Below are 55,701 nucleotides of genomic sequence, written 5' to 3'. Positions count from 1 at the left end.
TAGAAGGCCCTTCTACTTTCAGAAGGATTGGGCGTGACCGACGACGTGACCAACCAGCCGCCGCCGCTGACGGGCGGCAACGCCTGGCGGGGCGATCCGTTGCTGATCCAGCTTGCCGAGCGTTTTTCCGATCCGGTGCGCAAGGACCTCGACGGGCTTGGCCGGTTCGTCCTGACGCAGGAGGCGCAGGAGCTGGCGCGCCTCGCCAATGTCGAGACGCCGAAGCTCCGCACGCATGACCGTCAGGGCCGGCGCATCGACCTCGTCGAATTCCATCCGGCCTATCATGCGCTGATGCGCCGCTCGGTTGCCGGCGGCCTGCATTCCTCGATCTGGGAAAACGGCGATAGCGAGATCGGCCGTCGCCATCAGGTGCGCGCCGCGCGTTTCTACCTGACCGCCGAACTCGAGACCGGGCATCTCTGCCCCATCACCATGACCAGCGCTTCGCTGGCCGCCCTGATGGCCAGCCCAAAGCTGTTTCGCGAATGGGCGCCGCGCGTGACGACGCGCAAATACGACCAGAGTCAGAAGCCGCCGGTCGACAAGACCGGGCTGACGCTCGGCATGGGCATGACCGAAAAGCAGGGCGGCACCGACGTGCGCGCCAACACCACACGGGCCGAACGCGCCGGCAGCGGCTTTTATCGCCTCACCGGCCACAAATGGTTCATGTCGGCGCCGATGTCGGACGCTTTTCTCGTGCTTGGACAGGCGCCGGAAGGGCTTTCCTGTTTTCTCGTCCCGCGCATCCTCGGCGACGGTTCCGGCAACGGCTTCCGCTTTCAGCGGCTGAAGGACAAGCTCGGCAACCGCTCCAACGCCTCATCGGAGGTAGAGTTCGTCAACGCCATCGGCGAGATGGTCGGCGAGCCCGGCGCCGGCATAAAGACGATCATGGACATGGTCACGCTGACCCGGCTAGACTGCGCCGTCGCCTCGTCGGCAATCATGCGAGCGGGGCTGGCTGAGGCCGTGCATCACGCCCGTCACCGCCAGGTGGCCGGCTCGACGCTGATCGAACAGCCGCTTATGCAGCGCGTGCTGGCGGACATGGCGCTCGATGTCGCCGCCGCCACGGCACTCTCGTTCCGACTGGCGCGCTCCTTCGACGAGGCTGCCGGCGACCGCGGCGAGGCTGCTTTTGCCCGCGCCATGACCCCGGTGGTCAAATACTGGGTCTGCAAGATCGCGCCGCCACTGCTCTATGAGGCGATGGAGTGCCTCGGCGGCAATGGCTATGTCGAGGAAGCGCCGCTCGCCCGCTACTACCGCGAAGCCCCGGTCAATGCGATCTGGGAGGGCTCAGGCAATGTCATGGCGCTCGACGTGCTGCGCGTGCTCGGCCGCGCGCCCGGCCTGTTCGAGGAGGTGCTGGCCGGCATCGACCGCGATCTCGGCGCCGGCGGACGCGGAACCATTGGCGTGCTCAAGGCGGCCATGCAGGTCGCCGGCACCGATGAGGGGTCGGCCCGCCTGCTGACCGAACAGCTGGCGCTGTCGGCGGCAGCTGCGGAATTGCGCCGGCTGGGGGCAGGGCGGATTGCGGACGCCTTCGTCGAGACGCGGCTCGCCGGCCAGTGGCGCAACACCTATGGCATGCTCGATTCGCGCCACGATGCGCGCATGATCATCGACACGCTCTATCCGCCGGTGAATTGAGGGCCTTCCGCCAGGCCGTGAACGAATTTGCCTGCCTGTGGACAGCCGTTAACCTTAACGAATGGTTTCCGTTGCAGCCGCAGGCCGCAGACCCCACTGTCTTTGTCACCAAAGCAGGAATGCCATGCGGCACATTTTGACGTCCTTTCTGGCCTTGCACTGGGCGCTGGTTTTCGCCCTGCTGGCGTTCATCTGTGTCGATGGAAACCGCGGCGTTGCGGGCGCTCTGGGCGTGCTCGGCGTCGTCGTGGAAAACACTCGTCTGGCCGATCTCGACAATGCTGCCGTCGTGGCGCCGCTGGCCATCGCCTTGCTGGTCGTGGCGGTGCTGTTTTGCTGGGTCTTCGTCGAGAGCCTGGTTAACGTCGCAGCGAGCCCGGACGGAGCCGACAGTGTGGCGCGGACCGCCTTCATTTCGGCATCCGCGGTGTTGTCGCTCATCCTGATCGGCGGCGCAGCGCGAGGCATCAACGGCCTGTTTTTGGTTGTCGCCGTGCAATTGGCGGCACTTCTGGCCTCCTATGTCGCCATGCTGGCCGAGCGGAGGTCGGTCTTCGCTGTCATGGTTTCTCGGGAGGCAGAGAGCCGCGCCACCGCCCATGCCATGGCCAAGGGTGCCGCGCACGGCTCCTTGCTGTCGCGCATTTCCGGCCGTCCGGACATTGGTCCCAGCGGTCCCAGAGGCGGCTCCAGCCGCAGGGACGGTCACTGATGCGCACGCTGTTCGCATTGTGGGCCGCGCCACTCGCTCTGTTCTGGGGCTGGTTCTTCCTGTCGCTCAACGACATCAATTTCGGCTACGTCATGCTCAGCCGGCAGCTGCATGATTTCGTGTTCCAGCTCTATGGGCAGATGCTGGGCATCGATCCGGCGATCATTCCGGGCATGGTGGCAAGGGCCTGCGTCTTTGACGGCTTCCTGCTGATGGCATTGTGGGCGTTTCGCCGCCGCCGCAACATCACGGCCTGGGTCAGGCGGCAGGCGGGGAATCCGGTTCCGTCCGATCGCGTGGGTCAAGCGACTGGAGCCGGTCCAGAACTCCCTGCAGAATAAAGGCCGCAGCCGCCGAATCGATCTTGCCGGCGCGCTTTCGGCGCGAGAAATCCATCTCGATCAGCGTCCGCTCCGCCGCCACCGTCGACAGCCGCTCGTCCCACAGAACGAAGGGCAGGTCGGTTATACCTGCCATGTTGCGCACGAAGGCGCGCGACTTCTGGGCGCGGGGACCTTCCGAACCGTCCATGTTGATGGGGAGACCGAGTACAAACGCGCCGACATTGTCCTTCTGCAGCTGGGCGAGCAGCGCTGCCGCATCCAGCGAAAACTTTTTACGCAGGATGACAGGGCGCGGATGGGCAAAGGACAGGCCGCGGTCGGAAACGGCGACACCGATCGTCCTGTCGCCGAGGTCGAGCCCGGCCAGCGTCCTGCCGCCCTCCAGGCGTGTCGGCAGATCCTCGATTGCTATGATGCCCAACGGCTTTCCCCAACCAGCGTTACCGTGACTCAGTCTATTGCGACCCAGACTTGCCGTCACAAAGAGCGCGACACGTTCTTTTGAAGCGCGAGCACACTATGTCACTTTAATTTTGCTGCCGGCGTTCTATCTTCCGGCGCAACCAAAATCGAGGAACACGATCGATGAAATTGACCTGGTACGGACATTCCGCCTTCCGCGTCGAGACATCAGGCGCGACCATCCTGATCGATCCCTATCTCGTCGGCAACCCATCATGGACGAGCGGCTGGGAGGGGCCGGCGGAAGGCGTCACCCATGTGCTTCTGACCCACGGCCACAGTGATCATGTCAGCGGCGCGGTGGAGGTGCTGAAGAAGAGCGGCGCCCAGCTGGTCGCCAATTACGAGATCTGCATGTACCTGGTCGGCAAGGGCGTCGACGGCAAGAAGATCAATCCCGGCAATCATGGCGGCACCGTCGATTGCGGTGCCTTCACCACCACATTCGTGCAGGCACTGCATTCCTCGTCGTTTGGGCTCGATGGCGGCCAGAACGTCTACCTCGGCAATCCCAACGGGCTGGTCCTGCATTTCCCGGAGGACAAGACGCTCTACCATATGGGCGACACCGACATCTTCTCCGATATGGCGCTGATCGAGGAATTGCATGAGCCGAAGATCGGCCTCGTGCCGGTCGGCGACCGCTTCACCATGGGCGGCGCGGTGGCGGCCCTGGCCTGCCGGCGCTTCTTCCACTTCGACACCGTCGTGCCATGCCACTTCGGCACCTTCCCGATCATCGACGCGACGGCGGAGAAGTTCGTGGCCGGCCTCGAAGGATCAGGTGTCGACGTAGCCTTGCCAGCCATCGGCCAAACGATCACACTATAGAGCGATCGTTGAAACGATCCCTTGTCGCAAAGGGGAATTAAACCATGGGTTTGAGAGAGACTCTTTGCGTTTCGATGCTGGTCGCTGCGTCGCCCGCATCCGCCGCCGAGGACTTCATCAAGGGCGTTTACCTCCAGACCCAGGAGCTTTGCGCGCAAGCCAAAAAGGACACGCTGCAGACGCTGATCGACACCGGCAATGTCATCTTGTCGGCGGACGGCCTGCAAAGCGTCGAGTATAATTGCGAGTTCGTCCAGGTCACCAAGGCGACGCGCTCGCCGAGCTGGGCGGTCACTGCCATCTGCCAGGAGCCGGGCTTTCTCTTTCCCGATATACTGTCGATCACGCAGATGAACGCGACCCAAATCGACATCGTCTCGGTGCGCCCGACCGCCGACGAAGGCGAGCAGGCCGGCAATGGCGGCAGCTATTATCTGTGCGAGGGTGTATCGCTGCCCTAGGCTGAAATGCCGCCCTGGCATGAACGGGCTCTATCCCCAAGCACGATCGATGTTGCGCGGCACGCGCCACGCCGCTATAGCGCCATCTGGTTTTCCCAAAGGCTAAAGACATGTCCGTTGATCTGCAAACTGTGAAGCGCGTCGCGCGTCTCGCCCGCATTGCGGTGAGCGAGGAGGATGCCGAGCGCATGACCGGCGAGCTGAACGCCATTCTGGGCTTTGTCGAGCAGCTGAACGAGGTCGATGTCTCCGGCGTCGAACCGATGACATCGGTGACGCCGATGGAGATGAAGAAGCGCCAAGACATCGTCACCGACGGCAACAAGGCTGCCGATATCGTCGCCAACGCGCCTGCCACTGACGAGAATTTCTTCCTCGTGCCGAAGGTCGTGGAGTAGCTGGCCGATGGCAATCGAGATCGCCATCGAAACGCCGCTGCAGGACGATGTCCGCGCTTTGGTCGAGGAGCTCAACGCGACGCTGCTCGAACTGACGCCGCCGGAGCATTGCTACCATCTGACGGTCGAGCAGATGGCTGGCGACGACACCACCGTGTTCATCGCCCGCGACGACGGGCAAGCCATCGGTTGCGGCGCGCTGAAGCGCCATGACGCCCGCGTCGGTGAGGTCAAGCGCATGTACACGCGGCCCTCGCATCGCGGCAGGAAGATCGGCGCCAAGATCGTCGAGCATGTCGAAACGCTGGCGCGCAGCGAAGGGCTGAAGCGCCTGGTGCTTGAAACCGGCGACCGCCATCCCGCCGCCTGGACCGTCTACGAACGGGCCGGCTTCTCGCGCTGCGGGCCGGTGCTGGATTATCCCGATTCCGAGTGGTCGGTGTTTTACGAAAAGAGCCTTTGATGAGCGAACTGACCCATCTGACAATTTCGCAGGCGCGCGCCAAGCTGCGCGCCAAGGAGATTTCGGCCGTCGAAATCACCGAGGCCTATCTCGGTGCCATCGAGCGCGCCAATCCGGTGCTCAATGCCTACATCGTCGTCACCGGCGACAAGGCGCGCGATATGGCCAAAGCTTCCGACGCCAGGCTCGCCAAGGGCCAGGGCGGTGCGCTGGAGGGCATCCCGCTCGGCATCAAGGACCTGTTCGGCACCGAAGGTGTCCACACCCAGGCCTGCAGCCATGTGCTCGACGGCTTCAAGCCGCGCTACGAATCGACAGTCACCGCCAATTTGTGGGCAGACGGCGCCGTCATGCTGGGCAAGCTCAACATGGACGAGTTCGCCATGGGCTCGTCCAACGAGACCTCCTATTACGGCCCTGTCGTCAATCCGTGGCGGCGTTCGCGCCTCGACACGGTGGTGATGCCGACCACGCATCAGGGCGATGGCGGTTTCGTTTCGGCCGGCGGCACGAAGACCGCGCGCACGCTGGACAATGCCCAACTGGTGCCGGGGGGCTCGTCGGGGGGCTCGGCTTCCGCCGTCTCGGCTTTCCTGTGCGCCGGCGCCACCGCCACCGACACCGGCGGCTCGATCCGCCAGCCAGCCGCCTTCACCGGCACCGTCGGCATCAAGCCGACCTATGGCCGCTGCTCGCGCTGGGGCATCGTCGCCTTCGCTTCGTCGCTCGATCAGGCGGGCCCGATCGCCCGGGACGTGCGCGATGCCGCGATCATGCTGAAGTCCATGGCCTCGGTCGACGCCAAGGACACCACTTCCGTCGACCGGCCGGTGCCGGATTACGAGGCGGCGATCGGCAAACCGATCAGGGGCATGAAGGTCGGCATTCCCCGGGAATACCGCGTCGACGGCATGCCGGAAGAGATCGAGGCGCTGTGGCAGAAGGGCATTGCCTGGCTCAGGGATGCCGGCGCCGAGATCGTCGACATTTCGCTGCCGCACACCAAGTATGCTTTGCCGGCTTATTATATCGTAGCGCCTGCCGAAGCATCGTCCAATCTGGCGCGCTATGACGGCGTCCGCTATGGCTTGCGCGTGCCAGGCCAGGACATTGTCGACATGTACGAAAAGACCCGAGCCGCCGGGTTCGGTCAAGAGGTCAAGCGTCGCATCATGATCGGCACCTATGTGCTGTCGGCAGGCTATTACGATGCCTACTATCTGCAGGCGCAGAAGGTGCGCAATTTGATCAAGCGCGACTTCGAGACGGTTTTTGCCGACGGCGTCGACGTCATCCTGACGCCGGCGACGCCGTCGGCCGCCTTCGGCATCGCCGACGAGGACATGGCCGCCGATCCGGTAAAAATGTACCTCAACGACATTTTCACGGTGACCGTGAACATGGCCGGACTGCCGGGCATTGCCGTGCCTGCCGGCCTCGATGCCAAGGGCCTGCCGCTCGGCCTGCAGCTGATTGGCCGTCCCTTCGACGAGGAAACCCTGTTCCAGACAGCCGCCGTCATCGAGCAGGCGGCGGGAACCTTCCAGCCGGAGAAGTGGTGGTAGCATGCCGCCTCCGTCTCGCATTTCCATCGTCGAGACGGGAAACGAACTGCTGATCACGAACCCGCCACGCACCTCGGATTTCAGGACAGTCTTTGTCCTGATCGGGGCCGCGATCGTCGCCTACACCGGCTACATGGGATTGACGGATATGTCGTCCGCAACGCTCACCAGCGGCACGCTCGGCCTGCTGTCCTTCGTGGCGGTCATTGCCCTCTTCACCTATTTCCTGGGCAAGGATTTCATCTGGCGGGTGTTCGGCAGGGAAACCCTGCGGCTGACCGACACCGCAGCCGTGCGCTCGGTGAGGGGTTCTTTGCGAAATCGGTGGTCACTGCCTTTGAAAGGGCATCTTAGGGTCGAAATCCTCGACCATACCTATCCCACGGACGAAGTGGGACTGTCGGAAGTCATCAGCTTGACCAACGCGAACGGCGCCCTTGTTTTCGGCAGGGAGTTAAGCCGCCTCGAAGCGGAAGCGGTAGCGAGTGCGGTCGAGCACTTCACCGGCCGTCACAATTTGAGCTGGAGATAGGCAGGCAATGTTCTTCTATCTCTCCAAGGTATTCTGGTTCTTCGTCCAACCACTCAACCTGGCGATCTTCCTGCTGCTTGCCGGCTTGCTCGCGGCGCTGATCGGCCGCCGGCGATTGGCGGCGACGGGCAGTGTGTTCGCCTTCCTGATTCTGGCGCTGTCGGCCTGGACGTCGCTTGGCGCCATGATGCTCAATCCGCTCGAAGAGCGCTTCCCAAAGCCGCCGCTGCCGCGGAAGGTCGACGGCATTGTCGTGCTCGGCGGCGGCTTCGAGGGCGCCATCAACTTGGCGCGCGGCGGCTATGAGCTGAATTCCGGCGGCGACCGCATGGTCGAGGCGGCGATCCTTGCCCGGCGCTTTCCCGAGGCGAAAGTGGTTATCTCGGGCGGCACCGGTGAACTGTTCATCGATGGCGAGGGGGATGCGGCCACCGCGCCGCGGCTGCTCGGTGCGCTTGGCGTCGACGCCGATCGCCTGATGCTCGAGAGCAAATCCCGCAACACCTATGAGAATGCCGTCTTCACCAAGGAACTGGTAACGCCGAAATCGGGCGAAACCTGGCTGCTGGTGACCTCCGCCTTCCACATGCCGCGCGCCAAGGCGCTGTTCGACAAGGCCGGCTTTCACACGGTCCCGTGGCCGGTCGACTATCGCACCTCGGGCAAGGAAGGCTTTGGCCTGTTTCGCGACAACGCACCCGATTCGCTGCAGACCACGACCGTGGCGATCCGCGAGTGGATCGGGCTCGCCGCCTATTGGCTGTCGGGCCGGATCGACCAGCTTTTCCCCGGCCCGGGCGGCTGACCGATCACGGCTTGCCTTGCGGCGGAAAAGAACTGACGCCGCACCAGCACTGCCAGTAGCAGCAGCGTCGACAGCACGAACACGATCGGGTCGACGAACCAGCCGAGATAGCCGATCGAGAAGAACACCGCGCGCAGGCCTGAATTGAAATGCTTGCCGGCCAGCATGTTCATGCGCGCCGCGCGCCACACCGCCGTTTCGCTGACCGGGTTGCGTGACGCCTCGCCATAGGGGATCGGCACCGCGCCGATCAGGATCGTGCAGTAGTTGAAGAGACGGTAGGCCCAGCCGAACTTGAAGAAGGCGAAGGCCAGGATCAGCACCAGGCCAAAGACCTTGATCTGAAAGGCGGAGCGCGATGAGGTCGCGTTCAACGGCAGGTCGTTCAGCACGGCAAGGACCTGATCCGAGGCGCCAAGCAGCGCGAAACAGCCACCGAGCGCAATCAGCGAACTGGAGGCGAAAAAGGCGGTGCCTTGCTGCAGGCCGCTCATGATGGCGGTGTCGACGATGCGGATTTCGCGCTCGGCCATGGTGCGCATCCAGGCCTCGCGCTGCACGTTCATGGCCATCGTCAACGACACCCGGCTGACCAGTCTGCCGTCGGACGCCAGCGTATGCAGCAACCATGCGAGCAGGAAGAAAGCCAGCGCCGCCAGATCAGCCGTCGACAGATGGAAGGAATCGCCCATGCCGCCTTTTACCACAGGCAAAGCGGTCAGTTCGATGCTCCAATGCATGCGCCCAGAGGTGAGCTGCGGTTCTGGGACAACGACATGCATTGAAACAAGAACTTAAAGCGCGTCGCATGAATCCGTTTCAGCGCGACACGCTTTCAGCCGGTGATGTCGCTGCCGGAGCAAACAAGGTCGGCAGGTGCAGCGCCGCAATCCGCAAAACAGCACAAACATCATGGAAAGTCCTATATGTAGGTCTTGATCCCATTCCCGGAGACGGCGCAGCGTGTTTCTTTCGGTTTTCGACCTGTTCAAGATCGGCGTCGGACCGTCGAGTTCGCACACGATGGGACCGATGACAGCGGCGCGGCGGTTTCTCGACGAGATCGCCGGAGACGACTGGCCGCGCCCGGCCGGCGCGAAAGTTGATCGTCTGGGCGCCAGCCTGCACGGTTCGCTCGCCTATACCGGTATCGGCCATGGCTCGGATCGCGCCGTTGTCCTCGGCCTTGCTGGCCTGACACCGCAGACGGTCGATCCCGATCAGGCCGAAGGCATCGCCACGCGCATCGCCGCCGAGAAGCGGATATCGCCACACGGCCATCCCTCCTATCGCTTCGACCCGGCGACGGATCTGGTGCTCGACCGCAAGACGCCGCTCACCGGCCACGCCAACGGCATGGCTTTCTACGCTTACGATGCCGGCGACCGGCTGCTGCTCAAGCGCATCTATTATTCCATCGGCGGCGGCTTCGTGGTGTCCGAGGAAGAGCTGCAGCGGATGAAGGTCAAGGGCTCGGTGACCACAGAAGGCAAGAAGGTGCCCTATCCCTTCAAGAACGCCGTCGAGATGCTGAAGATGGCAGGCAAAAGCGGCCTGTCTATCGCCGACATGAAGCGCGTCAATGAAGAGACGCATATGTCGCGCGAGGAGCTCGACAGCGGCCTTGATGCGATCTGGGGCGCCATGAAGGGCTGCATCGACCGCGGCCTGTCGCAGGACGGCATCATGCCGGGCGGGCTGAAAGTGCGCCGTCGTGCCCGCATGCTGCACGACAAGCTGCAGGAGCAATGGCAGCAGAACAAGCCCAACCCTTTGCTGGCCAATGACTGGCTGTCGATCTACGCCATGGCGGTGAACGAAGAGAACGCGGCCGGTGGACGCGTCGTCACCGCGCCCACCAATGGCGCGGCCGGCACATTGCCGGCGGTGCTGCGTTACTGGCTGCATTTCCACCCCGAGGCTGACCAGCCGAGCATCCGCGACTTCCTGCTCACGGCCGCCGCCGTCGGCGGCATCATCAAGACCAATGCCTCGATCTCCGGCGCCGAAGTCGGCTGCCAGGGCGAGGTCGGCTCGGCCTCGGCGATGGCTGCCGCGGGTCTCTGCGCCGTCATGGGCGGCACGCCCGAGCAGGTCGAGAACGCCGCCGAAATCGCGCTCGAACATCATCTCGGCATGACTTGCGATCCAGTCGGCGGTCTGGTCCAAGTGCCTTGCATCGAGCGCAACGCGCTCGGCGCCGTCAAGGCGGTCACCGCCGCCTCTCTGGCGATCAAAGGCGACGGCGTCCATTTCGTGCCGCTCGACGCCGCGATCGAAACAATGCGCCAGACGGGCCTCGACATGAACGAGAAGTACAAGGAAACCAGCCTTGGCGGGCTCGCCGTCAATGTCGTGGAATGCTGACCGCGCAACGCCACTGGCACTGTGGAGAAGTCGGGCAGGGCCGTTGACGCAATCGCGCGCCGGACTAAACCTTAAGCGATGGCACTCAATCTCCTAAAACTGTGCGTCGGTTGCGACAGCGTCGAGGACCTCGAAGAATGGATCGCCTTCCGCCTCGATGAGCGCCGCCGCGCCGGCGAACCCGCCGAGCACTGGCACACCACCCGCATGGTGCCGACGCGCGGCGCCGAGGTCACCGATGGCGGTTCGCTTTATTGGGTGATCAAGGGCAGCGTGCAATGCCGCCAGCTGATCACTGATATCAGGCCCTTCACGGACGACGAAGGCATCGGCCGTTGCCGCCTGATGCTCGACCTCGACGTCGTGCGCACCGACTGGCAGCCGCGCCGCGCCTTCCAGGGCTGGCGTTATCTCAAACCTTCGGATGCGCCCGCAGATATCGGCAAGGGCAAGGCCGGAATGGTCGAGATGCCGCCGAAACTGAAGCGCGAGCTCGCCGATCTGGGCTTGCTGTAGAGCCAAGGGCGCGGCCGCTTCTCCCAGAGCGTCGAGCGCTGGCCCTTCATCTTGTCCAAGGCTGGACTTGCAAGGGGGCCGACAACGCCACATCTTGCTTCTTATGAGCGACAAGAAGCAGCGCGTGCCCGCAAGGGCCAGTCCTGCGCCGGTCAAGCCTCAATCCAATGCCGGCGAGATCGACGCCTTTATCCGTCAGGCCCGGACGCTTGTCGCGACCGGCACGGGCCGGCTGATCCTTGCCCTCGACGCAACGATGAGCCGCCAGCCGACCTGGGATGTCGCCGCCAAGCTGCAGGGCGAGATGTTCGACGCCGTTGGCAAGGCCGGCACCCTCAGTGTCCAATTGGCCTATTTTCGCGGGTTGGGCGAGTGCCGCTCGTCGGCTTTTGTCGCCGACACCAATGCCCTGAAGCAGCTGATGACGCGGATCGACTGCCGTGCCGGCCACACCCAGATCGGCAAGGTGCTGGCGCATGCGCTGAAGGAAACGGCGGCGGCCAAGGTCAATGCTCTGGTCTATATCGGCGACGCCATGGAAGAGGATATCGACGACCTGGCGCAGAAGGCCGGCAGCCTCGGTCTGCACGGCGTTCCCGTCTTCGTCTTCCAGGAAGGCCATGATCCCGGCGCAGAAAAGGCGTTCAAGGAGATTGCGCGGCTGTCCAAAGGGGCTTGGTTCCGATTTGATCGGCGGGCTGCCGCGACCTTGGCCGGGCTGCTTTCGGCGGTTGCCGTCTATGCGACCGGCGGATTGAAGGCGCTCGAGGCAAGGGACAGGCCGGGAGACCGGCTGCTGATCGAGCATCTCAGGGGCGGCGGGAATTGATGGGCGCTATCATTGCACTTGTTGCACTGTTTCTGGTGCTGCTCGGCGCGGCGACGATCTTTGTCCGCGCCGATGCGCAAAAACTGGCAAGCGGCATGCGCACGCTCGGGCCGGTGCTTCTGGCGCTGGTCGGGCTCGCCGTGCTGGTGGTCGGGCGCGAAGGCATTGCCGGCCTCATTCTGGCCGCGGCCCTTGCCTGGTACGGTTCGATGCGAATGAAGCGGCCGTCGCTCGGGCCGGCGCCCGGCAAGCGCTCGACGGTGCGGACCGCCGCATTGGAAATGGAGCTTGATCACGATACGGGCGGGCTTGAAGGCCTGGTTCTGGCCGGCCGCCATGAAGGCAAGATGCTGGGTGCGATGGGCCTGGCCGAGCTGCAGCAGCTTTACCGCGAACTCCCCGGCGACCCGGAGAGCCGCCAACTCCTAGAGACGTATCTTGACGGCCGTTTTCCCGTCTGGCGCAAAGACGCTGAGGCGAACGGTGGCGAAGGGCTGGGTGTTGCGCCAGGTGCGGGCGCCATGACTAAGGAGGAGGCCTACAAGATCCTTGGTCTTGAAGCGGGGGCCGCCGCGGCGGATGTCCGCAAGGCGCACCGCCGCCTGATGCAGCGCCTGCACCCCGACATCGGCGGCACGTCTTTCCTGGCGGCGCGGATCAACGAAGCCAAGGACGTCTTGCTCTCCAATCACAACTAGTCTCCTTCGACGCAGTAAATTTCCGGGAGATGGTTCCGACGCCGCCCTACTGTTGGACGGCGTAGCAGGCGATTTTCTTTTTCTTCAGGGCATTGCAGGCATTCCAGGCCGCGTCCTTCGAGCGGAAGCCGCCGAACCGGGCGCGGTAATAGGTCTCGCCATCCTTCTGGAAGGCGACGGTGAAGCCGGAAGCAGCCCCAAGAACCTTGGGCGCCTGCTTGGCGGTCTTGTCTAGGAAAGCCAGGGCTTCGGACTGCTTGGGCGACGACGCTACCTGCACCGCCCAGCCAGCCGGCACCGAGGCCGTGTTGACCGGGTCGACCCCCTGAGGGGATGCAGGCGTGGGTTCGGCATAGGCAGCCACAATCTGCGCAGTTTCGACCTTCGGCGCCGTCACGATGACGGTCTTGACCTTCCTGGTCTTGACGACGGGGGCGGGCTCTTCGACCGCGGCCACCGTCTGTTCGTCGGCAGACTGGCCTTCAGCAGACTGCTCGTCAGCGGATGTCGGATCGTCATTGGACGCTACGGCATCGTCTTCAACGATCGGCTTGCCATCGGGCGTCGGCGCGTCATGCTTGGGCAGGAAGACCTTGGCCAGCGCCTTGACCGGATTGTCGCCGCCGGCCTTGGCGACCAGGGCGCCGCCGCCGCGGGTCGATGCGCGCGGCATGTAGGCGTTGATCAGGCCGGCCATCTGATTGTCGCGGCTGCGCCCCGAAGTGCCGCCCATGACGACGGCGACGAGGCGGCGGTTGCCATCCGAAACCGACGAGACGAGGTTGAAGCCGGAGGCGCGGGTATAGCCGGTCTTGATGCCGTCGACGCCCTTGATGCGGCCGAGCAGACGGTTGTGGCCATTGATGCGCTGGCGGCCGTAAAGGAAGGAGCGCTGCGAGAAATAGCCGTAATACTGCGGATAATGTTCCCTGAGCGCTATGCCAAGCATCGCCATGTCGTGGGCGGTTGTGAACTGGCCGGGATCGGGCAGGCCGTTGGCATTGCGAAACACGGTGCCGTCCATGCCGAGCGCGCGCGCCTTGGCGGTCATCATGCGGGCGAAATTGCTTTCGCTGCCGCCGAGCAGTTCGCCGAGCGCGGTCGCCGAATCATTGGCCGACTTGGTCACCATCGACAGGATGGCGGTCTCGACCGAAACCGCTCCGCCCGCCTTGACGCCGAGCTTGGTCGGCGGTTCGGCCGCCGCTTTGGCCGAGAACGGCACGGGCGTGTTCCTGCTGATCCGGCCCTTCGCCATGGCCTCGAAGGTCAGATAGAGCGTCATCATCTTGGTCAGCGACGCCGGGTAGCGCCGGCCGTTGGCATCGGACGAATAAAGCACCTTGCCGGTCTTGGCGTCGACGACGATCGCCGAAGACCTGGCGGCCATCGAGGACGCGGCATCCGCAACGACAAATGACATCGCCAAAGCGAGGATCATGATCATTTTGAGGGAAGATGCGGATTTTGAACCGAAGACCGACAACGCCTGACGCACTGATAGTTCCTTTGAAACTCATTGCCATGGAGGCGGCAAAGGGATCCGACCTCACTTGTCGTCAAACTATCGCGGCCAGCGTTACCAATCCGTTTATGGTAACCGGCGCGTTCACCATTTTCCTCGGGCTTGAGCCTTTCTTTATTCGAATTTTAGCTGTTGCCGGCGCAGCGCGGCCTGATGCCGCTGAAATCTTGACTTTTGTGCAGCGCACAATATATTCTCGTGCATTGCACAACCGCGCTCAGGCAAGGGCGCTTCAAAACGCCAAGGGAAACGTCAAATGACCCAGACCTACGAGGACTTCTCGAAATACGGCAAGGAGTTTGCCGATACCGGATTGAAGAGCTTCACCTCGCTCTCCAAGGGCGCGCAGGCGATCGCCACCGAAGCTGGCGAATACACCAAGAAGAGCTTCGAAGCCGGCAGCGCCGCGGTCGAAAAGCTGTTCTCCGCCAAGTCGCTGGAAAAGGCGGTCGAGATCCAGTCCGACTTCGCCAAGCAGAGCTATGAGAGCTTCGTTGCCGAGGCGACCAAGTTCGGCGATCTCTATGCCGATCTCGCCAAGGAGGCTTACAAGCCCTTCGAATCGATTGTCGCCAAGGCGAAGTAATTTCGCTCGAGAATACCAGGCACGGCCTTTCGGGCTTGCAAAACAGACCCGGTCGCGGATGCGCGGCCGGGTTTTTTCATGCCGGTTTCAATTCCGGGGCTTTGGCGGTTCACGATTTTGAAAATCGCCTCGGTTTGCCCACCTAGCCATATTGTCAGCTAACAAGAAGGGCTTAAAATCGTCCATCGAACACCTACATATCGAACTCGCCATGGGGATTCGAAAGAGGCAGGATTACGTGACTTCAGGTTTGACTGCCACAACAAGCGTGGTGCGGATGCAAAGTGACGGCGACGGCAATGAGGCCGGTCGCGGCACAGCCGTCATTACGCGCACGAAGACCAAGACCAAGAAGCCCAGCCTTTACAGGGTCCTCATCCTCAACGACGACTATACGCCCATGGAGTTCGTGGTTCACGTCCTGGAGCGTTTTTTTCAAAAGGACCGCGAAGCCGCCACACGCATCATGCTTCATGTTCACAATCATGGGGTGGGCGAGTGCGGGGTCTATACATTCGAGGTGGCCGAGACCAAAGTGTCTCAGGTCATGGATTTCGCCCGACAGAATCAGCATCCGCTGCAATGCGTGATGGAGAAGAAGTGAGGTAACATGCCGGCTTTCTCCCAAGGCCTGGAAAAGGCGCTTCACCAGGCGCTGACGCTCGCCAATGAGCGGCACCATGAATATGCAACCCTAGAACATCTGCTGCTCGCCCTCATCGACGACACCGAGGCGGCCGCCGTTATGCGCGCCTGCAACGTCGATCTGGACGAGCTGAAGCACACCGTTCTGACCTATATCGACACCGAACTCGACAATCTGGTCACCGGTTACGATGAGGATTCCAAGCCGACCGCCGGCTTCCAGCGCGTCATCCAGCGCGCCGTGATCCATGTACAGTCATCCGGCCGCGAGGAAGTGTCCGGCGCCAACGTGCTCGTCGCCATCTTTGCCGAGCGCGAGAGCCATGCCGCTTATTTCCTGCAGGAACAGCAGATGACCCGCTACGACGCGGTCAACTACATCTCGCACGGCATCGCCAAGCGCCCCGGCGCATCGGAGACGCGCTCGCCGCGCGGCGCCGATGACGAGCAGGGCGGCCCGAATGGCGCCGAGCCGCAGGAGGAAGGCGGCAAGAAGAAGCAGCAGCAGGATGCGCTGACGGCTTATTGCGTCAACCTCAACAACAAGGCCAAGGCCGGCAAGATCGATCCGCTGATCGGCCGCGAGAGCGAAATCAACCGCACCATCCAGGTGCTGTGCCGCCGTTCCAAGAACAACCCGCTCTATGTCGGCGATCCCGGCGTTGGCAAGACGGCGATTGCCGAAGGCCTGGCCAAGCGCATCGTTGAAGGCGATGTGCCCGAAGTGCTGCAGGACGCCACCATCTTCGCGCTCGACATGGGCACGCTGTTGGCCGGCACGCGCTATCGCGGCGATTTCGAAGAGCGGCTGAAGCAGGTCGTCAAGGAGCTCGAGGATTATCCCGGCGCCGTGCTGTTCATCGACGAGATCCACACGGTGATCGGGGCCGGCGCCACGTCAGGCGGCGCGATGGATGCGTCGAACCTGTTGAAGCCGGCGCTGTCTTCGGGTGCCATCCGCTGCATCGGCTCGACCACTTACAAGGAGTTCCGCCAGTTCTTCGAGAAGGACCGCGCTCTGGTGCGGCGCTTCCAGAAGATCGACGTCAACGAGCCGACCATCGAGGACGCCATCGAGATCATGAAGGGCCTCAAGCCCTATTATGAGGAATTCCACAAGGTGAAGTTCACCAACGAGGCGATCAAGGCTTCGGTGGAACTGTCGGCCCGCTACATCAACGACCGCAAGCTGCCGGACAAGGCGATCGACGTGATCGACGAGACCGGCGCCTCGCAGATGCTGGTGCCGGAAGCCAAGCGCAAGAAGACGATCGGCATCAAGGAGATCGAAGCCACGATCGCCACGATGGCCCGCATCCCGCCGAAGACGGTTTCGGCAGACGACGAGAAGGTGCTGCAAGGCCTCGACATCGAGCTGAAGCGCGTCGTCTATGGCCAGGACACCGCCATCACCGCGCTGACCTCGGCGATCAAGCTGGCGCGTGCCGGCCTGCGCGAACCGGAAAAGCCGATCGGCTCCTACCTGTTCTCAGGCCCGACCGGCGTCGGCAAGACCGAAGTCGCCAAGCAGTTGGCTGCCTCGCTCGGCGTCGAGCTGATCCGCTTCGACATGTCGGAATATATGGAACGCCACACCGTCTCGCGGTTGATCGGGGCGCCTCCCGGCTATGTCGGCTTCGACCAGGGCGGTCTGCTCACCGACGGGGTCGACCAGCATCCGCACTGCGTGCTCTTGCTGGATGAAGTTGAGAAGGCGCATCCGGACCTGTTCAACATCCTGTTGCAGGTCATGGACCACGGCAAGCTGACCGACCACAACGGCAAGCAGATCGACTTCCGCAATGTCATCCTTATCATGACCACCAATGCGGGCGCATCCGATGCGCAGCGCGCGGCGATCGGTTTCGGATCGACCAAGCGCGAAGGCGACGATGTCGAGGCCATCAACCGGTTGTTCACGCCGGAGTTCCGCAACCGTCTCGATGCGATCATCCCGTTCGGCTCGCTGCCGGTGCCGGTCATCCATCAGGTGGTGCAGAAGTTCGTCATGCAGCTCGAGGCCCAGCTCTCCGAGCGGGGCGTCACCTTCGACCTGTCGCCGGACGCGATCGCCTGGCTGGCCGACAAGGGCTACGATGAACGCATGGGTGCGCGGCCGCTCGGCCGGGTCATCCAGGAGCACATCAAGAAGCCGTTGGCCGACGAGGTGCTGTTCGGCAAGCTCAAGAAGGGCGGCACGGTGCGCGTCACCGTCGAGAAGAAGGAAACCGGCGAAACCGGCCTGAAGCTCGAATCACTGGCCGACGAAGCCCCGGTGCAGCCGAAGCAGGAGCCGGAAGAGACGCCGAAAGCCCGCAAGGCAGTGGCCAAGAAGCCCGTCGCCAAGAAGGCGGTGGCGCAGAAGCCTCAGCCCAAGGGCAAGGACGAGCCTGAGCCCAAGGGCAAGGATGGCGGCAAGCGCAGCCTGGTGCCGCAACTGCCGCGCAAGAGCTGAAAGGTTCGCCTATGAAGGGCCCGGTGACGGGCCCTTTTTTCATTGGCTGGCCGGTTTGCCGACACAGCGCCCCTGCTTTTCAGGGCAGATGTTGTTAGGTCAGGCGGCGACGCCCTCGGGTGCAAACTTGCCCAGGAAGTACCCGCACGCCTTCCAGATGGCGATCGAGATCAGAACGCTCGCATAGCCATCCACGGCGCGGCAGCTGCTTCTACCAACGGCTCTGATGTCGCAACCGAATGTTCCACGATTTTGAAAACCCAAACGCATCCCGGTACGGCGCGCGTTATCACGGGTGGTTTGATATTTCCCTAACCGACGTAATGGATTGTGGCTGAGCTCATCGCCTTGAGGCGCACGCCACCTCAACCGTTCAGCGCTGCCCGGATCCTGGCCGCGTTCTCAGTCAGCACTTCGGGCTTCTCCATCTGTCCCGTATGCGGCTTGAGCGCGATGCCTTCGAACCGCGGGATGACATGGACATGCAGGTGGTAGACGGTCTGGCCAGACGCCGGTTCGTTGAACTGCAGGATGGTGACCCCGTCAGCGCCGAAAGCCTTTTTGACCGCCAGCGCCACCTTCTGGACCGTGGTGAACAGCCGGCCGAGCGTCGCCGGATCGGCATCGAGCAGATTGCGCGACGGTGCTTTGGGCACCACCAGCGTGTGACCGGGGCCTTGCGGCATCACATCCATGAAGGCGACCACGGCATCATCCTCGTAGACGCGGTGCGACGGGATTTCGCCGCGCAGGATCTTCGCGAAGATATTGCTGGGGTCGTAAGCCTCGGTCATGGCGGCGCTCCGGGAGTATGCTCCCGGTGTAGCGAAGCTGTCCCGGACCGGCAAGATGGTCCGGCGATATCGACAGGCGAGGGCAGGGCGGATCGCTATTCCTCAAGATCCTTGCGGAACGGCGTATGCTCTTCCAGAATTTCGCCCATCCGCTCGACCTCGCGCCGCTCACGCCGGAGATAATCGGCCACAGCATTGCGCAGGCCGGGATGTGCGATGTAGTGCGCCGAATGCATGGTCACGGGACGATAGCCGCGCGCCAGCTTGTGCTCACCCTGCGCGCCGGCCTCGACCACCTTCAGCTTACGCTCGATGGCGAAGTCGATGGCCTGATGGTAGCAAACTTCGAAATGCAGGAACGGGTGGTCCTCGATGCAGCCCCAATTGCGGCCGTAGAGCGCATCGGAGCCGATGAAGTTGATGGCGCCGGCGACATAGCGGCCATTGCGCTTGGCCATTACCAACAGGATATCCTGGGACATGCGCTCGCCGATCAGCGAGAAGAACTTGCGGTTGAGATAAGGCCGGCCCCATTTGCGGCTGCCGGTGTCCATATAGAAGGCGAAGAAATCGTCCCAGGCCCTTTCGGTCAGGTCCTTGCCGGTCAGCCGGTCGATCGAGATATCGTTGGCGAGCGCCTCGCGCCGCTCCTTCTTCATCGCCTTGCGCTTGCGCGATGCCAGCGTAGCGAGGAAATCGTCATAGGTCGAAAAGCCTTCGTTGAAGAAGTGGAACTGCTGGTCGGTGCGGTGCAGGAAGCCGGCTGCTTCCAGCGTTGCAACGTCGCTTTCACTGGCGAAGGTGACATGCGCGGAGGACACGCCGAGCTTTTCCGTCACCGCCTTCAGGCCCGCTGCGAGACCGGCCTTCACAATGGCGCTGTCCTCGCCCTTGCTGACCAGCAGGCGAGGGCCGGTGACCGGAGAGAACGGCACGGCGCATTGCAGTTTCGGATAGTAGTTGCCGCCGGCGCGTTCGAACGCATCGGACCAGCCGTGGTCGAAGACATATTCGCCCTGGCTGTGCGATTTGAGATAGCAGGGCACGGCGCCCAGCAATCTGCCTTGGGCATTTTCCAGTCTGAGATGATGACCTTGCCAGCCGGTACGCCGCACGGCGCAGCCGGAATCTTCAAGCGCGCTCAGAAAAGCATATGAAACGAGAGGGTTATAGCCATTTTCTGTGTCGCTGCGGGTTGTGCCGGTAAAGCCGTTCCACTCGTCGCAGGTGAAGGCATTGATGCCGGCGGCGACGCGGATGGAAAACTCCGCATTCGCCGTTTGCCCGTCGCCTTCATCACCCTGATCCATGGGGCTTATTTAAGCTCTGTCGGGGCCGCTACAAGTCACGTTTCAGGCACTTCCATCAGGCGACACTGACAGATCGGGTTCGAACCCTTCGAACGTCATCTGGTCGGCGTATTTGAAAGTGAGATCCACCGCCGGCTGGTCATGCACCGTCCAGGTGATGACAGGCATTTTAAGCCTTTCGCGCACGAAGCTGACGAACGGGTTCGGCAGATCGCCCGCGGCATAGGAGGTGAAGGCGAGGTCATGTGCCAGCATGGCAAAATGCGCCTCGATCAACTGATTGTCCCTGCCGTAGGCGGTCAGCCCACCCGGAATGCCAGGCGCATCCCTAGGGAAGTCGCGGACCAGCCAGTGGTCGAACGACATGATCGCCGCCTTGCCCTTGTAGCGCTCCAGCATCTTGCCGACGCTTGCCACCAAGCCCTCGTCGTAACCGGGCACACCCTTCAGTTCGACAATCATCGGCACACGGCCGTCGACCAGGTCGAGCGCTTCTTGCAGTGTCGGCACATGGTCCTTGGTGCCGCCGATCCTGAGCGCCGCCAGTTCCGCTGCCGTGCGCTGCCAGACAAAGCCGTCCTGGCCGGTCAGCCGCTTGAGGTCGCCGTCATGGATGATGACGGGAACGCGGTCGGATGAGAGGTGCACGTCGCATTCGATCGCATAGCCGCGCTCGGCGGCAGCAGCGAAGGCCGACAGCGTGTTTTCCCAGCGCGTCTTGTTCATGTCGTGAAAGCCGCGATGCGCCACCGGCCGGGCGGTCAGCCAGGAAAGGTCGGTCATTGTCTTGGTCCTGCTCATGCGACCTCGAAGACAGCTTCGATTTCCACTGCGGCATTAAGCGGCAGACAGGCGGTGCCGACGGCGGAGCGGGCATGCTTGCCGCGCTCGCCAAGGGCCGCGACCAGGAAATCGGAGGCGCCATTGGCGACCAGATGCTGCTCGACGAAATCCGGCACTGATGCAACAAAGACGGTGATCTTGACCAGCCGCTGGATTTTTTCGAGATCGCCAAGTGCTGCTTTTGCCTGCGCCAAGATGTTGATTGCACAGTACTTTGCGCCTTCCTTGCCGGTTGCCGTGTCGACGTCGCGGCCGAGCAGGCCGCTTGCCTGCAGCTTGCCGTCCTTGAGCGGCAACTGCCCGGCGGTGAACAAAAGATTGCCGGACCTGCAATAGGGCACATAGTTCGCGGCGGGCGCTGCGGCGGCAGGTATCGTCACGCCGAGATCGCTTAGCCGCTTTTCGATTGTTTCACTCATGGTATTTCCCTATTGCTTGGAGACGCCGCGCTGGCCGGGCCGAAATTGCTATTTTTGCCTCGCTTCCGCCACGACTTTTTTTAAGCTGGACCATCTTTACCTGCGGCCTGCCATCAGCTGCGACGATCGGAGCCCCTTATGCGCGCAACGCGCCTTGCCTTCCACGCCGTTCTCGTTCCGGTGCTGTTCTCGATGGCTCCGGCCTTTGCCGTGCCGGCGCTGCAGGCGCATCGCGCCGTCTACGATCTTACCCTCGACAAGGCGTCGGACCGCTCGGGCATCACCGGCATTTCCGGCCGCATGGTCTATGAGTTCAACGGCTCGCCCTGCGAGGGCTATACGGTAAAATTCCGTTTCGTCACCCAGATCGCCACCGGCGACAACACCAGGCTGACCGACCAGCAGACGACCACGTTCGAGGACGCCGAAGGCAAGACCTTCTCGTTCGTGACCAAATCCTTCGTCGACCAGAACCTCGACAAGGAGGTCAAGGGCACCGCCACGAAAGAGACCAAGGGCCTCAAGGTCGACATCGACAAGCCCGAGAAGAACAGCCTGGAACTCGCCGCCACTCAGTTCCCGACCCAGCATCTGGTCGAACTGATCGGCAAGGCCGAGAAGGGCGAGAATTTCTACGAAACCAGCCTGTTCGACGGTTCGGAGGATGCCAACAAGGTGATGACCACCACCGTCATCGTCGGCAAGAAGGCCGAGGGCGACAAGGCCGACCCCGAAGCGCCGGCGCTGGCCAAGCTTGCAGGCGACAAATACTGGCCGGTCGACATCGCCTATTTCGACGAGACCGACAAATCGGGCGAAGAGGTGCCGGAATACCGCATCAGCTTCAAGCTGCACGAGAACGGCATCACCCGCGACCTCACAATGGACTATGGCGAGTTCTCGATGACCGGAAAGCTGGTCAACCTGTCGCTGTTCGATCAGACCAAGCCTTGCCCGGTCTCGAAATAGCAACAATGCGGCGCTGGCCACGGCAGGCTTGATGGCAGTTCCCGATGGCGGTCTATGTCGATGCGGCGATCTGGAAATGGGCCGGCCATCGCTGGTGCCACCTGATGGCCGACGATACGGACGAACTGCATCGTTTCGCCGCCGAGCTTGGCGTCAAGCGTTCGTCCTACCAGGGGCCGCCCAGGACATCGGCGCCGCACTATGACATAACCGGCTTCGAGCGCGACCGGGCGGTGCGGCTCGGCGCCATCGAATGCAGCCGCGAGGAGATCGTTGCGATCTTCAGGCGCGTACGGGTACCCAACGGAAAGGGCCGATCGTGACCCTAACGGCATTCCTGGCTTATTGCCTTGCCATCACACTTGCCGCCGCCACGCCGGGACCGGCGATGTTCACGGTGATCACCAACGGCGTGGCACGCGGCTTCCTGCGTGCGTTCGTCGCCGGAATGGGCATTGCCGCCGGCGATGCCGTGCTGGTCACCCTGGCACTGCTCGGGCTGGTGGCGCTGGCCCAGACCTTCGAATGGGTGTTTCTCCTGTTGAAATACGCCGGTGCGGCCTACCTGATTTTCCTCGGCATCAAGATGTGGCGGGCCGCGGCCGCGCAATCGGCCGCGCAAGGAATCCCCCAAACCGGATTGTCGCGGTCGTTCCTGCTTGGCGCCTCCGTGGCGCTCGGCAACCCGAAGGCGATCCTGTTCCACGCCTCGATCATGCCGCTGATCCTCAACCTCGACACCATGACGTTTGCCGACGGCCTGCTGGTGGTGGCAGTCGTCGTCGGCGCCAATATTCTCACCATTGGCATCTACGCCGCGCTGGCGGGCAGGGCATCCGGCTGGCTCAGGACGCCCGAACGCATGCGGCTGATTAACCGGTTCGCCGGCAGCGCCATGATCGGCACCGGAGCGCTGATTGCCGCACGCTGAGCGATGAAGCACCTCACCGCTTGCGTTTGCAGCGCTTCCCCTCTATATGCGCGCTCATTCCACACACGGACTTTGGTGTCTGCCCGGGAGAAATCCGGCTGAAACCTCCGGTGGCGTTCGAGGACAAAGTCCAAAAATGCCTGTGTCCGTGGAGGCTAACCGGAAAAGGAACTAAGAATGGCACTGCCTGATTTCAGCATGCGCCAGCTTTTGGAAGCTGGCATTCACTTCGGCCACCAGACCCACCGCTGGAACCCGAAGATGGCGCCTTACATCTACGGCGCCCGCAACAACATCCACATCATCGACCTGTCGCAGACGGTGCCTTTGCTGCACCAGGCTCTGAAGCAGGTTTCCGACACCGTTGCCAAGGGCGGCCGCGTGCTGTTCGTCGGCACCAAGCGCCAAGCGTCCGACATCGTCGCCGACGCCGCACAGCGTTCGGCCCAATACTATGTCAACTCGCGTTGGCTCGGCGGCATGCTGACCAACTGGAAGACGATCTCGAATTCGATCCAGCGCCTGCGCAAGCTCGACGAGATGCTGGCCGGCGAAGCCCAGGGCCTGACCAAGAAGGAACGCCTGAACCTCGACCGCGAGCGCGAGAAGCTCGACAAGGCGCTCGGCGGTATCAAGGACATGGGCTCGACGCCCGACCTGATGTTCGTCATCGACACCAACAAGGAAGCGATCGCCATTCTCGAGGCCAAGCGCCTCGGCATTCCGGTCGTTGCCATCATCGATTCGAACTGCGATCCGGACAAGATCGACTTCCCGATCCCCGGTAATGACGACGCGGCGCGCGCCATCCAGCTCTATTGCGACCTGATCGCCAAGGCTGCCATCGACGGCATCGCCCGCCAGCAGGGCGCGCTCGGCGTCGACATCGGCGCCTCGGTCGAAGCTCCGGTCGAACCGGCGCTTGATCCGGCTCCGGCCCCGGCTGCGGACGCTCCGGAAGCTTGACAATCGAAGGCCGGTTGCGGCCTTCATCATTCTCATATTTGGCACGCTAGACGGACGCATCACCGAGTACCGGTGGTGCGTCGGTGCATTTAAAACAAAGAGGCGACAATGAGCATTTCGGCTGCACAGGTCAAAGAACTCCGCGACTTGACCGGCGCGGGCATGATGGACTGCAAGGCGGCGTTGACCGAGACCAACGGCAACATCGAAGAGGCCGTCGACTGGCTGCGCAAGAAGGGCATTTCCAAGGCCGACAAGAAGGCTGGCCGTACTGCCGCCGAAGGCCTGATCGGCGTCGACTCCGGCGTCCGCGAGGCCGCCATCGTCGAGGTTAACTCCGAGACCGATTTCGTGGCCCGCAACGAGCAGTTCCAGGAGATCGTTCGCAATGTCGCCAAGGTCGCGCTTGCTTATGGCACGACGGAGGCTGTCTCTGCCGCAAAGTATCCGGGTTCGGACAAGTCGGTCACTGACACCATCAAGGACGCCGTTGGCACCATTGGCGAGAACATGAGCTTCCGCCGTTCGGCCAAGCTCACCGTCCCGCACGGTGCTGTCGCAACCTACGTCCACAATGCGGTTGCCGATGGTCTTGGCAAGCTCGGCGTTCTGGTCGCGATCGAGACGACGGGCAATGAGCATGCCGCCAACGCCTTTGGCCGCCATGTCGCCATGCATGTCGCCGCCACCAACCCGCTGGCGTTGACCGCCGAGCAGATCGATCCGGCAGCGGTCGAGCGCGAGAAGGCGATCTTCGCCGACCAGGCGCGCCAGTCCGGCAAGCCGGAAGCGATCATCGAAAAGATGGTCGAAGGCCGCCTGCGCAAGTTCTACGAGGAAGTCGTGCTCCTCAAGCAGGCCTTCGTGCTCAATCCCGACATCACTGTCGAGCAGGCGCTGAAGGATGCCGAGAAGGACATCGGCGCTCCGGCCAAGATCTCCGCCTATCTGCGCTTTGCGCTGGGCGAAGGCATCGAAAAGGAAGAGACCGATTTCGCGGCGGAAGTCGCGGCGGCGGTGAAGAAGTAGTTTTAAAAATAGCCCCGAAAAGGGCTTCTCAGCTCAGGCAACTCGGCCGGGTGTCCGCAAGGATGCTCGGCCGATTTCTTGTGCGGTGTCGATGAAGGCCCTGAGCTTTGGCGCCATCGACGCCCTGCGCGGGAAGTAGAGGAAGAGGCCGGGCTCCTCGATCGCCGTTTGCGGCAGGATCTGAACGAGGCGGCCGGCGGCCAATTCCGCGCGCACCAGCGGCTCGAACACATAGATCAGCCCGACGCCGGCAAGCGCAAGGTCGATCGCGGCCAGCGAATCGGTAACGATGACCGTACCCTTCGTCTCGGCCACGACATCCTTGCCGTCCTCGGTCAGGTCCCAGCGATAGAGTGCGCCGGAGCGCACAAGCCGGTAGCCGACGCAATTGTGGTCCGAAAGATCCGTCACACCGCGCGGACGGCCATGCCGGCCGACATAGGCGGGGGAGGCGACGATCACGGCGTTGAATGGCGGCGTCAGCCGGACCGTGACCATGTCCTGTGCGATCATCTCGCCCAGCCGGATGCCGGCATCAAAACCCTCGCCGACAATGTCCACCAGCTCCTGGTCGATGAGCAATTCGATGGTCACATCAGGATAGCGTTCAGCCATCGCGGCGACCACGGGAGTGACGGCAAGTGGAACGGCGATGTTGGGAACGTTCAACCTGAGCAAGCCGGAGGGCCGGCCCTTGATGGCTCGGATGCGGTCCATCCGGTCGGCGATATCCTGGAGAGCAGGGGCTGCCGTCTCCACCAGCGCCTTGCCGGCTTCCGTCAGCGAGACGCTGCGCGTGGTGCGCGCAAACAGCGGCTGGCCGATCCGCCCCTCCACGAGGCGCACCGCATGGCTGACGGCGGATGGGGACATGCCCAGTTCGGCCGCGGCAAGCGCAAAGCCGCCGCGTCGGGCAACGGCGACGATGACAGGCAAATGACTGAGCAGATCCCGGTCCATTCATGCATGATATCGCATAGTCCTTGCAAACACTTCAATCTTCTCGATGCCGACAGGCTGACCCATATTGCCATCACCGATGCACAAAGGAGAAGAGAGATGGATGCCTTGAAACACGCTACCTTCGCCGCAGGCCTTGCCCTAGCGCCGGTCGACGCCGGCGGCGCCGAGCCGTCCGGTTGGCGCGCGCTCGCCGACGAACGCGCCGTCATCCGCATCGCCGATGCCATCGACCGTGCCGTCGATGCGCAGGACTGGAAGCTTGCCCGCTCCTATTTCGCCGACCGTGTCACCGTCGACTTCAGCAGCCTGTCAGGACAGCCTGCCGCCACCATCCCCTCCGACAATCTGATCGGTACCTGGGCCGGCAACCTCAGGGGCAGCAAGACCAGCCTGCATCTGCGCACCAATCACCAGGTGATCTTTGAGGCGGACGCGGCGACCGTCTCTTCGAACGGCTATGCCTGGAACCGGATGGAAGGCAATGGCGACCCGCTGTGGGAAGTCTGGGGCACCTACGAGCACCATCTGGTTCGCTCCGGGACCGGCTGGAAAGTCGACGGCTTCGTTTTCCGCGCCACGCATGAGCGCGGCAATCCCTGGGTCAAGATGACGCCTGGCCAGTGAGCCGGCGTCAAGAAATCAGGATAGGAAAAACACCATGACCATGAGCTATTACACACTGGGCAACAGCGGCCTGCGCGTCAGCCGGCTGGCACTGGGCACCATGACCTTTGGCACCGAATGGGGCTGGGGCGCGGACAGGGAAACCGCGCGCGCCATGGCCGACGCCTATGTCGAGGCCGGCGGCAATTTCTTCGACACCGCCGACCTCTACACCGGCGGCACAGCCGAAACCTGGCTCGGCGAATTCATCGCCGAGCGAGGCTTGCGCGACAAAGCGGTGATCGCCACGAAATTCACCTTCAACGCGGAGCCCGGCAATCCGAACGCCGGCGGCAATGGCCGCAAGAACATCTTGCGCGCCGTGGACGCTTCCCTGAAGCGGTTGGGCACTGATTATATCGACCTCTACCTCCTGCATGTCTGGGACGGGCTGACGCCGGCCGAGGAGGTCATGCGCACGATGGATGATCTCGTGCGTGCGGGCAAAATTCGCCATGTCGGCCTGTCCGATGTGCCGGCCTGGTATGCTGCCCGCGCGCAGACGATCGCCGAGTGGCGCGGCTACGAGCCGGTGTCGGCCCTGCAGCTTGAATATTCGCTGGCGGAGCGTTCGATCGAAAATGAGTTCGTGCCCTTCGGCACCCGCCATGGCGCAGGAATCATGGTGTGGAGCCCGCTGGCCAGCGGGCTGCTCAGCGGCAAGTACCGGCCGACGCAGAAAGGCCATGCCGGCCGGCTCGACGGCTTTCGCAACACCACTCATCCGGGGTTCCAGAAGTTCACCGAGCGCAACTGGGCGATCGTGGCGGAGCTCGAAAAAGTTGCCGCCGAACTCGGACGCAGCATGGCGCAGGTCGCGCTCAACTGGGTGGCAACGCAACCGGGCATCGCCACCGTGATTCTTGGCGCCACCAAGCTGGCGCAGTTGCAGGACAATCTGGCGGCGTTGGATTTCACTTTACCCGCCGAGCTTCGCGCGCGGCTGGATACGGTCAGCAAGACACCGCCGCCATTCCCGTACGCCTATTTCGGTTCCGACATACAAGCCCGGGTTACCGGCGGCGCCGTGACCGGCGACAAGCCGTTGGGTTATGCGCCGCCGCTGCTGGTCGACGGCGACGCCGTCAGCATCACCAGCAACTGACGGGCCGCGACGGGAAGGCGGAATTGGGCGAGGGGCGCCGCGTGACATCGCGGCGCCCTTCGTGTATCGGAACTCGGCATCGCGCCAGCGGCGGCGCCCGCGCGAGGGCGGCCTGCCCAGGCTGCCACACGCAACAATGACGAGGTCCAGATGACGGCAAAGCCCCTCTATCGACGTGTCCTGCTGAAAGCGTCGGGCGAAGCGTTGATGGGCGAGCAGCATTTCGGCATCGATGTCTCGGTGGTCGACCGAATCGCCGCCGACATCGCCGAAGCCCGCGCACTTGGTATCGAGGTCGGCGTCGTCATTGGCGGCGGCAATATCTTTCGCGGCGTGGCGGTGGCATCCAAGGGCGGCGACCGTGTCACCGGCGACCACATGGGCATGCTGGCCACCGTCATCAACTCGCTGGCGCTGCGCACCTCGCTGAACAAGATCGGCGTCGACGCCGTCGTGCTGTCGGCCATAGCCATGCCCGAACTTTGCGAGAGTTTTTCCCAGCGCCAGGCCACCGCCTATATGAACCAGGGCAAGGTCGTCATTTTCGCCGGCGGCACCGGCAATCCGTTCTTCACCACCGATTCGGCCGCGGCCTTGCGCGCCGCCGAGATCGGCGCCGACGCGCTGTTCAAGGGCACCCAGGTCGACGGCGTCTATTCGGCCGATCCCAAGAAGGATCCGAATGCGACCCGCTTCGAGCGCATCAGCCATGCCGAAGTCATCAACAAGGGCCTTTCGATCATGGATACCGCCGCAATTGCACTTGCGCGCGAAAACAACATCCCGATAATCGTCTATTCGATCCACGAAAAAGGTGGTTTCGGCGATATTCTGCGGGGCGGCGGCCGTTGCACGATCGTCGCCGACGAATAATCCGGAGTATACTCTCCTAAAAAGGGATCAGTTTTCGAAAGAGGGTCCGGATATAGGCCCTAAGCAGTGAACCCGGATCAAACGGGTCGAGGAGACTAAGATGAGTGGTGAGTTCGACGACCTCAAGCGGCGCATGGATGGCGCGATCGCCGCCTTCAAGCACGATCTGGCTTCGCTGCGCACCGGCCGTGCCTCCAGCAATCTGCTCGACGCCATCCAGGTCCAGGCCTACGGCACCACCATGCCCATCAACCAGGTGGCCAACGTGTCGGTGCCGGAGCCGCGCATGATTTCGGTTTCGGTCTGGGACAAGTCGATGGTCGGCGCGGTCGACCGTGCCATCAGAGAATCCAATCTCGGCTTCAATCCGATCGTCGACGGCACCAATCTCAGAATTCCGCTGCCCGAGCTCAACGAGCAGCGCCGCAAGGAACTGGTCAAGATTTCGCATGGCTACGCCGAGAACGCCCGCGTTGCGGTGCGCCATGTCCGTCGCGACGGCATGGACTTCTTGAAGAAGGCGGAAAAGGACGGCGACATCAGCGAGGACGATCAGCGCAAGCGCTCCGATCAGGTCCAGAAGCTGACCGACGAGACGATCAGCACCATCGATCACCTGCTTTCCGATAAGGAAGCTGAAATCATGCAGGTTTAGGGTCGGCCCACACCGGCCCGAAAGCGAGACCATGGCAACGCCCGCGCATGTCGCGATCATCATGGATGGAAACGGACGCTGGGCCAAGGCGCGCGGCATGCCGCGGCTTGCCGGCCATCGCGCTGGCGTCGAGGCGCTGCGCAAGACGGTGCGCGCCGCGCCCGGTCTCGGCATTTCCTTCCTGACCGTCTACGCCTTTTCGTCGGAAAACTGGTCGCGGCCCAAGGCCGAAGTCAGCGACCTGATGGGGCTTTTGAAGCTGTTCATCCGCCGCGATCTGGCCGAACTGCACCAGAACGGTGTGCGCGTCAGGATCATCGGTGACAGGGCGGGGCTGCAGCCGGACATCAGGGGCGTGCTCGAAGAGGCCGAATCGCTGACTGCCCGCAATGAATCGCTGACCTTGGTCATCGCCTTCAACTATGGCGGGCGCGACGAGATCGTGCGCACGGCACGCAAGCTCGCAGCCGCAGTGGCGCGCGGCGAGATCGACGCAGAGGCGATCACGGCAGACACTTTTGCCGCCGCCCTCGACACCGCAGGCATTCCCGATCCGGAGCTGGTCATCCGCACCAGTGGCGAGCTTCGGCTGTCGAACTTCCTTCTGTGGCAGGCAGCCTACAGCGAACTGGTTTTTCTGCCTTGCTACTGGCCTGACTTCAGCCGCGAACACCTGGCCGACGCATTGCGCGATTTTGCTGGCCGCGAGCGCCGTTTTGGCGGGCTTGCCGCTCAAGATGTCGCTGCCTCGTGATCGGCGGCGGGATGAACAATCTTCAGCTTCGCATCGTCTCGGCGCTGGTGCTGGCCGCAATAACGCTTGGCCTGACCTGGTTGGGAGGGCTGTGGTTCCGCCTGCTTTGCGCCGGGATATCGGCGGTCATCTTCTATGAATGGGCGCGCATGTCGCGCCCCTTGGCCGGTGCGACCCTCGGCTTCATTCCCGAAGCGCTGCTTCTGGTTTTCGTCGTCGCCCTGGTTGCAGGCGTGCCGGCATCGTGGCTTCTGTCTCTTGTCCTGGCCATGGTTGTGATCGCTGCTGTCGGCGCCCGTATGCATGGAGCGGCGCAATGGGATGCAGGCGGTCTTGCCTACGCGGCTTTGTCCGGCTTATCGCTGGCGCTGCTGCGCGGCGGCGACCATCCCGGCCTGGTCGCAATCCTGTTTCTGTTCGCCGTGGTCTGGGCGACCGACATCTTCGCCTATTTCGTCGGCCGCTCCGTCGGTGGGCCCAAGCTCGCGCCATCTATATCCCCCGGCAAGACGCAGAGCGGCGCGCTTGGCGGCGCTGTCGGCGGCGTGGCCGCCGGCGTGCTTCTGGCTGCCGCCGCCGGGGCCGGCAATCTTGGCGTCCTCGCCTTGGTTGCGCTGGTGCTGTCGATTGTTGCCCAGGCTGGCGATCTCTTCGAATCCTGGGTCAAGCGCCGCCACGGCCGCAAGGATTCAAGCGCGTTGATACCCGGGCATGGCGGTGTCATGGACAGGGTGGACGGGCTTGTCGCGGCGGCTTTTGCCCTATACGTGATCGGCTGGATTTCGGCGGGCGCCCATCATCCGGCGCAGGGGCTGTTTCCGGCTTGAGTGATATTTCACGGCGAAGAAATGGCGCACGCCACGGATTCGCCTGGATTGATGTCACAGTCGCGGCGACACCTTTTGCCGCAGGTGAATTTGAGGGCATGAGTTGAACGAAATTCTTCACGCGTTTTTCAGCACGGAAGGCTTTGTCCTCGGCACGCTGGTGCCGTTTCTGTTCGTGCTGACCGTGGTCGTCTTCATTCACGAAATGGGCCATTACCTGGTCGGCCGCTGGTGCGGCATTGGCGTGAAGGCCTTTTCGATCGGCTTCGGCCCCGAACTTCTCGGCTTCAACGACAGCCACGGCACGCGCTGGAAGCTCTGCGCCATACCGCTCGGCGGTTATGTCAAATTCGTCGGCGACATGAGCGCCACGTCGAGCCAGCCGAGTTCGGAAGATCTGGAAACGCTGACTGACGCTGAACGCAAGGTCGCCTTCCACACGCAAGCCATCTGGAAACGCGCCGCCACGGTGGTGGCCGGACCGCTGTTCAACTTCCTTTTGACCATTGCCGTCTTTGCCGTGCTGTTTTCCCTCTATGGCCGCCCTGTGTTTGAGCCGATGGTGGCGGCGGTCACCGCCGGCAGTCCAGCCGCAAGGGCCGGCATTTTGCCAGGCGACCGATTCGTCGCCGTCGACAGCAGCAAGGTTGAGACCTTCGCCGACGTCCAGCGCCTAGTTTCGGGCCGCGGCGGCGACGCCATCACCTTCACCATGTTGCGCGACGGCAAGGAGGTCACGGTCGTCGCGACGCCGGAGCCGATGGAGCAGTTGGACGCACTGGGCAACAAGGTCAAGGTGGCCGTCATCGGCGTCGTCAACAACAAGGATGTCGGCCAGCCCAGGCTGATCACCTACAGCCCTGTCGGAGCAGTCGGCGCCGCGGTCGAGGAGACGGGGCACGTCATTCAGCGCACCGGCCAGTTCCTGCAGCGATTCGTTGTCGGCCGCGAAGACAAATGCCAGCTGGGCGGCCCGATCAAGATCGCCAAGATGTCGGGGCAGGCGGCAAAGCTGGGCTTCCTATGGCTGGTGCAACTCGTCGCCGGCCTGTCGGTCGGGATCGGAATTCTGAACCTTTTGCCGATTCCCCCCCTCGACGGCGGCCATCTCCTGTTCTACGCACTCGAAGCCGTTTTCCGGCGTCCGGTATCGGAGCGGATGATGGAAATGGGATACCGGGCCGGCCTCTTTCTGGTGCTGGGATTTATGGGCTTCGTCTTCTGGAACGATCTGTTTGGGTGCTGAAATCATGAAGAAATTTGGCTTCAGCACCGGCAATGTTGAGACGCCGTTTACCATGCACGGGGGTATGCGTGACGCGAAAGCCACGCATCAGGGTTAAGTAATTACAAATTAACCAGAAGCCTTGCGTGTAGGGAAAATCCGGTTAATACGGTAGGAGAAATTACCGCACGTCCGGTTTTCTCGCCGTGGGGACTTCGAGAAAAGGTACAAAAGCCCGATGAAGGCAGCATCCAAATTTTTGAGCGCCGCGTCCGCGGTGGCTATGTCCGCCGCTCTGGTTGTACCAGGTGCGCTCGCCGTGCAGTTCGTTGCCACATCTGCGGCGCAGGCAGCCGTTGTCTCGAGAGTCGAGGTCAGCGGCAACCAGCGTGTCGACGCCGACACCATCCGCAACTACATCACGATCAAGCCGGGCAAGGCGTTTTCCAGCGCCGATATCGACGATGCGGTCAAGGCGCTGTTCGGCACCGGGCTGTTCTCGGACGTGCAGATCAATCAGGTCGGTTCGACGCTGGTAGTCAAGGTTACCGAATACCAGGTCGTCAACCAGGTTCTGTTCCAGGGCAACAAGAAGCTCAAGGACAACGCGCTGGCAGTCGCCGTGCAGTTGAAGCCGCGCGGGACGTTTTCGCAGGCAACGCTGGACTCCGATGTCGAGGCGGTGAAGGCTGCCTACAGGCGAATTGGCCGCGATGACGCCGCTGTCACGACGCAGATCATGGATCTCGGCGACAACCGCGTGAACGTGGTCTTCAACATCAACGAAGGCGGCCGCACCAAGATCGCCGCTGTCAATTTCGTCGGCAACAGCGCCTATTCGAGCCGCCGCCTGTCTGACGTCATCGCCACCAAGCGCTCGAGCTTCCTGTCCTTCGTGCTGCGTGACGACGTCTATGACGAGGACAAGCTCCGCGCCGACCAGGAATCGCTGCGCCGCTTCTATTACAATCACGGCTATGCCGACTTCCAGGTGGTCTCAGCTGTCGGCGAGCTCGACGACACGACCAACCAGTACACCGTTACCATCACCGTCCAGGAAGGCGACCGCTATACGTTCGGCGACGTCAGCGTCGAGAGCACCATTCCCGAAGTCGACTCGAAGGCGCTGGAATCGGTGGTTCAGACCCACAAGGGCGACGTCTACAACGCCAAGGATGTCGAGGACACCATCATCGCGCTGACCGAAAAGGTCGCGGGTTCGGGCTATGCCTTCGCCCAGGTGACGCCGCGCGGCGATCGCAACTTCGAGAACCACACCATTTCGGTCGTCTATACGATCGACCAGGGCACCAAGGCCTATATCGAGCGCATCGAAATCCGCGGCAACGACCGCACACGCGACTATGTCATTCGTCGTGAATTCGATGTTAGCGAAGGCGACGCCTTCAACCAGGTCTTGATCCAGCGCGCGAAGAAGCGGCTGGAACGGCTGGATTATTTTGAGAAAGTCGACGTTTCCACCGTGCCGGGCTCGGAACCTGATCAGGTCGTGCTCGTGGTTGACGTGGTTGAGAAATCGACCGGCGAGTTCTCTGTCGGCGCAGGTTATTCGACCGGTGGCGACACTGCCGGTCCGTCCGTCGAAGGTTCGGTCGCGGAGCGCAACTTCCTCGGTCGTGGCCAGTACATCAAGGTTTCGGCGGGTGGCGGCAAGAATTCGCGCGACTACAGCCTGTCCTTCACCGAACCCTATTTCCTCGGGCGCCGTATCGCTGCCGGCTTCGACATCTTCCAGCAGACCCGGAATTACAGCAAATACGACAGCGAGACCCTGGGCGCGACAGTTCGGTTCGGTCTGCCGATCACCGACAACATCTCGACCCAGTTGGCGTACAATATCGCCCAGGAGAAATACAAGCTCGACGACGGTTGCGATGACACGCCTCACGATGGGATTCCTGACGCCGACTGCAAGATATCTCCGGCGATCGTCCAGGGAATTGACGAAAGCCCGTGGATCAAGTCGTCGGTCAGCCTTGGGCTGGTCTACAACACCATCGACGACATGAAGAGCCCGCATGAAGGCATCTACGCCACCACCACCGTGGAAGTGGCCGGCCTTGGTGGTGATGCCAAATTCGTCAAGGTTACCGGTCGTGGCACCGTCTACCAGACGCTGTCCGAACAGCTGGATCTGGTCGGCCTGATCTCGGGCGGTGCTGGCCATATTGCGGGCTATGGCGATAACGGCTTGCGTATCTTCGATCAGTTCCAGAGCAGCGACCGCATGATCCGCGGCTTCGAGTATGGTGGCATCGGTCCTGCGGATATTGCAACGGGTGACCACCTTGGCGGCACCACCTATTTCAATGCGTCGGCGGAAGCTCAGTTCCCGATACCGGTCATTCCGGAAAGCTTTGGTGTGCGCGGCGCCGTGTTTGCTGATGCCGCCACACTGTATGGCAGCAAGATTAACGTCGCCGGGGTTACTCAAGCTTCAACTGATCTAGAGTTGCGCGCTTCGGTTGGTGTCGGCTTGTTGTGGTCATCGCCTTTCGGCCCGATCCGCATTGACTACGCGATGCCCGTCAAGAAGGAAAAGACCGACGACGTGCAGGAATTCAACTTCGGCATGTCGAGCCGCTTCTGATCTTGCGGTAACGATGCTTCCGGGCCGTTGGGGTCCGGAAGAGAATTGATCCGACCTAGCTGGATATTGCTTCTGGAATGACCGATCCGGTGTTCTTCGCGCCATCACGCCGGTATACGGCCGGCGAAGTCGCGAATCTGACCGGCGCATCGCTCGTCGATTCCGATCTTGCCCACATATCGATCGATGCGTTGGCGCCAGCCAATGAAGGCGGCGAGGGTGCGCTCGTCTTCGTCGACGGCAAGCGCAATTTCGCGCTGATGCAGTCGCTGAAGGCGGCGGCCGTGTTTTGTCCCGCCGAGTTCGCGGGCAAGGCGCCGGCCGGCATCGCGGTTCTGGTTCATCCGCGCCCGCAGCAGGCCTTCGCCATGATCGGCCGGCTGCTGTTCCCGACGGCGGCTACGCCGGGACCGATGACCAGCGAAACCGGGGTCTCGCCGCAAGCTCATGTCGATGCCTCGGCGCATATCGAGGCCGGGGCGATCATCGAGGCCGGAGCGGTCATCGGCCCCCGCGCTTCCATCGGCAGCGGAACGGTCATTGCCCCCCACGCCGTTATCGGCCCCTCCTGCCAGATCGGCCGTGACGGCTACATTGGGCCGGGTGTCAGTGTTCAGTATGCGCTGATCGGCAACCGCGTCATCATTCATGGCGGCGCCAGGATAGGCCAGGACGGCTTCGGCTTTGTCGGCGGCGCCAAAGGCCCTGAGCGTGTGCCGCAGGTCGGCCGCGTCATCATCCAGGACGATGTCGAAATCGGCTCGAACACGACCGTCGATCGCGGCGCCATGTCGGATACGGTCATCGGTCAGGGCACCAAGATCGACAATCTGGTGCAGATCGCCCATAACGTTCGCATCGGCCGCAATTGCATTATTGCCGGGCTCTCTGGTATTTCCGGCTCCGTCACCGTCGGTGATGGTGTCACCATGGGCGGCGGCGTTGGCCTTGCCGATCATTTGACCATCGGATCAGGGGCCAAGCTTGCTGCAAGAAGCGGGTTCATGAGCAACGTGCCGGCGGGCGAGATCTGGGGAGGCTATCCGGCGCAGCCGATGGCGGAAGCCATGCGCGAGATCGCCATGCTGAGGAAGCTCGCCAGGACGCGCAAGCAGGGCGAAGGGGGAAGTAGCTGAGATGGTGCCGGCGACGCTCGAAGCGGTCGATATATTGGGGTTGATGAAGCTTTTACCGCATCGCTATCCCTTCCTGATGATCGACCGCATCATCGAAATCGACGGCAATGATTCTGCCATCGGCATCAAGAACGTGACCATCAATGAGCCGCATTTTCAGGGCCATTTCCCGGATCAGCCGGTGATGCCGGGCGTGCTCATCGTCGAGGCCATGGCGCAGACGGCCGGCGCGATCTGCATCCGTAACCTCAACACGGAAAAGCCGTCGCTGGTCTATTTCCTGACCATCGATAATGCGAAATTCCGCAAACCGGTCGTCCCGGGCGACCAGTTGAAAATCCACGTCAAGAAAATCAAGATGCGCGGCAACCTGCTCAAATTCGCCTGCGAGGCCATGGTGGAGGGCACAAAGGCCGCCGAAGCCGAGATCTCGGCAATGATGGTTACCGGCTGACGGTTCGAAATGCTCATGAAAATACAGACTTCAATCCACCCCTCGGCCGTCATCGAGGCCGGCGCGCAGGTCGGCGAAGGCGCCGCAATAGGACCTTTCTGCTATGTCGGCGCTGACGCCGTGATCGGTGACCGCGTCGAACTGGTCAGCCATGTCTCGGTGCTGGGCGCGACAACCATTGGCGCCGCGACCAAGGTCTATCCAATGGCGACACTGGGCGGACCGCCGCAGAACACCAAGCACAAGGGCGGCCGCACCACTTTGGTCATCGGCCAGCACTGCACGATCCGCGAAGGCGTGACCATGCATCTCGGCACCGATTCCAGCCGCGGTGAGACGACCGTCGGCGACAACGGCAATTTCCTTGCCTATGCCCACATTGCCCATGATTGCGTCGTCGGTAAAAACGCCACCTTCGCCAATGGCGCGACCCTGGGCGGCCATTGCGAGGTCGGTGACAGCGTTTATATTGGCGGCCTCAGCGCCGTTCATCAGTTCGTGCGTATTGGTGACAACGCCTTTCTCGGCGGCTGCTCGGCTTTTGTCGGCGATGTCATTCCCTACGCCATTGCGGTGGGCAATCGCGCCAGCCTGCGTGGACTCAACATCATCGGCCTGAAGCGCGCCGGGTTGCCGCGCGCCGAAATCTACCTGCTGCGCAAGGCTTACAAGACCATCTTCGACCGCTCCCGCACTGTCGGCGAGAACATCGAATTCGCCAAGGCCGAGTTTGCGTCGTCGCCGACGGCCATGAAAATCATCGATTTCATCACCAGTCGCGGCAAGCGGCATTTTGCCGTCCCGTCGCTTAAGGGTGGCGACGGCGACGATGCCGATGACGAAGGCTGAGGCCACTTCAACGGGCCTCGATCTTGCGCCGGACGCCAGGGTCGGCATCATTGCCGGCGGCGGTAGCTTGCCGGTCGAAGTTGCCGCCGGCCTGGCGGAGGCCGGACATCCGCCCGTCATCATCCTGGTCGAAGGTCAGGCCGACCGTCAGTCCGACCTCACAATCTATGAGCATGAAAGCCTTGCGCTGGAAGACATCGGCTCGCTGGTTGCGTTGCTGAGGCGCCGGCGAATCACCCATCTTGTGCTTGCCGGCGAGATCAGGCGCAGGCCGCGGTTGGTCGACATGCGTCCGAACCTTGGGCTACTGGCACTTATACCCTCGCTCGCCATGGCGCTTGCCCGCGGCGATGACGGGCTGTTGAAGATATTGACCCGCGGCCTGGAGGCACGGGGCGTCAAGGTTGTCGGTGCGCATGAAGTCGTGCCCCGGCTCGTCGCGGCCGAAGGGCCGCTGACCAAAGCAGCGCCGCGAAAGTCCGACTGGCGCGATATCGAGGCGGCACACGCGGCGGCAAAGGCCATCGGCGCGCTCGACATTGGTCAGGCGGCAATTGCCATCGGTGGCCGCACTGTTGCCCTGGAAGGCGTCGAGGGCACCCACGGACTGCTCGAGCGGACGCAGCAGTTGCGCGGCCATGGCAGGCTGGCCGGCAAGACGCGCGGTGTCCTGGTCAAATGCGCCAAGCCTGGCCAGGAATTGCGTGCCGATCTGCCATCTATTGGCCCCCGGACCGTCGAGGCGGCGCATGCCGCGGGGCTGGCCGGCATTGCCGTCGAAGCCGGCCGTTCGCTCATCCTCGAAGGCCCCGCCGTTGTCGCGCGCGCCAATGCGCTCGGCCTGTTCGTGTTCGGCCTGCCGGCTGCGGAGTCTGTCCATGGCAGCTGAGAAGCCGCTGAAGATTGCCATCGTCGCCGGCGAAGAATCCGGCGACCTGCTGGGCGCCGACATCGTGCAGGCGCTGAAGCGCATGACCGGGCGCGAGGTGCAACTCGTCGGCACTGGCGGGCGGCATCTGCAGGCGCTCGGACTGGCGCCGCTGTTCGACGGCGCCGAGATCGCGCTGATGGGGCTCAGCGCCATCCTCCGTGACTTGCCGCGCCTGATGCGGCGGATCAGCCAGACGGCAAGTGCTGTTGCCGCCGAAAAACCCGACTGTCTGATCACCATCGACAGCCCCGATTTCTCGCTGCGCGTCGCCAAAAAGATCCGCGCCGCCGATCCGTCGATCCCGATCGTCCATTATGTCTGCCCGAGCGTCTGGGCGTGGCGGCCGGGTAGGGCGGCCGCGATGAAGCCGTATGTCGACCACATACTGTGCATCCTGCCTTTCGAGGTAAAGGAGCTCAGCCGTCTCGGCGGCCCGCCCGGCACTTACGTCGGACATCGCCTCACGCATGATCCAGGCGTGCTGGGCGCGGCCAGGGCGCAAGCCCAGCCACGCGATCTCTCGGCCGATCACGTCAAGACGCTGCTCGTCCTGCCAGGGTCGCGGCGCGGCGAGGTGAGCCGGCTTATCGGTCCGTTCGGCGAGACGGTGTCGGCGCTGCGCGCGCGTGGCCACCGGCTGCGGCTGTTGCTGCCGACGGTGCCGCATGTCGCCGAACTGGTCAAAACATCGGTGGCGCGCTGGGATCAGGAGCCGGAAGTCATCCTCGATCCCGAGCGCAAGTGGCAGGCCTTCGGCAAGGCCGATGCGGCGCTGATCGCGTCAGGAACGGTGTCGCTGGAACTGGCGTTGTCGGGTGTACCGATGATCTCTTGCTACAAGTTCGATCCGATCATGCTGATGGCGCAGAGCCTGATCACGGTGTGGAGCGCTGCTTTGCCCAACCTTATTGCCGACCGGCCGGTCGTGCCGGAAAGCTACAACCAGTATGTGCGGCCGCACTATCTGGCGCGGCAGCTCGAGGCACTGTTTTCAGACACCGCCTACCGCGCCTGGCAAAAGGACGGCTTTGGCGAGGTTGCCAGACGCATGGCCACCGACAGGCCCTCCGGCGACATCGCCGCCGATGTCGTTCTTCGCCACATCGGGAGAGCGAATAGGCCGTAGTGAATAGTGAATAGTGAATAGTGAATAGTGAATAGGATTAACGCGCTCTCGCCTATAATCAAGCTGCTACTTACTACCTGCTATTCACTACTTACCATTCACCATTCACTCTCTTTCACCTTTTCGCAATCGGCACGTAGTCGCGTTCCGGCGCGCCGGTGTAGAGCTGGCGCGGACGGCCGATCTTCTGGTGGGGATCCTCGATCATTTCCTTCCACTGCGCGATCCAGCCGACGGTGCGGGCGACCGCGAACAGTACGGTGAACATGGTGGTGGGGAAGCCCAGCGCCTTCAGCGTGATGCCGGAATAGAAATCGACGTTCGGATAGAGCTTCTTCTCGATGAAGTAGGAATCGGTCAGCGCGATCTTTTCCAGCTCCATGGCGATGTCGAGCAGCGGATCGTCCTTGATGCCGAGTTCGCCCAGCACCTCATGCGCCGTCTTCTGCATGATTTTCGCGCGAGGATCGTAGTTCTTATAGACGCGATGGCCGAAGCCCATCAGCCGGAACGGATCGTTCTTGTCCTTGGCGCGGGCGATGAATTCCGGGATGTGGTCGACGTGGCCGATCTCGCCCAGCATGTTGAGCGCCGCTTCGTTGGCGCCGCCATGCGCCGGGCCCCACAGGCAGGCGATGCCGGCGGCGATACAGGCGAACGGATTGGCGCCCGACGAGCCGGCAAGCCGCACGGTCGAGGTCGAGGCGTTCTGTTCGTGGTCGGCGTGCAGGATGAAGATGCGCTCCATGGCGCGCGCCAGCACCGGATTGATCTTGTATTCCTCGCACGGCACCGCAAAGCACATGTGCAGGAAGTTGGCGGCGAAGTTCAGCTCGTTCTTCGGGTAAATGAAGGGCTGGCCGATATGGTATTTGTAGGCCATGGCCGCAATCGTCGGCATCTTGGCGATCAGCCGCATCGAGGCGACCATGCGCTGGTATGGGTCCGAAATGTCGGTGGAGTCGTGATAGAAGGCCGACAGCGCGCCGACCACACCGCACATCACAGCCATCGGATGCGCGTCGCGGCGAAAGCCGGTGAAGAAGCGCGACATCTGCTCGTGCACCATGGTGTGGCGCGTTACCCGGTAGTCGAAATCGTCCTTCTGCGCCTTGGTCGGCAGTTCGCCGTAGAGCAGGAGGTAGCAGACTTCGAGGAAGTCGCCATGCTCGGCCAGCTGGTCGATGGGGTAGCCGCGGTGAAGCAGGATGCCGGCATCCCCGTCGATGAAGGTTATCGCCGACTCGCAGCTCGCCGTCGAGGTGAAGCCGGGATCGTAGGTGAAGGCGCCGGTGGTGTTGTAGAGCGCACCGATGTCGATGACGTCGGGCCCGACCGAGCCGCTTCGCACCTTGAATTCATGCGTCTTGCCGGCCAGTTCGAGCGTGGCAGTCGACGGGTGCGTCGTCTTGCTGCCGGTTTCCAGTCTTGTCGCAGCTTCGCTCATTCTCAAACTCCTTCATGTTCCTCATGCCGGCAAGGCAATTCCTGCAAACGACACGTCGAAATCACCGGAATGCGCGAACTCGCCACCGCATTTTGGGAGGTGCGTGCCAGATTGGGCCAAGGCCTAATGTTGCACTGCGAAACCCGCCTTTCAATGCCAATCTTCTTGGGCCAGTTCGCTCCTAATCGATTTGATCCGCAATCCGCGCCAGGCTTTCCTCGCGGCCAAGCACGGCGAGCACGTCGAACACGCCGGGCGAGGTGCTGCGGCCGGTAAGGGCCGCCCGGAGCGGTTGGGCCACGGCGCCGAGCTTGTGGCCGCCTGCCGTCGCGAACTCGCGCACCGCGGCTTCAGCCGCGGCAGCCGACCACTCGCCCGAAACAGTCTGCAAAGCGGCATGTGCGCCGCGCAGGATCGCGCGCGCGTCGGCATTGAGCAGTGCTGCCGCCTTCTCGTCGATCGGCAGCGGCCGCTCGACGAACAGGAAGGCCGCGCCATCGGCCAGTTCCACCAGCGTCTTGGCGCGCTCTTTCAGGCCCGGCAAGGCGGCCAGCAGCTGCGCCTTCCTGGCATCGTCGAGACGGGCGGCGATAGCCGGTCCGCCTTCGAGGTATGGCAGAGTGGCGACGAAAATGTCGAACAGCTCGGTATCGGCCATCTTGCGCATATGCGCGCCGTTGATTGACTCGAGCTTGGCGAAGTCGAAGCGCGCCGCACCCTTGTTGACATCGCCGATGTCGAACCACGAAATCATGTCCTTGATCGACATGATCTCGTCGTCGCCATGGCTCCAGCCGAGCCGTGCCAGATAATTGAGCAGCGCCTCGGGCAGATAGCCCATGGCGCGATAAGCCTCGACGCCGAGTGCGCCGTGCCGCTTCGACAGCTTGGCGCCGTCGGCGCCGTGGATCAGCGGGATATGCGACATCGACGGGACGTCCCAGCCCATCGCGTTGTAGATCACCGTCTGGCGCGCGGCGTTGGTCAGATGGTCGTCGCCACGGATGATGTGGGTGACGCCCATGTCATGGTCGTCGACGACGACGGCATGCATGTAGGTCGGATTGCCGTCCGAGCGCAGTATGATGAAATCGTCGAGGTCCTTGTTGGGGAAGCGCACCTCGCCCTGCACACGGTCGTGCACCACGGTTTCGCCCTCGGTCGGCGCCTTGATGCGGATGGCGCCCTTGACGCCGGGAGGCGCCTCCGAGGGGGCACGATCGCGCCACTGGCCGTTGTAGCGAGGCGGCAGGCCCTTGGCGCGTGCGGCCTCGCGCATCGCCTCGAGCTCGGCAGGCGTCTCGTAGCTGTAATAGGCCTTGCCCAGGCGCACCAGCTCCTCGGCCACCTCACGGTGGCGCGGCGCGCGCTCGAACTGCGATATGGCCTCACCGTCCCAGGAAAGGCCGAGCCAGGTCAGCCCATCCAGAATGGCCTGTGTCGCCGCCTCGTTGAAGCGTTCGCGGTCGGTGTCCTCGATGCGCAGCACCATCGTGCCGCCGGTGTGCTTGGCGTACAGCCAGTTGAACAGCGCCGTGCGCGCGCCGCCGATATGCAGATAGCCGGTGGGCGAGGGGGCAAAACGGGTGACGACCGTGTCGGACATGGAACTCTCGGGAAGTTTGGAAAGCGGGGCGTGATCGCGCGGACTTTCGCGCTTTGCGCGTTCATGTAGCATAGGAGGTCTGGGGCGCAAGGGGCAGACCCGATGGCTGGACGAGGCCGGGGCACGTCGGCAATTATCGGTTGCGTCAACGGGCGCCGGAGCCTTGTAGCACAAAATCTGTTCGCACCTCCGCGCAACCTCATTTGGCAGCAGCGTCAATGTCTGGGTTTCATTCGGCTGCAGCGTCCGTCACAGTGCCTGGAACATCGCTGCGACGGTGGTAGCCCCCTCTGACGAGCGGACATTTCTTCACGAATGCGGCACTGCCCGACTACAACGCCGCCGTGACAGCGTTGGCTTGGTCACGCATATTGACCTTTCTGCAATCATTATCGTGAACACCGCAACTTTGTGCAGTCCGGTCTCGCCACTAAGGAAGCATGATTGAAAGAAGGACTACCGATGACCAGAAACGCTGACCATACGGAGGGTGATCCGTTCTACCATGGCACCCGGGCGGATTTGAAACCCGGGGATCTGCTGAGCGTCGGCCACCCTTCCAATTTCAGAGATCAACCACTGTCATGGATATATTTCTCCCAGACACTTGAAGCCGCCATCTGGGGAGCAGAGCTTGCAACGGGTGACGGTCGTCAAAGGATTTACATCGTAAAGCCGACGGGGTTTTTCATGGATGACCCTAACCTGACCGATAAAAAATTTCCCGGTAATCCGACGAAATCCTACCGCTCCCGTGATCCGTTGCTCATCCTGGGTGAACTCGGTGAATGGCAGGGTCATACACCGGAACAATTGAAGGCAATGCACGATGGGCTTGCTCGCCTGAGAGCGGAGGGCCAGGATATGGTTGAGGATTGAGCCTCCTTGCCAGGTGATGGTCGATTCCGGCGCGGTGGACGTGATCACGCGGACTTTCGCGCTTTGCGCGTTCATGTAGCATAGGGGTCTGGGGCGCAAGGGGCAGACCCGATGGCTGGACGTGGCCGGGGCACGAAGGAAGGCGAAGGCGCCGAGGCAAGCGTCAGCGAACGCTCGCTGTTTGCCGATAGTCCCTATGCCGAGCCGCTGCCCCTCGCGCTGCCTGAGCCGCATCCCGGCGTCGCGCCTGCGCTGCCCGGTCACGCGTTGCCGGCGCAAGTCACAGCGCCCGGATCTATCGCCCGTCTGCGCAGACGGCTTCGCCGTCCGTCATGGCCCGCGCTCCGCCGCAGCCTTGCCGTGGCCGCCAACACGGAGCTCGACCGGGGCGTCGCCTTCCTGCTGGTGCCGGTTTTCCTGGCGGCCGGCGTCATCTTTTATTTCTCGCTGGCCGGCGAGCCCGGCTTTGCGCAGCCAATCGCCATTGTGGTGCTGGCGACATGTTGCGCTGTCGCCACGCGATCGCGGCCGAGGACGCATCTGTTCTGCATGGCCGCGATGCTGTGCGCGCTCGGCGTCGTCGCCGCCAAAGTCGAGACCTGGCGCGCCGGAACGCAGATGCTCGGCTCCGAGATCCAGACACGGCTGACCGGCCGCGTCGTCAGTCTCGAACAGATGGAAAGCGGCCGCATCAGGCTGACGCTCGACGTGGTTTCGACCGCTTACCCCGAGCTGCGCTACGCCCCGGAGCGGGTCAGGCTCTCGGCGCGGACCGTTCCCGCCGATATGACCGCCGGCTCCCTGATCACCGGCTATGCCAGGCTGTTGCCGCCGACCGGTCCGGTGCGGCCGGAGAGCTACGATTTCTCCTTCGACAGCTATTTCACCGGTATCGGCGGCAGCGGCTTCTTTCTCGGCAATCCGAAAACCATTGCTACGCAGGGACCGCCGCCGCTGACCGCGCGGCTCTCCTCGGCAATCGAGAACGCGCGCGAAAACATTGCCGACCATATCAGGGGCAAAATCGGCGGCGCCGAAGGCGAGATTGCCGCGGCGTTGATTGTCGGGGTGCGCGCCGGCATCCCGGACGAGGTCAACGAAGCGATGCGGCGCACCGGCATCTACCACATCATCTCCATCTCCGGCCTGCACATGGCGCTGGTTGCCGGCACCATCATGGCGTTGCTGCGTGGCGCCTTTGCGCTGTTTCCCGATTTCTCTTCGCGCCGCCCAGTCAAGAAATATGCAGCAGTGGCAGCACTCGTCTCCATCGCCGCCTATCTCGTCATTTCAGGCATCGTGGTCGCCGCCGAGCGCAGTTTCATCATGCTAGCGGTCATGCTGGTCGCGGTACTCTTCGATCGTGCCGCGCTCACCATGCGCAATCTGGCGATCTCCGCCATCGCCGTCATCCTGGTGTCGCCGCACGAGGTGGTCGGTCCCAGCTTCCAGATGTCGTTTGCCGCCACCGCCGCCCTTGTCGGCGCCTATGCCGGCTGGGCCGATTACCGCGCCGACAAGGTGAGAACGCCGCTGGCAAAGCGCTCCTTCGTCGGCTTCCTGTCGCGAAAATTCGCGCTGGCCATGGGCGGCCTCGCCATGACCTCGATCATCGCCGGCAGTGCAACCTTGCTGTTCGCCATCTGGCATTTTCAGCGTGTGTCGCCGCTCAGCCTGATCGCCAATCTGGCCGTGATGCCGATTGTTTCGTTGATCGTCATGCCCTTTGCCGTGCTCAGCGCACTGGCGATGCCGTTCGGCGCCGACGGGCCGTTCCTCTATGTGATGGGCAAGGGTCTGATGGCGATGATCGCTATATCGGCCTGGATTTCCGAGCGCTCGCCGGTCGACGCCGTCGGGCTGATCTCCATCCGCTCGGTGCTGTTGGTGGCGGTCGCCCTCGTCATCGCCACCATGGCCACCACCTGGCTCAGGCTGGCGGCCGTGCCTTTCGCGCTGGCCGGCCTGTTGACGGTGCCGCAGGTGCTTACGCCCGACGTGCTCATATCCGAGGACGCACATCTGGTGGCCATGCCGATAGGTGGCGGCGAACTCGCCCTCAACCGCGAACGCTCCAACGAATTCACCACGGACAATTGGAAACGGGCGCTGCGGGCCGAAACCATTATCCCGCCCGAGATTTTCGAGGCAACAGATACGCGGTTCGATCTCGATCCGCTCGATCTGCCGCCCGGGTCGCCCTTCTATTGCATGGGCGATCTCTGTATCGCCCGACACCCTTCCGGAGCCATTGTAGCCCTTGCCAAAGACCGCAAGACGGCGCGGCCGGCCTGTGCCTTCGCTAGCCTGATCGTCATCGATGACGCCACGGCCTACAATCCGTGCCGCGACCCGCTGGTGCTGGTCGTGACGAAGAAACAGCTGGCCCGCGACGGCAGCGCCGCCGTCTTCTTCGATCCGCAATCGGCAGCTGCAGCGCCAACCATCCGCTTCGCCGTCGACAAGCCGTATCGCCCCTGGCACGAGCAACGCCGCTTCTCCCGCGAAGCGCGCGGCCTGCCGCCTTACAACCAGCGTGAAAAATACAAACCCAAGCCGGCTCAGTAGCGCCGGATCAATCCGACAAGCTTGCCCTGCACCTTCACCCTGTCCGGTCCAAAAATGCGGGTCTCGTAGGCCGGGTTGGCGGCTTCCAGGGCGATCGAGGCGCCCTTGCGGCGGAAGCGTTTCAGGGTCGCTTCCTCATCGTCGACCAACGCCACCACGATCTCGCCGGGGCTGGCTGTGTCGGCATTGCGGATGATGACCGTGTCGCCATCGAAAATGCCGGCCTCGATCATCGAATCGCCCTTGACCTCGAGCGCGTAGTGTTCACCGCCCATGATCATGTCGGGCGGCACCGAGATCGAATGGGTCTGATGCTGGATGGCGTCGATCGGCACGCCGGCGGCGATGCGTCCCATCACCGGGATTGAAATCGAGGAAACGGCATCGTCATTGCCGGCAGACATCGAACGCGACGGCGAGCCCGGCCTGATCTGGCGGCCGAGACCGCCTTGGCCCATCCCGCCTTGTCCCTGGCCGCCTTGCCCTTGGCCGGCTTGACCAAGACTGCCCTGAATGACGCTCGGCGAAAACTTCCTCGCCGCGTTGAGGCCTGGTGCGATCGAGTCGGGTAGCCGCAGCACTTCCAGCGCGCGCGCCCGGTTCGGCAGCCGGCGAATGAAACCGCGCTCCTCAAGCGCTGTGATCAGTCGGTGGATGCCGGACTTGGAGGCGAGGTCGAGCGCTTCCTTCATCTCGTCGAAGGACGGCGGGATTCCGCTCTCCTTCAGGCGTTCATGGATGAACATCAGAAGCTCATGTTGTTTGCGCGTCAGCATCGCGGCCCCCAAGGGTTCTGAAACCAGAATCAGAAAAAACAAACCCAGAACAAACACTATCTGTTCCAGTTGTGTTCCGCAACCTTTTAAAGTTTAATGAATGTGTTGACGTTTTGTTCAGCGTAACGTTCGGCGCTGCGAGCGCCGCCTGCGCCCAGTTGCCAGCAACGGGGTGAAACGAAGACAAAGTGCCCTGCGTCGTCGGCTACGATCGCCGCTTCCTTTTCGGACGGGGCTGCGCAGCATCCGCGCCGGGTTCGCTCTGGGCATAGACCTGCAGCGTGTAGCCGATGTGAGCGGTCATCAGAGTTTTCGCACGTTCGACGTCGCGATCGAGGGCCGCTTCCATCAGGGCGGTATGGTGTTCGATCGCCACGGCGTCGCGCAGGGCCGCCACGGCCTTCCGGTGTCCATCCGTGCGGCCGGCGGCCGCGCGCAGCGTCGGGGCCAGACCCAGAAAGCGGTGATGGCGATGCAATTGGTCGGAAATCGTCGCATTGAAGCGCAGCAGCCAGCTGGATGTCGCGGCACTGAGCAGCGCCGCATGGAAGGCATCGTGTTTTTCGTACCACGCGTCGACCGCATCATCCGATGGATCGTCGAGAACAGACCCGCACCGTGAGAGACGATAGTGGGCGGCAACGACCGCGTCTTCCCACTCACGGTCGCCCTTCTCGATCGATTCCACCAGCAGGGGCAGTTCGACCACCAGCCGCGCACGCGCCAAATCCTCGAGCTCCGCCCGAGAGACGGGAGCGACCGCAAACCCGCGGTTGCTGATGGCGGTCACAAGCCGTTCCGCCTCCAGCCGCGACAGCGCCTCGCGCAACGGCGTCCAGCCGATGCCGTAGGTGTTGCGCAGCGTGCTCAGCTTCAACGGCGCGGCAGGCGCCAGCCGGGTCGCAAGAATATCGCGCCTGAGCAGGCGATAGGCCGCTTCCGTCTTCGAGGTCTGCTCGTCATCCAGCATCGTGATCCATCAGACATAAACGCTCGGCGGATCATTATATATCAAAGCCTTTCAACGGGTGAATTATATATAATATTTGACAGTTCAAGGGCGACCACTCAAGATCGCCGGCATGTTTGGGCGGCAGGCTCCGCCGCGCGCGTTTGTCCATGGAAGGGCGCCGGATCATGAGCACGACACCCGATCTCGCTACAATCGAAGCAATGGATGCCGCCGATCCGCTGCGCTCCATGCGTGAACGCTTTGTCTTGCCGCAAGGCGTAATTTATCTCGACGGCAATTCGCTGGGTGCCGCGTCACCAGCCGTCTTCAGCGAATTGCAACAGGCCGCCACGCAGGAATGGGCGCAGGACCTCATTCGCGCCTGGAACACGGCTGGCTGGTTCAACATGCCGGTGGAACTGGGAGATCAGCTCGGACGACTGATCGGCGCGGCTGACGGGCAGACGGTGGTCTGCGACACAACCTCGATCAACATCTACAAGCTGCTGCACGCCGCGCTCGGCATGCGGCCGAATCGGTCGGTCATCGTTGCCGAGGGCGACAGTTTCCCGACCGACCTCTACATGGCCGAAGGCGTCGCCTCGACCCGGCCGGGAACGCGGCTGCGGCTGGAGGGCGTCGACGCGGCCGCAATCGAGGACCTGATCGACGACAGCGTTGCCGTCATCCTGGTCAACCACGTCAACTACAAATCCGGCCAGTTGCGCGACATGGCGGCGCTGACGCGCAAGGCACATGACGCCGGCGCGCTGATCATCTGGGATCTCTGCCACACCGCCGGCGCCTTGCCGGTCGAACTCGACCGTGCCAATGCCGATTTCGCTGTCGGCTGCACCTACAAATACCTCAATGGCGGCCCGGGCTCGCCGGCCTTCATCTACGCGGCCGAGCGCCACCATGGTGATATCAGCCAGCCGCTCAGCGGCTGGTGGGGCCATGCGCGGCCCTTTGCCTTCGAGCAGGGCTTTGCCATCGGCAGCGGCATCCGCCGCTTCCTATGCGGAACGCAGCCGGTGCTGTCGATGCGGGCGCTCAAGGGCGCGCTCGATATCTGGAACGACGTCGACATGGCGGCGGTGCGCAGAAAAAGCATCGCGCTGACCGACCTGTTTATCCAGCTCGTCGAAGCCAGATGCGGCGCCTACCGGCTTGAACTGGAAAGTCCTCGCGACGGCAGCCAGCGCGGCAGCCAGGTGTCGTTCCTCCACCCGCATGGCTATCAGGTGATGCGGGCGCTGATCGAGCGCGGCGTGATCGGCGATTTTCGGGCGCCGTCGACCATCCGTTTCGGCTTCACGCCGCTCTATGTCGGTTATGGCGATGTCTGGCAGGCGGTCGAAGCGCTGGAGGATATTTTGCGCACCGGCGCCTGGCAGGACGCCCGCTTCGCGGTGAAGACCGCGGTCACCTGAGGAACTAGAGCAATTTCAGGAAAAGTGTGAAGCGGTTTTCCGTCCGCAATTGCGTCAAATCAAAGAGCTAGAGCATTTCGCCGTTTACGTTAAACGGTGAAATGCTCTAGAGCCGGGTGCGGACCGTCCAGAGCTCCGGAAACAGCACGACCTCCAGCATCTTCTTCAGATAGGAGGCGCCTGAGGTGCCGCCGGTGCCGCGCTTCAAGCCGATGATGCGCTCGACCGTGGTGACGTGGTTGAAGCGCCAGCGGCGGAAATAATCCTCGAAGTCGACCAGCTTCTCGGCCAGTTCGTAGAGCATCCAGTAGCGCTGCGGGTCGCGGTAGACGGTTTGCCAGGCAGCCAGCACTTCTTCGTTCTCGACGCGCGTCTCGCGCCAGTCCGTGCGACTGGCGTCGGCGCCGATGTCGAAGCCATTGCGCGCCAAAAGCAGAAGCGCCTCATCATAGAGCGACGGCGTGGCCAGGATGGCTTCCAGCCTGTCCGTAAGGTCGGGCCGGTGCTTGTGCGGCCCGAGCATGGCAAGGTTGCGGTTGCCGGCCATGAACTCGATAGCGCGGTACTGCCACGACTGGAAGCCCGAGGATTGGCCGAGCGCGTCGCGAAACTCGGTGTATTCGCTTGGCGTCATCGTGCGCAGCACGTCCCAGGCATTGTTGAGCTGCTCGAAGATGCGCGCGACGCGAGACAGCATCTTGAAGCTCGGTTCGAGGCGGTCGGCGCGGATAGAGCGGATCGCGGCGCCGATCTCGTGCAAAGCGAGCTTCATCCACAATTCCGATGTCTGATGCTGGATGATGAACAGCATCTCGTCATGGGCCGAAGACAGCGGCGCCTGCGCATCGAGCACCTTGTCCAGCTGCAGATAGTCGCTGTAGGACATCCGCTCCTTGAACGACATCTGCGCGCCATCGGACGCCGGATCGTGCGGCTTAATCAATTGCTCTTCTCCGCGCGCAACCGGAAGCGCTGGATCTTGCCGGTCTGGGTTTTGGGCAAGGCGTCGATGAACTTCACCGAACGCGGATATTTGTAGGGCGCGATCGTTGCCTTGACGTGGTCCTGCAGGCGTTTGACGGTCAATGCGTCCGGCGAAACACCTTGCACAAGCACGATATGCGCCTCGACGATCTGGCCGCGTTCACCGTCCTCGGCGCCGGTCACCGCGCATTCGGCGACGTCGGGATGCGAGAGCAGCGCCGCTTCGACCTCGGGGCCGGCGATGTTGTAGCCGGCGCTGACGATCATGTCGTCGGAACGCGCGGCGAAGTGGAAGAAGCCATCCTCGTCCTGCGTGAACGTATCGCCGGTGAGATTCCAGCCATCGCGGACATAGTCCTTTTGCCTGGCATCGGCCATGTAGCGGCAGCCGGTCGGGCCGCGCACCGCCAGCCGGCCAGTAGAGCCGCGCGGCAGCTCCCGCATCTCGTCATCGACGATGCGTGCCTGATAGCCGCCGACGGGTTTGCCGGTGGAGGCCGGCTTCATGTCGTCGAAGCGGTTGGAGATGAAGATATGCAGCATCTCGGTGGCGCCGATCCCATCGAGGATCGGCTTGCCGGTCTTCTCAGTCCATTCCTCGAAGACAGGCGCCGGCAGCGTCTCGCCCGCCGAAACCGCGACGCGCAGCGAGGACAGGTCAGCGCCTTGATCCATGGCCTTGAGCATGGCCCGATAGGCGGTTGGAGCGGTGAAGGAAATGGTCGCTTTGTAGGTCTCGATGATGTGGATCATGTTGGGTGGCGTCGCCTGTTCCAGCAGCGTCGCCGCGGCGCCGAAACGCAGCGGGAAGATGGCGAGCCCGCCAAGACCGAAGGTAAAGGCAAGGGGCGGGGAGCCGACGAAGATGTCGTCGGGCGTCACCTCCAGGATTTCGCGGGCATAGGCGTCGGCGACGATCAGCAGGTCGCGGTGGAAATGCATCGTCGCCTTCGGCACGCCGGTGGTGCCGGAGGTGAAGCCGAGCAGGGCGACATCGTCGCGGCCGGTGTTGACGGCAGTGAAGGTGACCGGCTTGTCGAGGGCGGCGCGGTCGAGTTCCGCGTCATGGTTGGCCGTGCCGTCGAAGCCAATGACCTGCTTGAGATACGCACTGCCCTTGGCGCAGGCGGTCATCTCGTCCATCAGCCTTGTATCGCAAAGCGCAACCGTGATTTCCGCCTTGTCGACGATCTTGGCGAGTTCGCCGGCGCGCAGCATCGGCATGGTGTTGACGACCACCGCGCCAACCTTGGTGGCGGCCAGCCAACAGGCGACCATGGCCGGGTTGTTGGCCGAGCGGATCAGCACCCGGTTGCCCGGCTTGACGCCATAATTCTCGACCAGGGCATGGGCGAGCCTGTTGGTCCAGTCGGACAGTTCCTTGTAGGTGCGGCGGCGGCCATTGCCGATCAGCGCGGTGTGGTCGCCGAACCCTTTTTCGACCAGCCTGTCGGTCAATTCGACGCCGGCATTTATGTGGTCGGGATAGTCGAAGCCGTCGAGCAAAAACTCCGGCCATTGCTCCGGCGGCGGCAGGTTGTCGCGCGTGAATGTGTCGATATGCGCTGATGGCCCAAGCATTTTCGGCTGCCCCTGTCTGCCTCGCGCCCATGGCTGAACAAGGCGCAGGATCGCACCAGTCGAAATTTGTTTCAAGCCTAAAATGTTTTTAGGTCGCAGCATTGACGCCGCTCTGTTCGGCGGCCATTCCTGTCGACTGAACTGAAGCCATCCGGGAGGGATGCAGATGCTCCAACATCGTGTTGCCGATTGGGACAATGCCTACGCCAACGGCGACAACATTGCCGGCAGCAATCGCTGGCCGGCCGCGTGGGACACACCGGCACAGGCTTTTCGCGACACAATGTCGGCGTCCGGTCGGGCCAAGCTCGACATCGCCTATGGCGACAGCCCGCGCAACAGGCTCGATCTGTTCCTTCCCGATGTCATGCCCAAAGGGCTCGTCGTCTTCATCCATGGCGGTTACTGGAAGGCGTTCGACAACAAGCCATGGTCGCATCTGGCCAACGGCGCGGTTGCCAATGGCTTTGCCGTGGCAATGCCGACTTACACGCTTTGTCCCGACATACGCATTTCCGGCATCGTTAGGGAAATCGCGGCGGCGATCGGCAAGGCGGCGACGATGGTCGGCGGGCCGGTGATCCTGACCGGGCATTCCGCCGGCGGCCATCTCGCCTCCAGGATGGTGACGACAACGACACCCCTGGCCGCCGATGTGGCGGGCCGCGTGCGCAATGTCGTCTCGATCTCCGGCGTCCATGACCTGCGGCCAATCATGCGGACTGGGATGAACGCGACACTGGCCATCGATGAAGCGGAAGCACTGGCCGAAAGCCCGGTTCTGCTGCGCCCCATGCAGGGCGCGCGCATCACCTGCTGGGCCGGCGGCGGCGAGCGGGCGGAGTTCCTGCGCCAGAATGCGCTGCTTGCCAACATCTGGATCGGCCTCGGCGCCACGACCAGCACAGTGGTCGAGCCGGACCGGCATCATTTCAGCATCGTCGACGGGCTTGCCGATCCGACACATCCGCTGACGCGGACATTGCTGGCGGAGTAACAACCAGTCTTATCTCTTGGAATTAACGGCTTGGATCCGCGACCTTCAGCGCAACATCAGAACGCTGCAAGCAGCGCCTGCTTCTGCCGCCGGAGCGAAGGGCTCGCGCACGATCAGGGCGTTGGCGTCGGCCAGCATTCTCAGCATCGAGGAATCCTGGATGCCGAATGGTGTCGCCACCAATGCGCCGGCTTCTTCCCGGACCACGGCGCGCACATAGTCTTGCCTTAGATCATTGGCCGGCATCGCGGCGCCAAGCTGAGCCTGGCGGATGTCCTGCCGGTGGGGACGGCCGCCGAGCTGCGCCAATAGCGGCTTCAGGAACAATTGCGAGCAGACCAGGCTCGCCACCGGATTGCCGGGCAGGCCGATGCACCTGATATCGCCCAGCCGCCCGAACATCAGCGGCTTGCCCGGGCGCATGGCGAGCTTCCAGAAGTCGAGGTTCATGCCTTCGCCGGTCAGCACGTCATGAACGAGATCATGGTCGCCGACCGAGGCGCCGCCGAGCGTGACGATGACGTCGGCTTTCGCATCGACCGCCTTTTTCACCAGCGCCGCGATCGCTTCCTTGCGATCGGCCGCTATACCGAGATCGAGCGCGCGAGCGCCGACCGACTGCGCCACAGCAGCGACGCCATAGGCGTTGGACGAGATGATCTGGGCGGGGCCAGGTTCGCTGCCCGGTGGCAGCAATTCGTCGCCGGTGGCGATGATGGCGACCAGCGGCCGTTGCACCACGTTCAACCGGGGATGATTGGCCGACGCCGCCAGCGACAATGCAGCCGGATCGAGCACGCGGCCTTTCTCCAGCAGCACGTCGCCTTGGGCAAAATCCAGTCCAAGGCGGCGGATGTTGCGGTTCTTCGCCGTCGGTTCGGTGACCTCGATCCGGCCACCGCCGAGATCGCGAACATTTTCCTGGATGACGATCGTGTCTGCGCCTTCAGGCAGCGGCGCGCCGGTGAAGACGCGCACGGCCTCGGATTTACCCACTGTGCCGTCAAAGCCTCGCCCTGCGGGCGCCATTCCGATCACCGAAAGCCGCGCCGGGGCCGACGCCACATCCTGCGCCCGTGCGGCATAGCCGTCCATGGCAGATGCATTGAAAGGCGGCTGGGTACGCAGCGCCACGACCGGCTCCGCCAGCACCCGGCCGGCCGCATCCGCCAGCGCGACCCTTTCACCGGGCAACGCCACAGCGCCGTCGAGTAGGCGTTGAAGCGCCTCGGCGACCGGAACCAGCGCCATTTACGAACCCGCCTTGTAGTCGCCGGACTTGCCGCCGGTCTTTTCCACCAGCTGTATACCGGAAATCACCATGGCGCGGTCGACCGCCTTGGCCATGTCGTAAATGGTCAGGCACGCGACAGATGCCGCGGTCAGCGCCTCCATCTCGACCCCGGTCTTGCCGGTGACGCGGGCGAGCGCGGTGACCCTAAGGCCGGGCAGCGTGGTGTCCGGTTCGATGTCGACCGACACCTTGGTCAAAAGCAGCGGATGGCAGAGCGGAATCAACTCATGCGTCTTCTTGGCCGCCATGATGCCGGCAATGCGCGCGGTACCCAGCACATCGCCCTTCTTGGCGTCGCCGTCGAGGATCATCTTCAGGGTTTCGGCCCGCATCGAGACAAAGCCCTCGGCGACCGCCGTGCGCGTCGTCTCCGCCTTCTCGCCGACATCGACCATGTTGGCCTCGCCCTTGGCGCCGAGATGGGTGAGGGCGGCTGCCATCCTCAGATGGCCTCTGCTTTCGCCTTGCCTGTCAAAAGCAGCCGCGTTGCCGCAGCGACATCCTCTTGCCGCATCAGGCTCTCGCCGACGAGGAAGGTGCTGATGCCGGTCTTTTGCATCCTGAAGCAATCGTCGTGGGTGAAAATTCCGCTCTCGCTGACCAGCAATCGGCCGCCCGGCACCATCGATGCCAGCCGTTCCGAGGTCTCGAGGCTGGTCTCGAATGTTCTGAGATTGCGGTTGTTGATGCCGATCAGCTGCGACGAGAGTTTTACCGCGCGCTGCGTCTCGGCCTCGTCATGCACCTCGATCAGCGCGTCCATGCCGAGTTCGAACGCGGTCGCTTCCAATTCGCTCGCCAAGGCATCATCGACGCAGGCCATGATGATCAGGATGGCATCGGCGCCCCATGCGCGAGCCTCGTAGACTTGATAAGGGTCGAACAGGAAATCCTTGCGCAGCGCGGGCAGGGACACTGCCTTCCGTGCACTGATGAGAAATTCCGGCGCGCCCTGGAAGGATGGCGCATCGGTCAGCACCGAAAGACAGGCGGCACCGCCTTTCTCATAGGCCTGCGCCAGTGCGGGCGGGTCGAAATCGGCGCGGATCAAGCCTTTGGATGGGCTTGCCTTTTTGATCTCGGCGATCAGGCCGAAGCTGCCCGATCTGCGCTTCGCCTCAAGCGCCCTCAGAAAGCCACGCGGTGCGTCGGCATCCTTGGCTCGCGCCTTGATCTCGGCCAACGGTATACGCGCCTTCGCCGCCGCGATCTCGTCGCGCTTGTAGGCCTCGATCTTGCGCAGAATGTCAGCCACGGCTCATCCGTTCGAAATCTCGACCAGCCTGTCGAGCACGCCCAGCGCCCGGCCGCTGTCAATGGCCTGTGTGGCCGCGGCCATGCCGTCGGCAAGCGTCGTCGCCTTGCCGGCCACCACCATGCCGGCGCCGGCGTTCATCAGCACCGTATCGCGATAGGCCCCGGCAGCACCTCTCAGCATGTCGCGCAACGCCGTGGCATTGTAGGCGGCGTCGCCGCCGCGCAACTCGTCCTTGGTGTGGCGCTGCAGGCCGACGGCTTCCGGGGTGAGCGTGAAATGGCGGATCTCGCCGCCGGCCAATTCCGCCACCTGCGTTTCGCCGGTGGTGGTGATTTCGTCATAGCCATCCCCATGGACCACCCAGGCATGCTCGGTGCCCAACGCCTTCAATGTCTCGGCCACCGGCACGATCCATTCCGGCAGGAACACGCCGACCATCTGCCTGCTGACGCCGGCCGGATTGGACAGCGGTCCGAGCAGGTTGAAGATGGTGCGCGTGCCGAGCTCGACGCGGGTCGGGCCGACATGCTTCATCGCCGGGTGGTGCGCCGGCGCGAACATGAAGCCGACGCCGGCCTCCTGGATGCAGCGGCCGATCACCTCTGGCGGGATATCGATCTTGACGCCGAGCGCGACC

General features: G+C 63.0%; 58 protein-coding genes (1 of these 58 running past the window's edge). 40 read left to right on the top strand and 18 right to left on the bottom strand.

Annotated features, from left to right (window positions below):
* The first annotated feature begins 33 nt into the window (after positions 1-33).
* The 3 genes from NLY43_RS01725 to NLY43_RS01715 all read left to right on the top strand — a co-directional run bounded on the left by NLY43_RS01725 (position 34) and on the right by NLY43_RS01715 (position 2,715).
* Positions 34-1,662 carry a DNA alkylation response protein gene (locus NLY43_RS01725; protein ID WP_023700749.1) on the top strand — a complete coding sequence of 543 codons (1,629 nt, stop codon included), beginning with the start codon at positions 34-36 and terminating at the stop codon, positions 1,660-1,662.
* Positions 1,663-1,786: 124 nt separating this feature from the next.
* Complete coding sequence (locus NLY43_RS01720) at positions 1,787-2,374, top strand: hypothetical protein (RefSeq protein ID WP_023712362.1); 588 nt, start codon at positions 1,787-1,789, stop codon at positions 2,372-2,374.
* Positions 2,374-2,715, top strand: a complete 342-nt coding sequence (locus NLY43_RS01715; RefSeq protein ID WP_023693426.1) for a DUF6105 family protein — start codon at positions 2,374-2,376, stop codon at positions 2,713-2,715. Before NLY43_RS01720 ends, NLY43_RS01715 begins: the two co-directional genes overlap by 1 nt.
* On the opposite strand, the gene ruvX is transcribed toward NLY43_RS01715, so the two are convergent.
* Entirely contained in the window at positions 2,633-3,139 is a 507-nt protein-coding gene (gene ruvX / locus NLY43_RS01710) for a Holliday junction resolvase RuvX (RefSeq protein ID WP_023693427.1), read from the bottom strand. The genes NLY43_RS01715 and ruvX overlap by 83 nt on opposite strands.
* A gap of 164 nt (positions 3,140-3,303) precedes the next feature.
* Here ruvX and NLY43_RS01705 point away from each other — a divergent pair, with 164 nt between their 5' ends.
* From NLY43_RS01705 to NLY43_RS01675, 7 genes are all read left to right on the top strand, one after another.
* Positions 3,304-4,011: a metal-dependent hydrolase gene (locus NLY43_RS01705; protein ID WP_023684673.1), complete on the top strand. Its 708-nt coding sequence runs from the start codon at positions 3,304-3,306 to the stop codon at positions 4,009-4,011.
* A gap of 44 nt (positions 4,012-4,055) precedes the next feature.
* Positions 4,056-4,472, top strand: coding sequence for a hypothetical protein (locus NLY43_RS01700; protein WP_023670998.1), 417 nt, complete (start codon positions 4,056-4,058; stop codon positions 4,470-4,472).
* Between the two features lie 110 nt (positions 4,473-4,582).
* Positions 4,583-4,870, top strand: a complete 288-nt coding sequence (gene gatC / locus NLY43_RS01695; RefSeq protein ID WP_023670999.1) for an Asp-tRNA(Asn)/Glu-tRNA(Gln) amidotransferase subunit GatC — start codon at positions 4,583-4,585, stop codon at positions 4,868-4,870.
* 7 nt (positions 4,871-4,877) lie between these two features.
* On the top strand, positions 4,878-5,333 hold the full coding sequence (locus NLY43_RS01690; RefSeq protein ID WP_023706217.1) for a GNAT family N-acetyltransferase: 456 nt from the start codon (positions 4,878-4,880) through the stop codon (positions 5,331-5,333).
* Complete coding sequence (locus NLY43_RS01685; RefSeq protein WP_023712361.1) at positions 5,333-6,898, top strand: amidase; 1,566 nt, start codon at positions 5,333-5,335, stop codon at positions 6,896-6,898. The genes NLY43_RS01690 and NLY43_RS01685 overlap by 1 nt, the downstream gene beginning before the upstream one ends.
* A 1-nt stretch (position 6,899) precedes the next feature.
* Positions 6,900-7,430: a hypothetical protein gene (locus NLY43_RS01680; protein WP_023712360.1), complete on the top strand. Its 531-nt coding sequence runs from the start codon at positions 6,900-6,902 to the stop codon at positions 7,428-7,430.
* 7 nt (positions 7,431-7,437) lie between these two features.
* A complete protein-coding gene (locus tag NLY43_RS01675) occupies positions 7,438-8,235 on the top strand; it encodes a YdcF family protein (RefSeq protein WP_023671003.1) in 798 nt (265 codons plus the stop codon).
* On the opposite strand, the gene NLY43_RS01670 is transcribed toward NLY43_RS01675, so the two are convergent.
* Positions 8,184-8,927, bottom strand: a complete 744-nt coding sequence (locus NLY43_RS01670; protein ID WP_023671004.1) for a DUF599 domain-containing protein — start codon at positions 8,925-8,927, stop codon at positions 8,184-8,186. The genes NLY43_RS01675 and NLY43_RS01670 overlap by 52 nt on opposite strands.
* 271 nt (positions 8,928-9,198) lie before the next feature.
* On the opposite strand from NLY43_RS01670, the gene NLY43_RS01665 reads away from it, so the two are divergent.
* The 4 genes from NLY43_RS01665 to NLY43_RS01650 all read left to right on the top strand — a co-directional run bounded on the left by NLY43_RS01665 (position 9,199) and on the right by NLY43_RS01650 (position 12,645).
* Positions 9,199-10,602, top strand: a complete 1,404-nt coding sequence (locus NLY43_RS01665; RefSeq protein WP_023671005.1) for an L-serine ammonia-lyase — start codon at positions 9,199-9,201, stop codon at positions 10,600-10,602.
* Between the two features lie 78 nt (positions 10,603-10,680).
* Positions 10,681-11,118, top strand: coding sequence for a DUF1489 family protein (locus tag NLY43_RS01660; RefSeq protein ID WP_023671006.1), 438 nt, complete (start codon positions 10,681-10,683; stop codon positions 11,116-11,118).
* A 103-nt stretch (positions 11,119-11,221) separates the two neighbouring features.
* Complete coding sequence (locus NLY43_RS01655; protein ID WP_023712359.1) at positions 11,222-11,947, top strand: hypothetical protein; 726 nt, start codon at positions 11,222-11,224, stop codon at positions 11,945-11,947.
* On the top strand, positions 11,947-12,645 hold the full coding sequence (locus tag NLY43_RS01650) for a DnaJ domain-containing protein (RefSeq protein ID WP_023693434.1): 699 nt from the start codon (positions 11,947-11,949) through the stop codon (positions 12,643-12,645). The genes NLY43_RS01655 and NLY43_RS01650 overlap by 1 nt, the downstream gene beginning before the upstream one ends.
* Before the next feature lie 46 nt (positions 12,646-12,691).
* Here the strand turns inward: NLY43_RS01650 and NLY43_RS01645 are convergent, their stop codons facing one another.
* Positions 12,692-14,086, bottom strand: coding sequence for an SPOR domain-containing protein (locus NLY43_RS01645; RefSeq protein ID WP_502882027.1), 1,395 nt, complete (start codon positions 14,084-14,086; stop codon positions 12,692-12,694).
* Between the two features lie 68 nt (positions 14,087-14,154).
* Between NLY43_RS01645 and NLY43_RS01640 the strand changes: the two genes are divergently transcribed.
* The 4 genes from NLY43_RS01640 (at position 14,155) to clpA (ending at position 17,856) form a co-directional block, all read left to right on the top strand.
* The gene (locus NLY43_RS01640; protein ID WP_155927172.1) at positions 14,155-14,430 is read left to right on the top strand and encodes a hypothetical protein; all 276 of its coding nucleotides are present in this window, start codon (positions 14,155-14,157) and stop codon (positions 14,428-14,430) included.
* Complete coding sequence (locus NLY43_RS01635; RefSeq protein ID WP_023671011.1) at positions 14,427-14,756, top strand: phasin family protein; 330 nt, start codon at positions 14,427-14,429, stop codon at positions 14,754-14,756. Before NLY43_RS01640 ends, NLY43_RS01635 begins: the two co-directional genes overlap by 4 nt.
* Positions 14,757-15,033: 277 nt before the next feature.
* A complete protein-coding gene (clpS, locus tag NLY43_RS01630) occupies positions 15,034-15,360 on the top strand; it encodes an ATP-dependent Clp protease adapter ClpS (protein WP_023671012.1) in 327 nt (108 codons plus the stop codon).
* Positions 15,361-15,366: 6 nt separating this feature from the next.
* Positions 15,367-17,856, top strand: a complete 2,490-nt coding sequence (gene clpA / locus NLY43_RS01625) for an ATP-dependent Clp protease ATP-binding subunit ClpA (protein ID WP_023693436.1) — start codon at positions 15,367-15,369, stop codon at positions 17,854-17,856.
* A gap of 365 nt (positions 17,857-18,221) precedes the next feature.
* Here the strand turns inward: clpA and NLY43_RS01620 are convergent, their stop codons facing one another.
* The 4 genes from NLY43_RS01620 to NLY43_RS01605 all read right to left on the bottom strand — a co-directional run bounded on the left by NLY43_RS01620 (position 18,222) and on the right by NLY43_RS01605 (position 21,222).
* Positions 18,222-18,650 (bottom strand): HIT family protein, encoded by a 429-nt coding sequence (locus NLY43_RS01620; protein WP_023693438.1) that lies wholly within the window; start codon positions 18,648-18,650, stop codon positions 18,222-18,224.
* A 95-nt stretch (positions 18,651-18,745) separates the two neighbouring features.
* Complete coding sequence (locus tag NLY43_RS01615; RefSeq protein WP_023693439.1) at positions 18,746-19,960, bottom strand: GNAT family N-acetyltransferase; 1,215 nt, start codon at positions 19,958-19,960, stop codon at positions 18,746-18,748.
* A 42-nt stretch (positions 19,961-20,002) separates the two neighbouring features.
* Positions 20,003-20,743, bottom strand: a complete 741-nt coding sequence (locus NLY43_RS01610) for a glycerophosphodiester phosphodiesterase (RefSeq protein ID WP_023693440.1) — start codon at positions 20,741-20,743, stop codon at positions 20,003-20,005.
* Between the two features lie 14 nt (positions 20,744-20,757).
* Entirely contained in the window at positions 20,758-21,222 is a 465-nt protein-coding gene (locus NLY43_RS01605) for a RidA family protein (protein WP_023693441.1), read from the bottom strand.
* A gap of 138 nt (positions 21,223-21,360) precedes the next feature.
* Between NLY43_RS01605 and NLY43_RS01600 the strand changes: the two genes are divergently transcribed.
* From NLY43_RS01600 to tsf, 5 genes are all read left to right on the top strand, one after another.
* Entirely contained in the window at positions 21,361-22,191 is an 831-nt protein-coding gene (locus tag NLY43_RS01600; RefSeq protein WP_023671019.1) for a cell envelope integrity EipB family protein, read from the top strand.
* Positions 22,192-22,235: 44 nt separating this feature from the next.
* A complete protein-coding gene (locus tag NLY43_RS01595; RefSeq protein WP_023671020.1) occupies positions 22,236-22,514 on the top strand; it encodes a DUF4031 domain-containing protein in 279 nt (92 codons plus the stop codon).
* Positions 22,511-23,122 (top strand): LysE family translocator, encoded by a 612-nt coding sequence (locus NLY43_RS01590; RefSeq protein WP_023706228.1) that lies wholly within the window; start codon positions 22,511-22,513, stop codon positions 23,120-23,122. The genes NLY43_RS01595 and NLY43_RS01590 overlap by 4 nt, the downstream gene beginning before the upstream one ends.
* A 177-nt stretch (positions 23,123-23,299) precedes the next feature.
* Positions 23,300-24,088, top strand: coding sequence for a 30S ribosomal protein S2 (rpsB, locus tag NLY43_RS01585; RefSeq protein ID WP_023671022.1), 789 nt, complete (start codon positions 23,300-23,302; stop codon positions 24,086-24,088).
* A gap of 108 nt (positions 24,089-24,196) precedes the next feature.
* Complete coding sequence (tsf, locus tag NLY43_RS01580) at positions 24,197-25,117, top strand: translation elongation factor Ts (protein WP_023706229.1); 921 nt, start codon at positions 24,197-24,199, stop codon at positions 25,115-25,117.
* A gap of 33 nt (positions 25,118-25,150) precedes the next feature.
* On the opposite strand, the gene NLY43_RS01575 is transcribed toward tsf, so the two are convergent.
* Positions 25,151-26,077, bottom strand: coding sequence for a LysR substrate-binding domain-containing protein (locus NLY43_RS01575; RefSeq protein WP_023712356.1), 927 nt, complete (start codon positions 26,075-26,077; stop codon positions 25,151-25,153).
* Between the two features lie 99 nt (positions 26,078-26,176).
* Between NLY43_RS01575 and NLY43_RS01570 the strand changes: the two genes are divergently transcribed.
* The 13 genes from NLY43_RS01570 (at position 26,177) to lpxB (ending at position 39,289) form a co-directional block, all read left to right on the top strand.
* Entirely contained in the window at positions 26,177-26,704 is a 528-nt protein-coding gene (locus NLY43_RS01570; protein ID WP_023671025.1) for a nuclear transport factor 2 family protein, read from the top strand.
* Between the two features lie 34 nt (positions 26,705-26,738).
* Positions 26,739-27,848 carry an aldo/keto reductase gene (locus NLY43_RS01565; RefSeq protein ID WP_023712355.1) on the top strand — a complete coding sequence of 370 codons (1,110 nt, stop codon included), beginning with the start codon at positions 26,739-26,741 and terminating at the stop codon, positions 27,846-27,848.
* Between the two features lie 150 nt (positions 27,849-27,998).
* A complete protein-coding gene (pyrH, locus tag NLY43_RS01560) occupies positions 27,999-28,721 on the top strand; it encodes a UMP kinase (RefSeq protein ID WP_023671026.1) in 723 nt (240 codons plus the stop codon).
* A 100-nt stretch (positions 28,722-28,821) separates the two neighbouring features.
* A complete protein-coding gene (frr, locus tag NLY43_RS01555; protein WP_023671027.1) occupies positions 28,822-29,376 on the top strand; it encodes a ribosome recycling factor in 555 nt (184 codons plus the stop codon).
* 31 nt (positions 29,377-29,407) lie between these two features.
* On the top strand, positions 29,408-30,130 hold the full coding sequence (locus NLY43_RS01550) for an isoprenyl transferase (protein ID WP_031199580.1): 723 nt from the start codon (positions 29,408-29,410) through the stop codon (positions 30,128-30,130).
* An 11-nt stretch (positions 30,131-30,141) separates the two neighbouring features.
* Positions 30,142-30,957, top strand: a complete 816-nt coding sequence (locus tag NLY43_RS01545; RefSeq protein ID WP_023712354.1) for a phosphatidate cytidylyltransferase — start codon at positions 30,142-30,144, stop codon at positions 30,955-30,957.
* A 103-nt stretch (positions 30,958-31,060) separates the two neighbouring features.
* A complete protein-coding gene (rseP, locus tag NLY43_RS01540; RefSeq protein WP_023712353.1) occupies positions 31,061-32,203 on the top strand; it encodes an RIP metalloprotease RseP in 1,143 nt (380 codons plus the stop codon).
* A gap of 217 nt (positions 32,204-32,420) precedes the next feature.
* On the top strand, positions 32,421-34,793 hold the full coding sequence (gene bamA, locus NLY43_RS01535; RefSeq protein WP_023696557.1) for an outer membrane protein assembly factor BamA: 2,373 nt from the start codon (positions 32,421-32,423) through the stop codon (positions 34,791-34,793).
* Between the two features lie 77 nt (positions 34,794-34,870).
* Positions 34,871-35,929: a UDP-3-O-(3-hydroxymyristoyl)glucosamine N-acyltransferase gene (gene lpxD, locus NLY43_RS01530; RefSeq protein ID WP_023688576.1), complete on the top strand. Its 1,059-nt coding sequence runs from the start codon at positions 34,871-34,873 to the stop codon at positions 35,927-35,929.
* 1 nt (position 35,930) lies between these two features.
* Positions 35,931-36,383: a 3-hydroxyacyl-ACP dehydratase FabZ gene (gene fabZ, locus NLY43_RS01525; RefSeq protein ID WP_023684696.1), complete on the top strand. Its 453-nt coding sequence runs from the start codon at positions 35,931-35,933 to the stop codon at positions 36,381-36,383.
* A 15-nt stretch (positions 36,384-36,398) separates the two neighbouring features.
* Positions 36,399-37,232 (top strand): acyl-ACP--UDP-N-acetylglucosamine O-acyltransferase, encoded by an 834-nt coding sequence (lpxA, locus tag NLY43_RS01520; RefSeq protein ID WP_023693447.1) that lies wholly within the window; start codon positions 36,399-36,401, stop codon positions 37,230-37,232.
* The gene (locus NLY43_RS01515) at positions 37,219-38,121 is read left to right on the top strand and encodes an LpxI family protein (protein WP_023684698.1); all 903 of its coding nucleotides are present in this window, start codon (positions 37,219-37,221) and stop codon (positions 38,119-38,121) included. Before lpxA ends, NLY43_RS01515 begins: the two co-directional genes overlap by 14 nt.
* Positions 38,111-39,289 carry a lipid-A-disaccharide synthase gene (lpxB, locus tag NLY43_RS01510; protein WP_023684699.1) on the top strand — a complete coding sequence of 393 codons (1,179 nt, stop codon included), beginning with the start codon at positions 38,111-38,113 and terminating at the stop codon, positions 39,287-39,289. The genes NLY43_RS01515 and lpxB overlap by 11 nt, the downstream gene beginning before the upstream one ends.
* Positions 39,290-39,404: 115 nt before the next feature.
* On the opposite strand, the gene gltA is transcribed toward lpxB, so the two are convergent.
* A complete protein-coding gene (gene gltA / locus NLY43_RS01505) occupies positions 39,405-40,736 on the bottom strand; it encodes a citrate synthase (RefSeq protein ID WP_023671037.1) in 1,332 nt (443 codons plus the stop codon).
* Positions 40,737-40,917: 181 nt separating this feature from the next.
* Positions 40,918-42,342, bottom strand: a complete 1,425-nt coding sequence (gene gltX / locus NLY43_RS01500; protein WP_023671038.1) for a glutamate--tRNA ligase — start codon at positions 42,340-42,342, stop codon at positions 40,918-40,920.
* A gap of 462 nt (positions 42,343-42,804) precedes the next feature.
* Here gltX and arr point away from each other — a divergent pair, with 462 nt between their 5' ends.
* Positions 42,805-43,221 carry an NAD(+)--rifampin ADP-ribosyltransferase gene (gene arr / locus NLY43_RS01495; protein ID WP_023712352.1) on the top strand — a complete coding sequence of 139 codons (417 nt, stop codon included), beginning with the start codon at positions 42,805-42,807 and terminating at the stop codon, positions 43,219-43,221.
* A 111-nt stretch (positions 43,222-43,332) separates the two neighbouring features.
* On the top strand, positions 43,333-45,789 hold the full coding sequence (locus NLY43_RS01490) for a ComEC/Rec2 family competence protein (protein ID WP_023712351.1): 2,457 nt from the start codon (positions 43,333-43,335) through the stop codon (positions 45,787-45,789).
* Here NLY43_RS01490 and lexA read toward each other — a convergent pair.
* Positions 45,783-46,565 (bottom strand): transcriptional repressor LexA, encoded by a 783-nt coding sequence (lexA, locus tag NLY43_RS01485; protein ID WP_023712350.1) that lies wholly within the window; start codon positions 46,563-46,565, stop codon positions 45,783-45,785. The two genes, NLY43_RS01490 and lexA, sit on opposite strands and share 7 nt — an antisense overlap.
* A gap of 205 nt (positions 46,566-46,770) precedes the next feature.
* The gene (locus NLY43_RS01480; RefSeq protein WP_023712349.1) at positions 46,771-47,535 is read right to left on the bottom strand and encodes a GntR family transcriptional regulator; all 765 of its coding nucleotides are present in this window, start codon (positions 47,533-47,535) and stop codon (positions 46,771-46,773) included.
* Positions 47,536-47,702: 167 nt separating this feature from the next.
* Here NLY43_RS01480 and kynU point away from each other — a divergent pair, with 167 nt between their 5' ends.
* Positions 47,703-48,950 carry a kynureninase gene (gene kynU, locus NLY43_RS01475; protein WP_023671043.1) on the top strand — a complete coding sequence of 416 codons (1,248 nt, stop codon included), beginning with the start codon at positions 47,703-47,705 and terminating at the stop codon, positions 48,948-48,950.
* Between the two features lie 106 nt (positions 48,951-49,056).
* Here kynU and kynA read toward each other — a convergent pair whose 3' ends face one another.
* Positions 49,057-49,893, bottom strand: a complete 837-nt coding sequence (gene kynA / locus NLY43_RS01470) for a tryptophan 2,3-dioxygenase (RefSeq protein WP_027049448.1) — start codon at positions 49,891-49,893, stop codon at positions 49,057-49,059.
* Positions 49,890-51,515 (bottom strand): AMP-binding protein, encoded by a 1,626-nt coding sequence (locus NLY43_RS01465; RefSeq protein ID WP_023671045.1) that lies wholly within the window; start codon positions 51,513-51,515, stop codon positions 49,890-49,892. The genes kynA and NLY43_RS01465 overlap by 4 nt, the downstream gene beginning before the upstream one ends.
* Positions 51,516-51,675: 160 nt before the next feature.
* Between NLY43_RS01465 and NLY43_RS01460 the strand changes: the two genes are divergently transcribed.
* Positions 51,676-52,512: a hormone-sensitive lipase gene (locus NLY43_RS01460; RefSeq protein ID WP_502882147.1), complete on the top strand. Its 837-nt coding sequence runs from the start codon at positions 51,676-51,678 to the stop codon at positions 52,510-52,512.
* Positions 52,513-52,557: 45 nt separating this feature from the next.
* Here NLY43_RS01460 and NLY43_RS01455 read toward each other — a convergent pair whose 3' ends face one another.
* The 4 genes in view from NLY43_RS01455 to trpD are tightly spaced (at most 3 nt apart) and all read right to left on the bottom strand, a layout consistent with a single transcriptional unit that may run on beyond the window.
* Complete coding sequence (locus NLY43_RS01455) at positions 52,558-53,763, bottom strand: molybdopterin molybdotransferase MoeA (RefSeq protein ID WP_023712348.1); 1,206 nt, start codon at positions 53,761-53,763, stop codon at positions 52,558-52,560.
* Positions 53,764-54,246 carry a cyclic pyranopterin monophosphate synthase MoaC gene (moaC, locus tag NLY43_RS01450; RefSeq protein WP_023671048.1) on the bottom strand — a complete coding sequence of 161 codons (483 nt, stop codon included), beginning with the start codon at positions 54,244-54,246 and terminating at the stop codon, positions 53,764-53,766.
* A gap of 2 nt (positions 54,247-54,248) precedes the next feature.
* Positions 54,249-55,061: an indole-3-glycerol phosphate synthase TrpC gene (gene trpC / locus NLY43_RS01445; RefSeq protein ID WP_023712347.1), complete on the bottom strand. Its 813-nt coding sequence runs from the start codon at positions 55,059-55,061 to the stop codon at positions 54,249-54,251.
* Between the two features lie 3 nt (positions 55,062-55,064).
* A protein-coding gene (trpD, locus tag NLY43_RS01440; RefSeq protein WP_023712346.1) for an anthranilate phosphoribosyltransferase crosses the window boundary here: on the bottom strand, positions 55,065-55,701 show its 3' portion. 374 nt of this gene lie beyond the right edge of the window; 637 of the gene's 1,011 nt are visible here — the last part of the coding sequence; its start codon lies off the right edge, out of view; it ends in the stop codon at positions 55,065-55,067.

It is taken from the genome of Mesorhizobium sp. C416B, from assembly GCF_030323165.1.
Taxonomy (GTDB): Bacteria; Pseudomonadota; Alphaproteobacteria; order Rhizobiales; family Rhizobiaceae; genus Mesorhizobium.
The sequence above is the reverse complement of the archived record's forward strand: the minus strand, read 5'-3'. Positions and strand labels throughout refer to the sequence as shown.

Excerpts from the sequence above, each read along its gene's own strand:
- NLY43_RS01720 (WP_023712362.1), top strand. The coding sequence starts at position 1,787 with ATGCGGCACATTTTGACGTCCTTTCTGGCCTTGCACTGGGCGCTGGTT.
- NLY43_RS01715 (WP_023693426.1), top strand. The coding sequence starts at position 2,374 with ATGCGCACGCTGTTCGCATTGTGGGCCGCGCCACTCGCTCTGTTCTGG.
- NLY43_RS01705 (WP_023684673.1), top strand. The coding sequence starts at position 3,304 with ATGAAATTGACCTGGTACGGACATTCCGCCTTCCGCGTCGAGACATCA.
- NLY43_RS01700 (WP_023670998.1), top strand. The coding sequence starts at position 4,056 with ATGGGTTTGAGAGAGACTCTTTGCGTTTCGATGCTGGTCGCTGCGTCG.
- gatC (WP_023670999.1), top strand. The coding sequence starts at position 4,583 with ATGTCCGTTGATCTGCAAACTGTGAAGCGCGTCGCGCGTCTCGCCCGC.
- NLY43_RS01690 (WP_023706217.1), top strand. The coding sequence starts at position 4,878 with ATGGCAATCGAGATCGCCATCGAAACGCCGCTGCAGGACGATGTCCGC.
- NLY43_RS01685 (WP_023712361.1), top strand. The coding sequence starts at position 5,333 with ATGAGCGAACTGACCCATCTGACAATTTCGCAGGCGCGCGCCAAGCTG.
- NLY43_RS01680 (WP_023712360.1), top strand. The coding sequence starts at position 6,900 with ATGCCGCCTCCGTCTCGCATTTCCATCGTCGAGACGGGAAACGAACTG.
- NLY43_RS01675 (WP_023671003.1), top strand. The coding sequence starts at position 7,438 with ATGTTCTTCTATCTCTCCAAGGTATTCTGGTTCTTCGTCCAACCACTC.
- NLY43_RS01670 (WP_023671004.1), bottom strand. The coding sequence starts at position 8,927 with ATGGGCGATTCCTTCCATCTGTCGACGGCTGATCTGGCGGCGCTGGCT.
- NLY43_RS01660 (WP_023671006.1), top strand. The coding sequence starts at position 10,681 with ATGGCACTCAATCTCCTAAAACTGTGCGTCGGTTGCGACAGCGTCGAG.
- NLY43_RS01655 (WP_023712359.1), top strand. The coding sequence starts at position 11,222 with ATGAGCGACAAGAAGCAGCGCGTGCCCGCAAGGGCCAGTCCTGCGCCG.
- NLY43_RS01650 (WP_023693434.1), top strand. The coding sequence starts at position 11,947 with ATGGGCGCTATCATTGCACTTGTTGCACTGTTTCTGGTGCTGCTCGGC.
- NLY43_RS01645 (WP_502882027.1), bottom strand. The coding sequence starts at position 14,086 with ATGATCCTCGCTTTGGCGATGTCATTTGTCGTTGCGGATGCCGCGTCC.
- NLY43_RS01635 (WP_023671011.1), top strand. The coding sequence starts at position 14,427 with ATGACCCAGACCTACGAGGACTTCTCGAAATACGGCAAGGAGTTTGCC.
- clpS (WP_023671012.1), top strand. The coding sequence starts at position 15,034 with ATGCAAAGTGACGGCGACGGCAATGAGGCCGGTCGCGGCACAGCCGTC.
- clpA (WP_023693436.1), top strand. The coding sequence starts at position 15,367 with ATGCCGGCTTTCTCCCAAGGCCTGGAAAAGGCGCTTCACCAGGCGCTG.
- NLY43_RS01620 (WP_023693438.1), bottom strand. The coding sequence starts at position 18,650 with ATGACCGAGGCTTACGACCCCAGCAATATCTTCGCGAAGATCCTGCGC.
- NLY43_RS01615 (WP_023693439.1), bottom strand. The coding sequence starts at position 19,960 with ATGGATCAGGGTGATGAAGGCGACGGGCAAACGGCGAATGCGGAGTTT.
- NLY43_RS01610 (WP_023693440.1), bottom strand. The coding sequence starts at position 20,743 with ATGACCGACCTTTCCTGGCTGACCGCCCGGCCGGTGGCGCATCGCGGC.
- NLY43_RS01605 (WP_023693441.1), bottom strand. The coding sequence starts at position 21,222 with ATGAGTGAAACAATCGAAAAGCGGCTAAGCGATCTCGGCGTGACGATA.
- NLY43_RS01600 (WP_023671019.1), top strand. The coding sequence starts at position 21,361 with ATGCGCGCAACGCGCCTTGCCTTCCACGCCGTTCTCGTTCCGGTGCTG.
- NLY43_RS01595 (WP_023671020.1), top strand. The coding sequence starts at position 22,236 with ATGGCGGTCTATGTCGATGCGGCGATCTGGAAATGGGCCGGCCATCGC.
- rpsB (WP_023671022.1), top strand. The coding sequence starts at position 23,300 with ATGGCACTGCCTGATTTCAGCATGCGCCAGCTTTTGGAAGCTGGCATT.
- tsf (WP_023706229.1), top strand. The coding sequence starts at position 24,197 with ATGAGCATTTCGGCTGCACAGGTCAAAGAACTCCGCGACTTGACCGGC.
- NLY43_RS01575 (WP_023712356.1), bottom strand. The coding sequence starts at position 26,077 with ATGGACCGGGATCTGCTCAGTCATTTGCCTGTCATCGTCGCCGTTGCC.
- NLY43_RS01570 (WP_023671025.1), top strand. The coding sequence starts at position 26,177 with ATGGATGCCTTGAAACACGCTACCTTCGCCGCAGGCCTTGCCCTAGCG.
- NLY43_RS01565 (WP_023712355.1), top strand. The coding sequence starts at position 26,739 with ATGACCATGAGCTATTACACACTGGGCAACAGCGGCCTGCGCGTCAGC.
- pyrH (WP_023671026.1), top strand. The coding sequence starts at position 27,999 with ATGACGGCAAAGCCCCTCTATCGACGTGTCCTGCTGAAAGCGTCGGGC.
- frr (WP_023671027.1), top strand. The coding sequence starts at position 28,822 with ATGAGTGGTGAGTTCGACGACCTCAAGCGGCGCATGGATGGCGCGATC.
- NLY43_RS01550 (WP_031199580.1), top strand. The coding sequence starts at position 29,408 with ATGGCAACGCCCGCGCATGTCGCGATCATCATGGATGGAAACGGACGC.
- NLY43_RS01545 (WP_023712354.1), top strand. The coding sequence starts at position 30,142 with ATGAACAATCTTCAGCTTCGCATCGTCTCGGCGCTGGTGCTGGCCGCA.
- bamA (WP_023696557.1), top strand. The coding sequence starts at position 32,421 with ATGAAGGCAGCATCCAAATTTTTGAGCGCCGCGTCCGCGGTGGCTATG.
- lpxD (WP_023688576.1), top strand. The coding sequence starts at position 34,871 with ATGACCGATCCGGTGTTCTTCGCGCCATCACGCCGGTATACGGCCGGC.
- fabZ (WP_023684696.1), top strand. The coding sequence starts at position 35,931 with ATGGTGCCGGCGACGCTCGAAGCGGTCGATATATTGGGGTTGATGAAG.
- lpxA (WP_023693447.1), top strand. The coding sequence starts at position 36,399 with ATGAAAATACAGACTTCAATCCACCCCTCGGCCGTCATCGAGGCCGGC.
- NLY43_RS01515 (WP_023684698.1), top strand. The coding sequence starts at position 37,219 with ATGACGAAGGCTGAGGCCACTTCAACGGGCCTCGATCTTGCGCCGGAC.
- lpxB (WP_023684699.1), top strand. The coding sequence starts at position 38,111 with ATGGCAGCTGAGAAGCCGCTGAAGATTGCCATCGTCGCCGGCGAAGAA.
- gltA (WP_023671037.1), bottom strand. The coding sequence starts at position 40,736 with ATGAGCGAAGCTGCGACAAGACTGGAAACCGGCAGCAAGACGACGCAC.
- gltX (WP_023671038.1), bottom strand. The coding sequence starts at position 42,342 with ATGTCCGACACGGTCGTCACCCGTTTTGCCCCCTCGCCCACCGGCTAT.
- arr (WP_023712352.1), top strand. The coding sequence starts at position 42,805 with ATGACCAGAAACGCTGACCATACGGAGGGTGATCCGTTCTACCATGGC.
- NLY43_RS01490 (WP_023712351.1), top strand. The coding sequence starts at position 43,333 with ATGGCTGGACGTGGCCGGGGCACGAAGGAAGGCGAAGGCGCCGAGGCA.
- lexA (WP_023712350.1), bottom strand. The coding sequence starts at position 46,565 with ATGCTGACGCGCAAACAACATGAGCTTCTGATGTTCATCCATGAACGC.
- NLY43_RS01480 (WP_023712349.1), bottom strand. The coding sequence starts at position 47,535 with ATGCTGGATGACGAGCAGACCTCGAAGACGGAAGCGGCCTATCGCCTG.
- kynU (WP_023671043.1), top strand. The coding sequence starts at position 47,703 with ATGAGCACGACACCCGATCTCGCTACAATCGAAGCAATGGATGCCGCC.
- NLY43_RS01465 (WP_023671045.1), bottom strand. The coding sequence starts at position 51,515 with ATGCTTGGGCCATCAGCGCATATCGACACATTCACGCGCGACAACCTG.
- NLY43_RS01460 (WP_502882147.1), top strand. The coding sequence starts at position 51,676 with ATGCAGATGCTCCAACATCGTGTTGCCGATTGGGACAATGCCTACGCC.
- NLY43_RS01455 (WP_023712348.1), bottom strand. The coding sequence starts at position 53,763 with ATGGCGCTGGTTCCGGTCGCCGAGGCGCTTCAACGCCTACTCGACGGC.
- moaC (WP_023671048.1), bottom strand. The coding sequence starts at position 54,246 with ATGGCAGCCGCCCTCACCCATCTCGGCGCCAAGGGCGAGGCCAACATG.